Origin of the sequence: Paraburkholderia sp., from assembly GCF_036488795.1 — a bacterium.
Taxonomy (GTDB): Bacteria; Pseudomonadota; Gammaproteobacteria; order Burkholderiales; family Burkholderiaceae; genus Paraburkholderia.
This window is the reverse complement of record NZ_DASXHA010000101.1, coordinates 115,343-171,156: the sequence shown is the minus strand read 5'-3', so window position 1 is coordinate 171,156 and position 55,814 is coordinate 115,343. Positions and strand designations below refer to the sequence as shown.

Sequence of the window (55,814 nt, the reverse complement as noted above, 5' to 3'; positions counted from 1 at the left end):
CAGGCGGCGCGCCGCATTCGCGCAACAGCGCACGCAGCTCGTTGATGACCGGAAATACTTCGTGGTTCCAGTCCGCTCCTTGCCGGTCATGTGCTTCCTGTTCGCGTTCGACGATCCAGCGGTCTTCCTTGAAAATGCGATCGGTAAACCACACCAGCAGCGGCCATGCGATATCCAGCGCGAACGGAATGCCGGGCCTGCGGATGGACAGCAAGCCGAACGTGCGATTGGTACGCTGCTCGCGATCGAGCGGCACATAGATGATCCACAGATTCATCACCAGCGTCGAATCAGACGTGCGAATCTGCAGCGTCTGATACGGGTAGTGGGTGCGGATCGTCATGACGTCCTTGTCATTGCCTTCGCCTTTTTTACGGCTCTTACCGAACACCAGCGCTTCGCCGACAGGCTGCTCGCCCGCCATGCGCGCGAACGTGTAGTCCACTTCGACCCAGCCTTCGCCGCGGCGCCGCCCGAGTGAACGCGCGCGCATCTGACCCATCTGCTTGCGGTGCAGGAACTGATGGTTCATGTCCATCAGATTCTCGTGCATGAACGAGTAATGGCACTTCACTTCGCGGCCGAAGCGGCGTGTCTTGTACGCCTTGTCCGCTACCGATGCGAGCTGGGGCAAGGCCTCGTCCGTCGCCAGCGCGGGGTTGCCGGGAAACACGAAGATCAGTCCTTCGACCTCGCGGCACGGGTAGGAACGCACGCCGTTGGGCAAACGCTCGCGGCCAAGGTAAGGAATGTCGATGCAGCTACCTGTGCAATCGTAGGTCCAGCCGTGGTAACAGCAGCGGATGGTTTCGCCGTCCACTACGCCCCCGTGCAGCGGCACCTGGCGATGCGCGCAGCGGTCTTCGAGGGCAAACACGTTGCCCGACTCGGTACGCACGAGCACGATGGGTTCACCCGCGAACTGCACGCCATGTGCCTTGCCGCGCTTGACTTCGTGCGACCACGCAAGCGGATACCAATGGTCGGGATGAATCGGAACACGGCGCAAATCCCGCACGGGCGCGCCCGAAGGTGCTGTGACGGGTGCCTCGAGAGACGTATCGGTACTGCGATCCAGCGGAGGAACTACATGCATGGGCGACGCCTCCCTGCGCTTCGAAACCTGGATGGGCCAACTCGACTAGAAGATGGGTGGGAAACCAACAACCGAACCCAGTCTACTAGAAGGTGGCAAAGGTATGTAATTGCTGACATCCCGATTACGAATTAGATCCCGCAACAGGCCTGGTCGCGTTATTTGAAGGCTGCGGGCGTGCCGGGACCGGCGCGCCAAACTTCGGCGCACCGGAATTTCTAACCCGCTGGCAAAGGAGGAGGGAAGGAATTGCCGTTCAGGCAAGGGCCCTGATGACCGGCCTGGTGTGCGGTCACTTCGGCGGAAAGCCGCGCTGCTTAGACACCGCTTTCGTCGTGCGAGACCAGGCCCGAGCGACGCTGCACGCCCCAGGAGCGGCCGCCGCGCAAATAATGCAGCCAGCCCATCAGCGCGCCGGTATGGCGGATGAGCTGGAACGTGAACGGCTCGGCAATCGCCGCCGCCACGCCCATCCACAGGCTGGAGCCGGAACGCTGGCCGGTCCAGCGCCGGTACAGATGAATACACCAGATGTAATAGGCCAGGTCGACGGCCGTCTTCAGGCCGATCACACCCAGCACGGCCAGCGCGATCCCACCGTGTCCGCCAAACGCGAAGGCGAGCAGCAACCCGAATGCCGTCAAGCCGTAGATGGGCTGCATGGTGTCGATCGCCTTGACCGGCAGCATCACCATGCCGAGCGTGCCGTAGCGCGGATTGCCGGTCATGTCGCGATTCCAGTATTGCGTCTGCAGGAAGCCCGCGAACCAGCGGCGCCGCTGCCGCAGGAAGGTTCCGAGCGTGGCGGGCGCGTCGGTGCGGCCCTGGGCATCGCCCACCACGCGCACATCCCAGCCCAGGCCGTGATCCACCGAATAGCGCCGCAGCCGATGAATCAGCTCATAGTCCTCCACCAGACACTGCGGATCGAAGCCGCCCACGTCCAGCAGCGCATCGCGCCTGAACGACGCAAAGGCGCCGGAGATCAGTAGCAGGCTGTCGGCACGCATCCACGCAAAGCGCGCAATGAAGTTGCGCATGTACTCGTAGGTCTGGAACCACTGGAATACACGGCCCGACACGCTTTTGCCGCACACCGGCGTCAGGATGCCTGCCGCCGCGACCAGCTTCGGCTCGTTCGCGAATGCGGCGCGCATCGCGTAGGTGGCGTTGTCGTCGAGGAGCGTGTCGGCATCGACGGTCATCACGGTGTCGGTCGTCATCTCCACGATGGCCGCGTTCAGCGCGCGCGACTTGCCGCCGTGCGGCACGCGCAGCCAGTACAGATTCGCGTATAGCGAACTCGGCGCGCTCAGTTTGCCGTCCGGCGCGGGCGTGAGGCCGAAACGTTCGGTGAGGAGCGCGGCGGTTTGATCGGTAGAGCCGTCGTCGGCGATCACGATCTGCGCGGGGCCATGCTTCTGCCGCAACAGCGCGGCGAGCGTCACCGGCAACACCGACGCCTCGTTATGCGACGCGACGATCACCCCCATGCTGGGCAACCTGGTTTCATCCGGCGCCGGATCGAGCGGCGGCTGCGCCCGCACGAGCGGCAGCGTCTTCCATGTCACGAACGCGAGCAGCAACGTGTCGTAGAGCACGTATGCAATGCCGGTGGACCATGCCACCACGCCTTGCAGAAAGAACGCACGTGCAAACAGCAGCAGCCACAGCACGACGACGCTCAGATGAATCAGCGTGCTCAACAGTGTGGTCGGCCGCGGCACGATACGGGGTGAGGCGAGCGCTAAGGCCTGTTCCAGAGTTCTCTTCAAAATAGCTACTAAGTCCGTCGAAACTGCGTTAACAAATAAATGTGAAAGGTGAGGCGCCTGAAATGCGCCAGACGCGAGGCCACTCGACTTACGGAATCATCCGCTTCAGCACCGACTTGCGATCGATCCATTGATGTTTCAGCGCACCGCCCACGTGCATCGCGAGCAGTGCATAGAGCGCGTAACCGAGCCACGTATGCAGCGCGCCGAAGCCGTTATGCAGGCTCTCCTTGAGCGTCGGCTCCAGGCTCATCACGTAACCGATACGCGGCCACGGCATCAGGTTGAACAGACGCATCGGATGAGTGGCGGCATCCTTCCATGCCGAATCATGCAGCCAGCCGGACAGCGGCAAACCGATCATCAACAGATAGAGCAGAAAGTGAGCGATGTGCGCCGCCACGCGTTCCCACGATGGAAACTCCGCCGGCAACGGCGGCGGCCGATGCGAGAAGCGCCACAAGATGCGCAGCAGCGCCAGACCGAGCACGGTAATGCCGATCGACTTGTGGGTGTCGATCACGAGGCGCACCCAGTCGTCCGGGATAGAATCGGCGCTCAACCCGAGCGCGACGTTGCAGATGATCAGAACCGCGATGATCCAGTGCAACGCCATCGCCGTGCGCGTGTAGCGCGACGGCGCCGGCGTGCCGGTCGCGTCGGAAAGCTGGGAGTTGGCCTGAGTGCTCATCGGTAATTCCGTCTAGATCTAGAAATAGGTCGTGCTTCAACGAGCCACTGCGAAAGCTGATTGAAACCAGTCTGGAGCCGCCATGCACGCACCAACATTGATATGGCAAACGCTTCGAAGCGCGCTTTTATTCCGCCAGAGCACGATCTTCCTATAAAACGCCCCCGTGCGTTGAACGGCACCTGCGGCCTTGTGTCACGCGGCGTGGACCGCCGGTAAAAATTCCGTATGCCGGAGATGCGCGGTCGGCCGTTATTATTTCGGCATGCGTGGCATAATCTGCGCCAATCATTGCTTCTTTCCGTGCTCAACGGGCAGCATGCTTCGTCTCCGTCTACAGAAAATCGGCAGCTGGTTGGGATTGCTTGCAATCCTGATGAGTACACTTGCGCCGACGGTTTCGCAGGCGCTGGCAGCACATGACCGGCTGGGCAACGCCCTCGCGACGTACTGTTCCGCTGACCCTGACAGCAGTCCGGTCGCGCATGACGGCAAGCCGTCTCAACCCCATGCATTCCACTGGCAAGCATGCGCCTATTGCGGCATGTTCGCCCACGCACCAGTGCTGCCGGGCACGGCTACGGTGTTTGCTGCCGCGCTCTCCATCGCGCGCGCACCGGTCGTCGAATCGCATGACGCGGTCTACGTCCCGCACTTCTACACAGCCGCGCAGCCACGCGCGCCTCCCGCTTTCTCCTGAGTCGACCGGTATCTGATCTTTACCTGAACAGAGCCCGCGCTGTGCAAGCAGCCGCGGGGTTTCGCCGCACGTCGTCACGCGTGCGGCGACGCATCTCGACAACTGGAAGAAGGACACAACCATGCGTACGCTTTTCAAGCGACACACGGCGCCTGCACGCGCCGCCCTGATGGCGGCGGCGGGCGCTGCCTGCCTTGCCGGAGTACCTGCCGCCGAGGCTCACTCGGTGGTCGGCGACCGCGTCTTTCCCGCCACGCTGACGGTCGATGACCCAGGCGTGAACGACGAATTCGACAGCCAGTTCGGCCACATCAAGACGCCGAACGACGACGGCGACAACATGAACGTCAACAGTGTCTCCTATGAATGGGACAAGCTGATTACGAAGAATCTCGCCTTCAGCATTGCCAGCGACTACGTCAGCCAGAACGCGCCGAACGGCGGCTCTGCCAAGGGCTGGGATAACGTCACGGTGGGCGCCAAGTACCTGATCTACGCCAACGCGCGGCACGAGTTCATGGCGTCGATCGGTCTCGAGGCTGAGATCGGCGGCACGGGCGCCAAGTCGATCGCGAACCCGTTTTCCACATTCACGCCGGAAGTCTTTTTCGGCAAGGGCTTTGGCGACCTGCCGGCTTCGCTTGGCTACCTGCGGCCCTTCGCGATTACCGGCGAAGTGGGCCCGAATCTGACGACGGCATCGTCGGATAACGGGCCCAATTCATTCGGCTGGGGCCTCACCTTGCAGTACAGCATCCCGTACCTGCAATCGCAGGTGAAGGATCTCGGTATCCCGCAGCCGTTCAAAAACATGGTTCTGGTGGTGGAAGCCCCCATGAGCACCTGCACGGAAGGCGCGTGCGCCGGTCAGACGACCGGAACCCTCAACCCGGGTTTCCTCTGGCTTAACCGCTATGGCCAGTTCGGCATCGAAGCACAGATTCCGGTCAATCATCTGAGCGGCAATCACGTGGGCGTGGTGTTCGACGCTCACCTGTTCTTCGACGACCTGTTCCCTAACTCTATTGGCAAGCCGCTCTTCAACTAAATGAAAACCTCCTTCCTGAACTCTTGCATGGCGCGCGGCCTCGTGGCCGCGCTGACGCTGACCGTCGCCCAGCTGGCACACGCGCATGCGTATCCCACCCACCAGGCGCCGTCCGCCGGCTCGACCGTCGGCACTTCACAGAAGGACGTCGCAATCGATTTCGATGACGGCCTCGAACCCGCCTTCAGCTCGATCACCGTCACCGACGCGCAGGGCAAATCCGTCACGAGCGACAAGTCCACCGTCGACGCATCCAACAAGAAACATATGTCCGTGGCGCTGAACCCGCTGACGCCGGGCGTGTACTCCGTAGCGTGGGTAGCGGTCGCGGAAGACGGCCATCGCACCCAGGGACACTACACCTTCACGGTGAAGTAGCGGTGGACCCGCTGGTTGTCGTGCAGATCGCGGTCCAGGGCGCCCAGGATGTACTGCTGGCGCTCGCGGCGGGCGCGCTCGCTTGCCATCTGTTGCTTGAGCGTTCGCTGCCGTTCGACTCCGCGGTCAAGGGGCGCGCGTTGGCGCGCGGGCGCCTCGCTGCGCTCTGCGCGCTGGTCCTCGCATGCGGCCTTTACCTGTGGCTCGAAGCTGCCGTGATGAGCGGATCATCGTTTGGCGCGGCAGGCGCAGCGCTCGGCGCCGTGCTGACGCAATCGCACTTTGGCATGGCGTGGGCGGTCGGCTGCGTCGGCGCCGTGTTTGCGTGCCTTGCAGGCGGCGCGCGTAACAGCCGCACGGCCTGGTGGCTCGCCGCGGCAGGCATGATCGTGTATGCCGCGGGTAAGGCCGCCGCCAGTCACGCCGCTGATGCAGGGGATTTCACGCTGCGTGAAACTGTACACGTCGTGCATCTGCTTGCAACGGCCTTTTGGGCAGGTAGCGTGATGGTTGCGGCTGCGCTGTTATGGCGTTCGCGCTTGACGACGGCTGCCACGCCCGCGCAACGCGTGGCGTTCTGCACGCAACTCTCGCATCTGGCGACGATTGCGCTTGGCGTGGTGATCGTCAGCGGCATCTATAACGCCACGCAGGACACGGCGCATCTCAGCGCGCCATTGCTAAGCGTGCTGTATGGACGCGTCCTGACGGTAAAGCTCGTGTTCGTCACGCTTGCCGTGCTGCTGGGCGGCTACAACCGGATGATCCATCTGCCGCATCTTCAGGCCGCGGCGCAGGATGACGATGCTTATCGCGATGCGCAGCATGGCTTCGACCGGCTGTTAGCGGTAGAAGCGATTGCCATGCTTGCAGTGCTGATTGCTGCCGGCGTCCTGGGGCATACGTCGCCTTCGGGCGGCCAGACGTAGGGATGCGCCGGACCGAGTGCCGGCGCGATCTTGCGGCCTGCCTGGCGCAAGCCTTGCGCAGGTTCTTCTTCAGCGGCGCGCAATCAGTGCCACTGATTCCACCTGCTCATCGAGCCACCCGTCCGATGCATGCGATTCGAGCAAGGTTCTCGCGCGTGCCAGCAATTCGTCGAGCCGCGTGCCCAGCCGTTCACGCGACAGGCTCGACATGGACAGCGCCCGCATAATCAGCGACTCGACCGCCACACGCCGTATTTCGATGATCGACACGCGTTCCAATGACCTGAACGCCGACTGCAACAAGATATGTTCGTGAGGCTCCCAGCTATCGGACTTGCGTTGCTCGCGCGCCGGATCGGTTTGCGCGTATTCGTCGAGCAGCGCTCGATACTCCGTGAGCCATGGCGTAATCGGATCGTCGAGCTGCGAGGTCGCGAACAGCACTACCGCGCCTTGCGGATCGATCAGTGTGTTCAGGCGCGCGAGCGTGTCGTGCCGGTCCATCCAGTGAAACGCACGGCCGATGACCGCGATCTGAAACCGGCCCATTTCAGGCGACAAATCGTAGGAACTGCCCCGCCGGTATTCGATGTTCGGCGCAATGCCCGCGCCAAGTTCACTGGCGATGCGCAACATCTCCGGCTCCGGATCGATTGCAACGCCTGTGCCGATCCACGTCGAAAACGCCAGCGACAGTGGCCCCGGCCCGCAACCAAGGTCCAGCAGACGCTGGGTGCCGTCGAGTCTGCATATTTCCGCCACACGGCGGATCAGGCGCGGCGCGTATGCAGCGCGTCCGGCCAGATAATGCGCAGCGTTGCTCTTGAAGCGGTCGGGAATGAAGGGAATGGGCGTCGTCATGTGCGGTTCCATTGAAGCCGCGCGACAGAAGCGTAGACGCGAGAAAGAACGCGGCGCACGGCTTACAAAGTATGCCGCGCTGTCGCGCCTCGTGTCGAGGAAGAACAGTATTTCATTCTACGGAGCTCACGCCTCGCCGTAGCGCTGCATCATGTTCGACGCTTTGCGAAACGGTAATGCGCAACGCCCCATTCATTGCCGTTCGCGTAGCCGAACAGCTCAGCCACCGCCATATAGAACATCCGCCAGCGCTGAAACCAGATCGCCGCATCACGCGTGCCGTAGGTGTGAACGAGCATCGGCATCACACGCTCGTGCGCTGCGTCGAGTGCTGCAAGCCATTGATTGGCGGTGCGCTCGTAATGCGTGCCGTTCACGCGCCATTGCCGCTCCACGCGCAGATCGTCCTGGAAATTCAGCAGCAGATTTTGCGACGGCATCGTGCCGCCGGTGAAGAAGTATTTCGACATCCAGTCGCTGCCGTCCCGCACCTGAAAGTGATACGCGAGCGTGCGATGGGCGAACATATGCACGAACAGCTTGGCGTCAGCGCGCATCCAGCGTGAAAGTTTGGCGAGCAACAGTTGGTAGTTTTTCATGTGCTCGAACATCTCGATGGACAGCACGCGATCGAAGCCGCCGGCAAGTTCCGCTGCGGCGAATTCGAAATCGACGATGTTGCCCGTCATCACCGTCAGGTTGCTCAAGCCACGTTGCCTCGCGCAGGCTTCGATGAACGCATGCTGTCCATGCGAGTTCGATAGCGCGACGATCTGTGAACGCGGATAGCGCGCCGCGAGCCACAACGACAACGAACCCCACCCGCAACCGAGATCGAGAATGCGTTGACCGTCCGCGAGTTCGGCGCGCTGTTCGTACACGTCTAACATGGCCGTTTCAGCCTGCGCGAGCGTCTCGTTGCCTTGCGGATACAGGCAGCACGAATACTTCAGATGCGATCCCAGATGCGCATGAAAAAACGACGCGGGCACTTCGTAATGCTGCGTGTTGGCCGCTTGCGTTTCGATGGCGATGGGACTCGCACGCAATTCATCGAGCAAGCGGTTCAGTCGTTGCGCGCGCAACTTACCATCGTGGATACCTTCGATGCGCAGACGTTGCGCCATCAACCGGCGCATGCCGAGACGGACCAGCACATCGGGCAGCCAGCCGCGCTCGCAGCAGCGGATCAGCCAGTTGTCGCCGCTACGGGCGGGCGTGGTTGGCGGCAGCGCGCGCTCAAGGGTCGAGAGGCTCATCCGGCAGGCTCCTTGTCTGGTCTGAATGCGTGTTGCGTGCTGTGGCCGGCATGCTTATTCGCCTCTCGGGCGACGCGGCGGCCACGGAATCAGCGGGCTCGTCGTGCGCATGTAGTCGGCATAGCCGGGCCGGCGCCTCGCGAGGCTCGCTTCGAGCAGCGGAATGCCCGAAAGCTTGAGCAGCAACCACGCCATCAATACCGGCGGCAAGAGCGTGAGCCAGACCCACGGCGAGCCGATCGACAGAATCAGGTACGCCACCCAGTGCACGCACTCGAAGAAATAGTTTGGATGCCGCGAGTAATGCCACAAACCCACGCGGCAAACTTTGCCCTGACTGGACGGATCGTTCTTGAAGTGCCGCAATTGCCGATCCGAAATGGCTTCGCCCGCCACGGAGACGATCCAGACCAGCACCGCCAGCACGATCCATCCCGTGGCCGGCGCGCTGCTGCGATAGGCGGGCACCAGAAAGGCCACCGACAGCAGCATCGAAACAGCGACTTGTAGCTGGAAAAACCAGAACATCTTGCGCGGCGCGTCAGCGCCCCATGATTCGCGAAAGCGGTGATACCGCTCGTCTTCGGGCTGCCCAAAATTGCGGCGCCACAAATGCGTGCCTAACCGTGCGCCCCACACGAGCCCCCCGAGCGCCGCGAGCGCGCGGCCCGGCGTATTGCCTGTGCCAACCACGCCGTACCAGAGCGCAACGGCGCCGAGCGAATAAGCCCAGACCGGATCGACCATGCCGGCATTGTCGGATTTCAGTTGCCAGGCCCACACCGCGGCGAAGACGAGCACGAGCGCGACCAGAGCAAGCACGGCGGCGAGGACAGACGGCATGGCATGCTCATTCAATGACGATGCAGGTTATACGCAGGAGCCGCGGCAATGGATGCGCTCCCCAAGGTTGGGCTGCCGGCACGGCAAAACGGCGCGTGGTAACCTCGAACGGGGTTGCCGATACCAGCCTTACGTTCGGCACAGCCCCGTGGCCGCGGGACATCTGCTTCTCCACACCCGCTGTAATCAAACATCAAACCATTTGAAAGTCGCAACAACCGTACGGTGGGATGACCCTCCGCTAGCCGGTGCTCGCGACGCGTAGCAACAGGCTTCTGCTCATGTCCGCACCTTCGCAACCGCGCTTTGGCGCACCTTTCACCGCCCTGCTTGCCGCCGCCTTGTTCGGTGCGACCACGCCGCTTGCCAAAGCGTTGCTCGGCACGTTGTCGCCGTTCATGGTGGCGGGGCTGTTCTACCTCGGCAGCGGAGTCGGCCTTGCATTGGCGATGCTCGTGCGCCGAATCACGCAAAGCCAGCGCGAGCGCGCCAACGAAAGCCGCCTTCATCTGCGCGAGGTCCCGTGGCTGCTCGGCGCGATCGCCACAGGTGGCGTCGCGGGCCCCGCGTTGCTGATGCTCGGGCTGAACGCGACGCCTGCCGCCACCAGTTCGCTGTTGCTGAACCTCGAAGGCGTGTTTACCGCGTTGATTGCGTGGATCGTGTTTCGCGAGAACGTCGACGTGCAAGTGTTTCTCGGCATGGTCGCGATCGTTGCGGGTGGCGTGGCGTTGTCCTGGCATCCCGGCGCGGCAGGCTTGCCGCTCGGCGCCGTGCTGGTGGCTGCCGCGTGCGCGTGCTGGGCAATCGACAACAACCTGACGCGCAAGGTCTCGACCAACGACGCGATGGTGATTGCCTGTCTGAAGGGACTCGTGGCGGGTTCGGTGAATTTCGTCATCGCGCTGCTGCTGGGCGCGCACGTGCCGCATGTCGGCACCCTCGCCGCAGCCATGTTGACCGGCTTCGCAGGATATGGAATCAGCCTCGTGCTGTTCGTCGTAGCGCTGCGCAATCTCGGCACCGCGCGCACGGGCGCGTATTTTTCCGTGGCGCCCCTCTTCGGCGTGACGCTGTCACTGATACTGTGGCCCGAAATTCCGCCGCTGCTATTCTGGGTCGCGGCCGCGCTGATGGCGTTCGGCGTGTGGCTGCATATCCGCGAACGCCACGAACATCCGCACACGCACGATGCGCTGGATCACAACCACCGGCATCGTCACGATGAACATCACCAGCACGTGCATGATTTCGCGTGGGACGGCGAAGAGCCGCATGCCCATCCACACCGCCACTCGCCCATTACGCATACTCACGCGCATTTCCCGGATATTCATCACCGGCATTCTCATCGGGCATGAACCTGACGGACGGTGATCCGTACCTTTCAGAGTCCTTTGGAAGAATATTTTTGACGCGGAAGCACGATAGTCCGATTCAATTGGCATCTGAGCTTTTCACATCCTGTAATGAAACTCCTCACCGTTGCAGTTTCCTCCTGCCAAACCCGGAGAATTTCATGGCTCAGCCCCAGACCAATGTCGACGAAGTAGTACAGGCCATCGCCGCGGAAACCAACACACCCTCGGAAACGGTCTCGAAGCTCTACACCGACACTGTGGCCCACTACCAGACTGATGCCCGTGTGTTCGACTACGTGCCCTTGCTGGCCGCCAAGAAAGTTCGCGATACGCTGCGGCATACGGGGAATCGACGCAATTAGCGCGCCGCCGCGGCCGCTCGTTGGCCGCGCAATCTGCGGAGGCCCGCCGCCAACGCATCCGCCGGCTCGGGCGCAATCCCGGGTCGGCGCGCATCGAATCGCTGCGCTGCGGGCTCTCCCTTATGGGATGACGAGACGTGCTGAGCCCTGTCATGGCGCCATCCCGATGCGTGCGCGAATGACCTCATGCACATCGCGGTGGCGTAGCGACGTATGCGGACGCATCGTCAATCGTCAGATGCATGCTGCCACCGGACGGTGAAAGGGTGAGCGGATTGCGCGTATGCGGCTCGATCGCGGTCATTTGCGCAGCGAGCATTTAGATCCACCGGCCGCTTGCGCCGTCAATGTCGCGCATATTTCCCTCTTCAATGCAATCGGCCAGCGCGGCCTGCGGGGCAACGCGTCCTTGCCGGGCGGTCTTGCTTTGCAGGGCGTTGACCTGCGCGTCATATCCGCCAGCACCACCGCAAAACCCATTCTGACCGCCCGAACCATCGCGTTGCTGAAGGTGCCGAGATAGCCATCTGGCGTCCCTGCACAGCCCGCATCGATCGCAACCCTTTTCGGATTTATCTCACAGACGCGCACCCAGCCTTCCACTGATGATTTTGAGCTTGTAGTGACTAAAGCCACTGCCGCAACGCCGGTTGCTTTACTGGCCGGTCGTTTTCGTCTACTTCGAGGAGGTATGGAAATGTCGGATCAGCAACACCTTAAGGGCACGATGTACGCGTTTGCGACGCTCGGCGCGCGCACCGAGCGCGGCGGATACGTGACGAGCGCGACCACGGGACTTTCGATCTGCAACCTTGAAGTCGCGGGCGTGGGTGATGTCGTCACCTACCGGGACGGCAGTGAAGCCATCATTATCGACGGCTCCGGGTGCCTGTTCTCGTCGGGCGGAAAATGCGCCGCCCTGGTGGGGAGCAGTCTGAGCAATGGCGACAGGATTGCATTTACACCGTGGGACGATAGGGAAAGTGGCGTGGTCGTTGCTTACAGAGATCAGCCGGAGGGGCTGTTCGATCCTCACTACGTGCCGCCACCCTGCGAGCCGGGATACCGCTTCGCGTTGCGCGGCGCGACGACGGCGCGTGGAGGTGTCTTGCTCGAAGCTGGCGGTAATTGGAATGTCAATGGACGGCTCGCGCAGATCGGCATTCTTGGCGATTTCGTGAAGTATGCAGATGGCACGACCGCGAGTATCGTTAGCGGACTTTCGCTAGTCCACAGCGGCGATTTCGTGCCGTTTGCTTTCGTCGGCAGCGAGCTGGATAACGGCGACACGATAACGGATAGCCCTGAAAGAAATGGCGTAGCCCGGCGCGACATGTTCGAAGTTGTGAAGCGCCCGACGCTCGCGCGTGAAGGCGAAACGGCATGATTCGCTATTTTCTCGCTCGAGGTGACCGGGGCGGCAGCGCCATGATTACGGAAGGACTCGAGGACGTTACCTGCTCGGATCCACCGCCCCGCGTACAGATCGCTACGCTATACATGAAAACGTATTGCACCGCGTGTAAGCGCGAAGGCTTTATTTCACCAAGAGGGCCGCGCCGTGCCGGCACAGGTCCGAATGGGAAACAGTGGGCGCTCAGCGGCGATATCAACATCTGCGGCTGCAACCCAGCACCGATCTTCTATGCCGAGCGCGGCATGACGATGACCTTCACGGCGTGGGAAGCGGCAGCCCTGATGGGGAAAGACGGTGCCACTTCTCCAGAGGAAACGGGCGCTGAACGATATGACGAGCAATTCACGTTGACCGATTCCACAGGTCGCCCCCTTGAAGGCATCCGTTACCGCGTGCGCATTAATTCTGCAATCGTCCTAAGCGGTATCACAGACGCGAACGGTAAGACGCAGCGCATCTCTACAGGTGCAATAAAACGGCTTCGCCTCGAAGTTGCTGCGTTATAAGCAAGCTGAAGTATGCCTGGCACTTGCTATGCACCGGTCGACGACGCGCCACTAAGCGGCGCAAATAATCGAGCTTGTGCAAGCAGTTCATGGTGCTACGTTGAAGACGACAAGGACCAAACACAATGAGTGATTCTGACGGTAGCAATCATTACAGTTTTCACGAAGCCGAAAATGAAGAGTGGATCGAGGTCCACTCGGCCGCCGTAACAAATACAAATCCAGGATCGACGGTTCATGTGACTATCAACACGACGCCGATCTGCCCGAATATGAGTAATGGGGATTTCCGGAAACTAATAATTCGGTTGCGAGATACTGCACTGGTACTAATAAGGGAAAGAATCGCCGACGTAACGCGATGGGATCAAACGGCGCAAGACAGAGCAAAAATCTGGTTTGGGCGCGCAGATGAAGCGCTAAGAGCCAGGTTGCACGCTGGCCTGCCAAAGCTGGCAGCAGCAATGCAGGAATTGAAACCGGAAAACATAGTTAGATGGGATAAGCAAGCAAACCAAAACCTCACTTGTAGCATCGTCCCTGACTCGGGTCATAACGACGCAGCGGTGTGCAAACCAGATTCAGCGCGTCGGATGATCGCAATCTACTCTCATTTTTGCACGTTACCCGACGTTTATGTTTCTGGTAATTGCAAATTAAATACGATAATTCACGAATGTTCACATTATATTGATACATTCAACTCGCAGGACATCAGTTATGGGTTTGGTCGCGCACTTTCCCGGTGGGGTCAAAATGCGTCAGAAGAGGCGTGGTGCAACGCTGATAGCATCGCGTGTTACGTGGCACATTTCGATGACGTGCAAGACTTCCTGAAAAAGAAAATATGGTAATTAAATCGAAGAAAAATCCACGTTGGTTCGCTGCAATCTTATTCGCGTTCGCTGTCGGCGATGCTAACGCTTGCACTATGTCTGAAGACATGCAGGATAGCGTCCCATTAAATTCGACACAGATACCCAACGCCGATCTCCTGAAGATCGCCGATATGGTTCATAACGCAAGGCAATGGCCCGATGTAGAGATACGAGGAATTGTCAACGCCGGCGGCTATGTGAAGGAAAAGAATCCAGAGCGTCTTGCTCAAGTTCGTGGCGCGAATTTGCGTGACTACTTGGTGCAGCTTGGCCTAAAGCCCGAAAACATAGCCGTTGAAACGCACAAGGTCACTGCGCCTTACCCGGTGGACAGTGCAGGCTACGGAGGTTTGTTACAGATCGGGGTTACGCTCGTTCCGTTATGCGAGGGTGATTGCACGAAGGTGTGCGACGATCCGCGCGTGAAGCGTACCACTCGGGCAGTCAAATAGGTTCACTGTGCTCGGTGATGTGTGGACGATCAGAAAAGGAAGGTGTTTGATTTTGTTGCGCGCCTGGCCATCACCAGCCCCACCCCACTTTCCTGGCCCCACACAATTGCCGCCTCGTGGAGCTACCCATGGAGCCACAAGTTTTCTAATCTGATGGGCCGTCGGGATGTGAGCCTCGCCTCACACCCTGAACAACGACACGCCTACCAGGAGCTTCGCTCGTGACTGACCTCATCCGGATTCGCCCCGTAGCCGCCGCCGACTTCACCGCCTGGCTGCCGCTCTGGGATGCCTACAACGCCTTCTACGGCCGATCCGGCGAAACCGCGTTGCCTCGCGACATCACATTGCTGACCTGGGCACGTTTCTTCGACGGCTACGAGCCCATGTACGCCATGGTCGCAGAACGCGACGACCAGTTGCTCGGCATCGTGCATTACCTGTTTCATCGGCACACCACCATGGCCGGTCCCATCTGCTATCTGCAGGACCTCTATACGCTGGAGAGCGAGCGTGGCAAAGGCGTCGGCCGCGCGCTGATCGAAGCCGTCTACGAGCGCGCGAAGGAAGCAGGATCAAGCCGCGTGTATTGGCAGACCCACGAGACCAATCAGACGGCCATGCGGCTCTATGACAGCGTCGCGGAGAAATCGGGCTTCGTGGTTTATCGCAAAGCCTTGTAAAGCAACGCGCCCCGGAAACAGTGAAGGGTCCACTCGCCGCTGCAGCAGGACGCCGGACCGGCGGCGCCCCGCTGCTCCATCGCCAGATCGGGTTCCACGCGCTCAGAAAAGCCCTCTGAATAGGCTAAGATTGGTTCGCTTTTCTAACGCGGCGAGGTCTTGACCCTGCTCGAACACCCTATTCTCGAAACGAAGCGCGAAGTGCTGGCCGCGACACGCCGGGAATGATCGGCGCGCCTGGCCGGCCAAGCCCCAAGGAGCGTTGCCGATGAACCAGAACGACGATTTGCCCTTGCCGCCCTCGAACCCCGAACCCGAGAGCCACGACAGTCCCGACAACCCCGAGCGACGCCGCGTTCTGACCGGCATCGCCGCGATGGGGTTCGGATTCGCGCTGGCCGGCTGCCACACCGAGCAACAGGCCGCCGCCGCGCCCCGCAGCGCTGCGGATCTGCGTATGGACGCCGCCTTGCGCGAGCAGGTCCGCCAGATCGTGGTCATCTACGCGGAGAACCGCAGCTTCGCCAATCTGTACGGCAACTTCCCCGGCGTGCAGCATCCTCTCGATGCAGTGCCCGCGGAACGTTACGTTCAGCTCGATCGCGACGGCAAAACGCCGCTGCCGCAACTGCCGAAAATCTGGGGCGGCCTCGTGCCGCAAGCGCAGGAGGTGAACGGCAAACGCTACATGATCGGCGAGCAAGACGTCGCCGGTCTGCGTAACCGGCCGTTCCGGATTCCCGACGCGCACGGCGCGCCGCTGCCGAACGGCGTCATCACGCGTGATCTGTGGCATCGCTTCTATCAGAACCAGATGCAGATCAACGCCGGGCGCAACGACCAGTTCGCCGCGTGGGCCGACTCCGGTGGTCTGGTGATGGGGCACTATCGCAATTCCGCTGAGACGCTGCGCATCTGGAATCTCGCGCAGCAATACACGCTGTGCGACAACTTCTTTATGGCAGCCTTCGGCGGCTCGTGGCTGAACCACATCTTCCTGATCTCCGCGCAGGCACCGCTCGTCCCGGACGTCCATAGCGGCGCGACGAAGAAGTTTGTGTCGGTGGTCGCGGGCGACGATCCCACGGGTGCCTCGCTCAAGGTGGCCGCGGATTCGCCGGCCTCCGCACTCGATGGGCCGCCGAAATTCGTCAGCGACGGCCTGTTTACCCCGGATGGCTATGCCGTCAACACAATGGCGCCGCCGTATCAGCCCAGTTTCGTGAAGCCCGCGGTGGGCGGCAATGCGGCGTTGGCCGATCCGTCGAATCCGCGCGTGCTGCCGCCGCAAAACTACGCGACCATCGGCGATCGTCTGTCGGACAAAGGGGTCGACTGGGCGTGGTACGCCGGCGCGTGGCAATACGCGCAGGATCATCAGGACACGGGCGACGTGCCCGATTTCCAGTATCACCACCAGCCGTTCAACTACTTCGTCAGTTTCGCGCCGGGCACCGACGCGCGCCGCCAGCATCTGCGCGACGCCGGCGTGGGCGACGACGCATCGACCAACCGCCTGATCGCCGATATCGACGCCGGCCGTCTGCCCGCCGTCACGTTCTACAAGCCGCAGGGCAATCTGAACATGCACGCGGGATACGCGGATGTCGAATCGGGCGACCAGCACATCGCCAGGGTGATCGAGCATCTGCAGCGCGGTCCGCAATGGGCCAACACCGTGGTGATCGTCACCGTGGATGAAAACGGCGGCTGGTGGGATCCGGTATCGCCACCCAGGGGCGACCGTTGGGGACCGGGTTCGCGGATTCCGGCATTCGTCGTGTCACCGCTTGCGAAGAAGGGCTACGTGGATCACACGGTCTACGACACCAACTCGATCCTGCGCTTTATCAGCCGGGTGCACGGCCTGGCGCCGCTGGACGGGGTGGCCGCGCGGGATCGTGCGTTCGCGCAGAACGGCCTGGCGCCGCTCGGCGATATGACCGGGACGCTCGATCTGGCTTGAGCGGCTTTTGCACAAGTGTCGATCCCACCAGGTTGCTCAACCTAAGCGGGATCGCGTTTGTGGCGAAAGTAGGCACTCACGTCATTGCTGCAGCCTGGCCTTCAGCTTCTCGGCCACAGCGTCCGAAATCTGCTTCGCGGTGCTCTTGATGGTGGACTTCTCGTCGTGACCGGCCATCACGAACTTCGCCGCGATCACGTACGGATTCAGCTTGATGAACGCGCCGGGCTTGTCCTTGCTGGTGCCTTCTTCGGTCTGTTGATAGAGCGGCGGCAGATCGGGCGTGGAGAGGTCGTCGAGCGACACCGCAACCTGGAAATCATTCTGCCCCGCGCCGAGACCGACCATGGCGCGCTGCAAACGGTTGCCTTCGTCGACGCTCAGAAACACGCCACGCACTTGCCAGCCGGTCGCGGGCAACGGTTGACCCGGTGTGACGCGGCGCGCATCGACGCCGGCTTGCTTCAGATCCGCGGTCAGGTCGTCGGCCATCTCGCCGACGATCTCTTCGGCATGTTCTTGCGGATCCTTCGATGGGCGCAGCGGTCCGCCCGGCAACACGCCGAAGCGCCGCAAGCGGCTGCCGGGGCCGCTGTCCGGCTTGACATTGGCGACGTCCAGATCGAAGTTCGCCACGTAGACAACCGGCGGCGGGTTGGGAAACGGTGCGTTCCCGGCTGCGGCGAGGCTCGCGGTCGTCATCGCACTCAGGCACACCGCCGCCAGGACGGGCTGCAACCATTGACGTACCATGACGCACCTCCCCGACGCTACTTCGACAAGTCCTTCAGCAAGGCGGCTCGCACGCGCGGCTCGATGGCCTCGGTGGGCACTGGATAGTTCGGATGATCGCAACCGACCAGCAACGCCGCGCCGTCACGCAAACGCGTTTTCATCGACGGCGTCAGCTCGAAGCGGACAAAGTGCACCGCGGACGTCTTCTGCTCGTTTTCGCGCTCCAGATCTTCGTCGGCGATCGCGTACACAGGCGCCTCGCCCTCCACCTGGATAAACACACTGTCTTCGATGCCGATCAGCCGCGCCAGCGCCGCTTGCCGCTCGATTTCGTTCTCGTATTCGATCTGCATGGTCGCTTTCAGGTTGCTGCCGTCGGGCACGAGCGGCAAGTAGGCGTTCAGTTCACCCTGAATGCCTTCCTCGTCGAAGATCTTTTCGATGTGAAGCATCTCCTGGATCTGATAGCGGATCGTCAATTCGTCTTCGAACAGAAATGTGACGTGGTTGCCGAGCGGCACAGTGCGCTCTTTTTTGTGCTCGATCACCTGGCTGCGCATCGCGATGCGCGACTTCGAATAGTTCTCGAGCGACAACAGCGAGTTGCGGGCAATGCTCATCGGGTGTCCTTGCAGTCAGTAAGAGAGGTTAGAGGCCGTAGGCTTTGCGCAGCAGCGTCAACGGATGCGCAAGCTGCCCTTTCGACAAACCGTTCTCGTCGAGCCCCTGTTCAATATGATGGCCGGCCAGCTGGCAATCCGACGATATGTAGTCGGGTTGCGGCTGCGCCATCGCCTTGAAAACCGGCGTGCCGATCTGCATCGCCGTGCGGTGAAACTCCTTTTTGACGCCAAACGTGCCCGCATGCCCGGAACAGCGTTCGACCACCGTCACCTGCGTATCCGGCACCAGCGCGAGCGTCTCCGAAGTCTTGCGGCCGATGTTCTGCACCCGTGCATGACAGGGTACGTGATACGACACTTTGCCCAGCCCACTCTTGAAGTCGGTTTTCAGCAGTCCGTCGCGGTGCCGCGACACGAAGTACTCAAAAGGATCCCAAAAGGCTTCGCTAACCGCCTGCACGTCCGCGTCGCCGGGGAACATGAGCGGCAGTTCGTGCTTGTACATGAGCACACAGCTGGGAATGGCGCCGATGATCGCGTAGCCCTCGCGCGCATACTTCGCCAGCACCGGCATGTTCTGTTCCTTCTTCCCGGCGACGCCTTGCAGGTTGCCCTGTTCGAGTAGCGGCATGCCGCAGCAGGCTTCGCTCTTCACCAGTTCGTAGGGAATTTCATTGTGCGCGAGCACGGCGAGCAGATCGTGGCCAATGCCCGGCTCGTTGAAATTCACATAGCAGGTGCCGTAAATCGCCACCTTGCCGGGCGTGCGCTCGCCGTCGCGCACAACCGTGGCCGGCGATTTCTTCGCCGCACTGCGGAATTTGCGCGCCGCGAAGTCCGGCAACCACGCGTTTTTGTCGACACCCAACGCGTTTTCCATGATGCCGCGCGCGGCTTTCGTGTGATTGACGGCGTTCACCGTCTGCGTGACGACCGGAATGCCCGCGAAGTGGCCCAGTGCGTCGGTGTTCGACAGAAACTTGTCACGCAGCTTCACGTCGCCGCGCTTGTAGTCAATCGCCTTGGCGCGCAGCATCAGGTGCGGAAAATCCACGTTCCACGGATGCGGCGGCACATAAGGACATTTCGTCATATAGCAGAGGTCGCACAGATAGCATTGATCGACCACCTTGCCGAAATTCGCCTTGTCGACGTCGTGCGCTTCGCCCGTGTCCGTTTCGTCGACCAGATCGAACAGCGCGGGAAACGCGCCGCAGAGCGACACGCAGCGGCGGCAACCCGCGCAGATATCGAACACGCGTGCAAGCTCCTGATCGAGTGCCTCCTGATCGTAGAACGCGTCTGAAAGCCAATCGAGCGGGTGCCGGGTCGGCGCCTCGAGACTGCCTTCTTTGTGGGGCATGGCGTCAGGCTCCTTTTATGTTTTTAATCGCGTTTGCTCTTCAGATTGCAAACCACTACGGATGCTGCCGGCTCTGCGGGGCCACAACCTATGCGGTGTGCGCAAACCACGCACGGCACGACGCACCGCACCATGCGCTGCGCATACACGAACGGGAGCCTGCGGACCTTGCCGCAAGCTCCCAGAAGGTATTGGTTATGCCGGCGTCGCCGTCGACGCCCCTCGTGTCAGTCGACCAGCGCTTCCAGCGCCTTCGAATAGCGGTTGGCGTGGCTGCGTTCGGCCTTCGCCAGCGTTTCGAACCAGTTGGCGATTTCGTCGAAGCCTTCTTCGCGCGCCGCCTTGGCCATGCCCGGATACATATCCGTGTATTCGTGCGTTTCGCCGGCAATGGCTGCCTGCAGATTCAGACGCGACGAGCCAAACGGCAATCCTGTAGCCGGATCTCCCACTGTTTCCAGGTATTCCAGATGGCCGTGTGCGTGGCCGGTTTCACCTTCCGCCGTGGAGCGGAACAGCGCCGCCACGTCGTTTTGACCCTCCACATCTGCCTTGGCCGCGAAATACAGATAACGCCGGTTCGCCTGCGATTCGCCGGCGAATGCTGCTTTTAGATTCTCCTCCGTTTTCGAACCCTTGAGTTGCGACATCTGAGCCTCCATGCAAGCCTGTATTGTGGACGCGCGATATTGAGCGAACGATCGCCTGTCGTACTCACGGGCAGACGCGCAGAACTGCACCGTTGCCTTAAATCTAGAAGGTGTGCAAGGCGTTCCCCAATTGTGTTTTTCAATGCAGGCGATAGTCGTTTGCCTTGCATAACGCCAAGCGCGGCATAGACTGATAGTGCGAAAGTTCGCGCCATGTGAACGGAACTGATATGCGGCTCACGATCCTTATCAACGGTTCCGATCCCACCGTCAATCACGATTACGCTGTGCTGTGGCTCGACACCGAAGAACGTCGGTGGTCGAGAGAGGCGCATCAAGGGATCGATCTGCCCCCGTGGGGCGAAATGCACGACGCCGATGGCGTCACGACGTTATGCGCACCCAGCACCGACGCCCCGCTGTGTACGCTGCGCGGCCTGCACGTGGATCGCAAACAGCGCGTCAGCTCGGCGCAGGGCACCGCGGCATGGACCTGTGTGCCGGCGCGTGCGCCCGCAACGGGATACTGGCGTTTGCAAGCGGTCGACCGCCAGCCGGTTCGCGCGGAACATCGCGTATTCGACAGTTAGCGGCGGCTGGTCTTCCCCGTTTTCCTCGAACGCATGTTTGATGCGAGGGATGTCTATGTCCGTTGCATAGCGATCCATGCGGTGTCGTGAGCATGCTCACCGCTTAAGCAAAAATTAAGCGCGCATCCGTAGAGTGAGAAGTCCATGCATCTTCGGCCGCTGCAAAGCGGCCATTTTTTTGCGCTGCTTTTTTGCCCATCGTTTTCCGCTGCATTTTCGCTGCCTTTTCCACTGTGCTTTTTCGCGCCGCCACGCGTAGCGCTCGCTCGAACGCGACTCGCGACGCTATACTTTTGGCCCCGTTTCCCTGAATGCGTGCCTCATGAAGAAGTGGTTTGCGTCTTTGTTCCTCGTGGTCGCCGCTCACGCGATCGCTGCTCCCTCCTGCACCGAGTTCACGCCTAACGCCCAGTGGCCGTCGCTCATCAATCAGAAGATGGCGCCAAAAACGCGCCTTCTCTGCTATTCGGACTTCGCCGTGCTGCACTCGGGTATCACGCACGGCCCGCTGTGGTCAGCGGAACATCTGACGCGCGATCACATTGAAGCCGCCGCGGACATGGTGCGGACCAACAAGTTTTTCGAAGACGCGCGACTGCCCGAAGGCGAAGGCGCCACGCTGGCCGATTACAAACGCAGTGGCTACGACCGCGGGCACATGAGTCCCGCCGGCAACCGCTGGAATCAGCAGGCGATGGCACAATCGTTCTCGCTGGCCAACGTCGTGCCGCAGAATCGCGAAAACAATCAACGGTTGTGGGCACGTATCGAAACCTCGGTGCGCAGGATCGCCACCCGCTATGACGATACCTACGTCGTCACCGGACCCATGTTCAGCGGCCAGCAGTTGCAGACCATCGGACCCACACACGTGTTCGTGCCCACGCAGTTATTCAAGGTCGTCTACGTACCGTCGAAACAAATGGCGTTTGCCATCGTCGTAGACAATGTCTCGACGAACCGCTACGACATCAAAACGGTTCACGAACTCGAAACGATCAGCGGCATTCGTTTTCCGGGGATTCCGGAAAATCTGAAGGATCAACGCCCAGGAGGACTCAAAGGTGTTTAACGCTTTCTCGAACGACGACGAAGTGCTCAATATTCAGGGCGACGCGCTGAGCGTCAGCAACGGTACGAGCCGTGTGGTGCTGAGCGGCACGCTTAACATCACCAAAGACAAACGCGGGCTGAAGGCCGCGCTCGCATTGAAACAGGCGCTCGACAGCGTCGTGGCTGCGCTGCAGGCACACGCCGATCTGCCCGATCACATCGAGGACGAGCCGGATGCGAAACCGGGCGTCGTGGACAATCCGTTCAAGTAAGACCAAGCCGCCCACGCGCGGCTCATCGACATTCGCGACCTTCGCGACATGTCATTTCGATCAGTCATCCCAACTTTTCTTAAGGCAGACTTAAGGGATCGCCGCTGCGATCCCTTAAGCCGCTTTCGCGCAGATACGTTTGTTTCCGCGCTTACGTTTAGTCACAAGAGCAGCGTCAACTCCCGTCATCCGGCCAGCGTTAAACCGGCAGCGCTGAACCTTTTCAGCCGCGACATAAGGAGCCACACCATGAAAAAGATTTTCGCTGCTCTCGCTTCCGTCCTGCTGGTTTCAACGGCCTTCGCGCAAACCGCCGCACCGGCGTCTTCGAGCGGTCAACCCACCCAGCCCGCCGGCCAGGCAAACCTGAAGGCCGACGCCGCTGTGCATGCGGATGCGGGCAAAGCCGACACCTCGGTCAAGCAAGCCAGCACCGCAACCGACAAGACCGACGCGAAGGCCAGCAGCAAGAAAACCGTGGCAACCCATACGGCAAAGACCAAGGCTCACAAGGTCAGCAAGACGAAGCGCGCAAACGTGGCGGGTGTCGACAAGACCAAGACCCAATCCGATACCAGCAAGGAAGCGAGCATCGCGCCGGTCAAGACCGGTGGCACCAAGGCCGACACCACCCAATCCAACTAAGGTGCTCGGTGTTCGACATCAGGCTCACGCGTTGTCATAACCAAAGCTGACGATGTCGTTTGGGGGAGGCGGGTCTACGGACTCGCCTTTTTTTCGCCCCTGGTCGGGACTTATTTAGGTTGACGAATTTTTTTTCGTCGTGGAATCAGCAAGCAAGGCGAGCTTAACCGCGTCGACGATTTCGATTTCGGCGTAACGCAGTTGCAACGCGCCTTGCGCTTCGAACTGCTTGAGCGTTTGATTGATGGTTTGCCGCGACAAGGCGAGCATCATCGCGAGATCCTCTTGCGGTACCTTAAGGACCCGTCGCAACGCGCCCGGCTCGCCATAGCCGCCCGCCATCAGCAGCAGACGGCGTGCAATCCGCTGCGCCGCCGGCAACAGCGCCGCTTCCTCGATTGCGTCGAATGCGAGGCGCAGCTTTTGCGTCAACAGCAAGCCGAATAAATGCCAGTACTCAGGCGTACGTTCGAGCAACGCCACCAGCTCGGTACGCGGGATATGAAACAGTACGGAATCGCGCTCGGCATACGCGTCATGGGTTCGTGCGCGGCCGTCAAACAATGCGATCTCGCCGAACCAGTTGACCGGTTCGATCACCGCCAGCAAAGCCTCCTTGCCGGCAAAACTGGCCGCGCCGATGCGGATCAGGCCCTCCAGCACGCAATAGAGTCCGTCGTCAGGGTCGCCGCGCATGAACAGCCGTTGACCGGCCTGCAGACGCTGCGCACGGCCCCGCTCGAGCAGTTGCATCCGCAACGCCTCGGGCGCGCTCCGAAACCACGCGCTGCGCTCGAGCGCGGCAAGCGGCTCCCTCGACGAGGAAAGCGAGTTCATAACCTGACACCGTGCTGTATGGCAAACATTGTCGGCTACCCGAAGGTTTCAAATCCCAATGCCCGCGATTATGATGACTTTGACGGAGGAGCGGCACCCATGAGAACGCTGACCCAGCAACTGACGCAGTACGCGGCTTACCATCGTGACCGGCGCAATATCGCCACGCACTTTTTTGGCATCCCGATGATCGTGTTCGCGCTTGCCGTACTGCTGAGCCGTCCCGCGTGGGCGCCGGCCGCATGGCCGTTCGCGTTGTCGCCGGCCTGGGTGCTGTTCGTTGCATCCACACTCTATTACCTCGTGCTCGACGTGCCGCTTGGCGTGATGATGGCGGCGTTCGCCGCGCTATGTCTCGCCCTCGGTCAGTGGCTTGCCGCTCAGACGACGCTCACGTGGCTCGCTGCCGGCATCGGGCTGTTCGTGGTTGGCTGGGTGTTGCAGTTCATCGGACACGTGGCATATGAGCATCGCAAACCCGCGTTCGTCGACGATGTGACCGGCCTGCTGATCGGCCCATTATTCGTGCTGGCCGAGGCGTTGTTCGCGGTAGGCTGGCGCCCGGCGCTGCGCGAAGCGATTGAAGCACAGGTTGGCCCGACACGCATCAACGCCGATCGCGCCACCGCGCGTCACGGGCATTGAACCTTCGTCGCCGTCAACGCGCCGGAAAGCGCACGAGCCGCACGCCATGCAGTGCGGTGAGCGCGACCGCCAGCCAGATCGGCACATACGTGGCAAGTTGCTGGGCCGTCAAGGCCTCACCCAGCAACGTGATCGATACGAGCACCAGCAGTACCGGTTCGACATAACCGAGAATGCCGAACAGCGCCATCGGCAATAACCGGCTCGCCTTCAGATACGAGGCCAACGCTATCGTGCTGAGCGCGCCGAGTCCCGGCAACAGCAAAAACCACATATCGAGGCGGCCGGACAGCAAGGTCAGCGAGCCGCCCCATATCACCTGCAGAATGGCAAATGGCAACAGCAAGGTCATTTCAACGCCGAACGCCGTCAGCGAATCCGCATTGATCCTGCGGCGCAACACGAAGTACGGCGGATAGCCGAGCGCCACCAGCAGCGTCGGCCACGAGAACGCGCCCACCACCCAAAACTCATGCGCGACGCCCACGGCCGCGCACGCCACGGCGAGCCATTGCAGAGGTTCGATCCGTTCGTGATAGTAGAAACGCCCGACCAGCACCATGACGAGCGGCAACAGGAAATATCCGAGCGAGACATCCAGCAGGCGACCATGCAACGGCGCCCATAGAAACACCCACAGTTGCACGCCAAGCATCGCCGCACTGGCCAGCAACGCCAACACGAGGCGCGGCTCGCGCAACGCCCGTGCGATCAGTTGCATCAGCAACGGCCAGCGTTGCCGCACGGCAATCAGAAGCAGCGCGCCAGGCACGGTCCACACCACGCGCCACGCGAAAATATCCAGTCCGCTCAATGGCGCAAGCAGCTTCACGTAAGCCGACAACAGCGCGAACAGCGTGGTCGCGCACATCGAGAGCGCAATGCCCCGTCCTGGTTCATATGCCTGATTCATTGAACGGCTGGCCCCGAAATGCCGTTCGCGACACGCTCGCCCATCCCCGCAAGCCGCGTGGCGCGACGCAACGCGGCGTGATTCGTTCTCATTCGAAGGTCTATCTCTGAGGCGCGTAGCCCATCATATGGGACAGTGCAAGGCGCGGTTGGTGATGGTTCTTCATGCAAGCCGGCATTCTAGACGCGTTGAAGCGCACAGGTTCACGAACCCGCAATTAGTCCGTGCGAGGATGCCTGCAATGAACTAGAACATAACTTCACGATCATCAATCACTACGCATAGGCGCTGCCTGTACTGGCGGCGCTCCGTGATTGCGCTCAAGCGCAGTTCTTGCTTGAACACCCCGGCTCGTCCGGCTAACACGCCGTCCATGCGGACTCCGGTCCGCTCCTTCATGACGAGTGCGACGTACGGTTCACGTCGCGCACGTAACGACCTGCTTCCCGACAGAAAACCGTCAACGGAAAGTAATAAATGGAGCAAGCATGACTCAGCCAGCCCTATTGCAAGACGTCTCTCCCGACTTCGTCGCCGAGGTTCGCGCCGGTCTCACACACGCGCCACAGAAGGAGTTGCCGTCCAAGTACCTCTACGATGAGGTCGGCTCCGCCCTTTTTGAAGTAATCACCGTACTGCCCGAATACGGCGTGACGCGCGCCGAAGAAAGGCTGCTTGCGAAACACGCCGCGGACATCGTCGCGCAATTGCCTCATGACGTCACGGTCGCCGAACTCGGCAGCGGCAGCGGTCGCAAGACACGGCGAATTCTGGAAGCCCTGTGTAAAAAGCGCCCCACTTCTTACTTCCCGATTGAAATTTCGCGCGCTGCGTTGCAATTGTGCCGGCGTGAACTGGGCGACATCGAACGCATTTCGATTGTCGGTTATGAGCGCGATTATCTTGCCGGACTGGCCGAGGTCAGCAAGAAGCGTGCTGATGGCGAACGCCTGCTCGTGCTGTTTCTGGGCAGCACGATCGGCAATTTCGGACGGCTCGCCGCGACGCGCTTCCTGCGCTCGATCCGCAGCATGCTCGCCCCGGGCGACGCGTTATTGCTCGGCACCGACCTCGAAAAACCGGTGCCCATGCTGGTCGCCGCCTACGATGACGCGGTCGGCGTCACCGCGGCGTTCAATCTGAACCTGCTCGCGCGCATCAATCGTGAACTGGGCGCAGATTTTCCGCTCGATGCATTCGAGCACCTCGCACGCTTCAATCCCGACGCGCGCAGCATCGAAATGCATCTGCGCGCGAAGCGCCCCGTGACCGCGCATGTGCATGCGGCGCAATTAACCGTGACGCTCGAAGAAGGCGAAACCATCTGGACCGAGAGCAGCCACAAATATCGCGCGCAAGAAGTCCACGCCATCGCTGACGATGCGGGCTTCGTCTGCAGTCATCAGTGGGTCGAGCAGGAGTGGGGCTTCGCGGAGAGTTTGCTGGTAGCCAGGTAACGTGCGTCGCCGCCCTGGGTGGGTTGCGCCCACCCAGGGCGTGCACTTCGCGGCGTGCCGGCGCGCCGCGTGAGTGCCTTAATGCTGCTCGAAACGTTCGTAGCGTTTTTCGGTGTAGCGCTCTTCACCGGCCACTTCGCTCACGCGGGCAGCGGGCGGCCCGTGGCGCAGCCACGAAAGCATCCGGTCGACCTGGTTGGCCGGTCCCTGCAGGACGGCTTCCACCGAACCGTCCTCAAGATTGGCCACCCATCCTTTGATACCGAGCGCGTGCGCCTGGCGCACCGTCGCGTGACGAAATCCCACGCCTTGCACGACGCCGCGCACCCGCACGTAATAGGTTTCGATCCGCGCATCCAGATCCGGGCCTGTCATGCCGTCCTCTCCTGACTGTCTTTTCAAGCCGGCATTCTAGTCGCGTCGCGACGAGATTGCTTGGTGCACACGGGGCGGGCGCAACACGACACGGCCGCCGCGCCCCACGTACAATCCGACGACCGCCATGCAGGGAACTGGAAAAGAATGACTGAACAGAATCGCGACCTCGTGCTCGTCACCGGCGCTTCGGGCTTTGTCGGCTCGGCGGTGGCGCGTATCGCGCAACAAAAAGGTTTCAATGTGCGCGTGCTGGTGCGCGCCACCAGTCCGCGCGCGAACGTCGAGGCGCTCGAAGCGGAAATCGTGGTCGGCGACATGCGCGATGAAGCCTCGATGCGAGCCGCGCTGCGCGGCGTGCGCTATCTGCTGCACGTTGCCGCGGACTACCGGCTGTGGGCGCCGGATCCGGGCGAAATCGAACGCTCGAATCTGCAAGGCACCGAGGCGACCATGCGCGCTGCGCTGAAAGAAGGCGTCGAGCGGATTGTCTACACCAGCAGCGTGGCCACACTCAAGGTGACGAGCTCGGGCCAATCCGCAGACGAAACCTCGCCGCTCAAGTCCGATCAGGCGATCGGCGTGTACAAACGCAGCAAGGTGCTGGCCGAGCGCGCGGTCGAACGGATGATCGCCGAGGACGGCTTGCCCGCGGTGATCGTGAATCCTTCCACGCCGATCGGCCCGCGCGACGTCAAGCCGACCCCGACCGGGCGCATCATCGTCGAGGCCGCGCTCGGCAAGATTCCGGCCTTCGTCGATACCGGCCTGAACCTCGTACATGTCGATGACGTCGCAGCCGGGCATTTTCTGGCGCTCGAACGCGGCAAGATCGGCGAGCGTTATATCCTCGGCGGCGAAAATCTGCCGCTGCAGGCGATGCTTGCGGACATCGCCGCCCTCACCGGCCGCAAGGCGCCGACCATCAGCCTGCCGCGCTGGCCGCTCTACCCGCTGGCGATGGGCGCCGAAGCAGTCGCGAAAATCACGAAGCGCGAACCGTTCGTCACCGTCGACGGTCTGAAGATGTCGAAGAACAAGATGTACTTCACGTCCGCGAAGGCGGAACGCGAACTCGGCTACCGTGCCCGGCCGTACCGGGAAGGACTTGCCGACGCGCTCGAGTGGTTCAGGCAGGCGGGTTATCTGAAGGCGTGATGGCCACCCGTACCTGAGGCTCGCCGCGAGCCTCAGGTACGGCCTCAGCATCCGTGCGCACGCACTTTGTTACAAGTCGTCCTGGCCGCGGCAGGTTCAAGGCCGCGCGTAACAGGTAAAATCGCGGCTCTTACCAGAGAATCCTCGCATGAACCTTCACGAACAGCTCGGCGCGCTTGAAATGGGCGTCGATCAGCTCATTCAGGCTGTCGTGGCCCCGCAGGCCCAAAACATCCCCGAGACACCCGCAGACACCGCGACGCCCGAGCTCGCGCAGACGCCGGCTGCAACGGCCGCGACTGAAACCGTTGACGACACCACGGCGCAGGGCGTCGCTGAAGAAATGCCCGAGACCAAGCCTACGCTGTCCATCGGCCGGCCGGCCCAGAACGAAATCACCATGACGATCGGCGGCAAGACCGTCTCGCTGCATCCCGAGCAGGTGGGTCAGTTGATCGAGGAGTTGTCGAACGCGCGTGCGTCGATGACGCCCGAGCCGCCAATGGGCGTGCCGCCCGGCTGGCGTTTCGTGTCGACCAAAAATCCGGCAATGGCGGTGCAGAAGCAGTCGAACGGCGACCGCCTGATGATCATGCGTCACACCGGCCACGGCTGGGTGCCGTTCACGTTCTCACCGGACATCGTGATTCAGATGTACGCGTTGCTCACGCAGCGCTAGGCAAGCTTCACGCAACTGCGAAGCGGCATTGATGGACAAAGGGCGTCGCCTCGTGCGCCGCCCTTTTTGTTCTGCAGGTATGGCCGGATCCGGCCGCTTACCGGTCCGGTTGCACCGGCGCCTGCACGCGCGCCTTCCACTGACCGCCCTTCCCGCGCCAATACCGCACCGCCGACGCAAACGTCGCGCCGACATAGAACAGCGCCACCAGCGGCAGGAACGGCGCCCACAGCGGCGAACGGCCGTAATAGCGCAGCATGGGCGCATACGCGAGGCACATCGCGCCCCACGCGAGCCAGGCCGGCCACGCTTGCGGCCCGAGTGCGAGCGCCGCAAGCGGCGGAATCAGATAGATGATCGTCATGCCCGCCAGCGTGCCGGCAAGCAGCCACGCCGAGTAGTGCAACTGGGTGAAAGCCGTGCGCGCGATCATGTTCCAGATCTCGCGCCAGTTGTCGTACGGACGCAACGACACGCTTTGCGCGGCCACGTCGAGCCGGATCGGATGACGCCCCTCACCGCGATGCTTGATGCGCGCGGCAAGGCTGCAATCGTCGATCAGCTCGGCGCGGATCGACTCGATACCGCCCGCTTCTTCGAGCGCCGTGCGGCGTACCAGCATGCAGCCGCCGGCCGCCGCGGCCGTCTTGTTGCGCGGGTTGTTGACCCACGAGAACGGATACAGCTTCGCGAAGAAGAACACGAAGGCGGGAATCAGCGCCTTTTCCCAGAACGAGTCGCAGCGCAGCCGGACCATCAGCGAGACCAGATCGCGCTGTTCCGCGTCGGCGCGTGCTACGAGTTGCGTGACTGCATCGGCGGGATGGCCGATGTCCGCGTCGGTCAGCAGCAGGAAGTCGGCCGGCAGGCCGAGCGTGCGCACCGCCTCGATGCCTTGCGACTGCGCCCATACCTTGCCGGACCAGCCCGTGGGCAGCGGCTTGGCCGTCAAGACCGTGAGGCGGTCGGGGCACTGACGCTGCAACGCGGCCGCGCGGGCGGCGTCGGCGGTGCCGTCGGTGCTGTGATCGTCGACGACGACCACGTGGAACGGACCCGGATACGCCTGATCGAGCAGCGTACCCACTGACTGAGCGATCACATCCGCTTCATTGCGTGCCGGCACGACAGCGACGACGGCCGGCCACACATCGCGTGAAGCACTGGCAAGCGGTTGAGCGGGACACGCCCGCCAGAATCCGCCGCGAAAAAACAACAATACACACCAGATCAACAGGGAGAGAGACGACAGAACAAACAGAACGACCTCCATTACACATTGCCCTCAATCGACGTTGCGCGCACGCCGACGCGCCGCGATAACCACATCGTCACGCTGCGCGCCGCGACGACGCACCAGTCGAACGCACCGAGCGCCGGACGATGGCGGAACACGTCGTAGCCCGCTGTTTCGATGCGCTCAAGAATCCGCAAGCCGCCATGAACGATGCCGCACAGCACGAGTCCGGCGCGCCCCGGCAGGCGCAGCGCGAGCGGCGCGCCGCGGACCAGCATGGCGCGTGCATAGGCCACTTCGTAGGCCATCAGCGCGCGCCATGCGTCGTCGACGACGCCCTTGGCCAGTTGCGCTTCCGTCACGCCGAAGCGCTGGAGATCGGCAAGCGGCAGATAGACGCGGCCATTTTTCCAGTTGGGCGCGACGTCCTGCCAGAAATTGGTCAGATGAAGCGCCGTGCAGATTGCATCCGAGTCCGCCAGATTCTCCGCACTCGCGGCCTGGAACAGATGCAGCATCAGATGTCCGACCGGATGCGCCGCGCGGCGGCAGTAGTCGAGCAGGGCCGGGCGGTCGGCATAGCGGGTTGTGTCGATCTCCTGATCGAGCGCTGAGACGAGGTCGTAAAACGGCGCGAGCGGCAGCTTATACTGTGCGGCCACGCCCGCCAGCTTGCCGAACAGCAGCGGATGCACGGGCGCCATGTGGCCGCTGGCCACGGCGTCCAGACCCGCACGGAAATCGGCGAGCCGCGCATGGCGTTCGGCGGGGCGCCAGTTGCCTTCTTCGGCAATCTCGGCGGCGGTGCGCGAAACCTGATAAATCACGCCGATCGGCCCACGCAGCGCCTTTGGCAACCACACGCGGGCGATCGGAAAGTTTTCGTAGTGATCGGCTTCCATGCAGCGAGCCTCATGCATTTTGGTAATGCGGCTGTAAGCATAAACCGCAGGGCCATACAGTTTAAGGGTTCCGCCGCTGCCCTGCAGCGCGCAATAATTGCCGGATGGGCTTCCCAAGCCGCATAGGCAGGGCTCTGCCGAAGCAAAGCGCGCCCGATAGCGTTAGAATGCGCGTTTGGTTTTCGTCTACCGGATTTACGTCCACCCGTAGACATCAATTAATATCATGGTCGCGGCGATAAAGTCGTTTTTACCGACTTCCTCGAAACCTGCGTCAGTCGGAGTTCGGCAACCTATGCGAGTCATTCTTGCTCAACCCCGTGGCTTCTGCGCGGGGGTGGTCCGGGCGATCGAAATCGTCGATCGCGCGTTGCAGCAGCACGGCGCACCGGTGTATGTGCGTCACGAAATCGTCCACAATCGGCATGTGGTCGACAATTTGCGCCAGAAGGGCGCCCGCTTTGTCGAAGAGCTCGATGAGGTGCCCGAGGGCGCCGTGGCGATTTTCAGCGCGCACGGGGTTGCCCAGACCGTCGAACGTGCAGCGGAACAGCGCGGCCTCGACGTGCTCGACGCCACCTGCCCGCTCGTCACCAAAGTGCATGTGCAGGGCCGTCAGTATGTCGGCGCCGGGCGTACGCTGATCCTGATCGGTCACGCCGGGCATCCGGAAGTGGAAGGCACGATCGGCCAGATTCCCGGCAAGGTGTTGCTGGTGCAAAGCGAGGCGGAAGTGGCTCACCTCGACTTGCCGGTCGACGCGCCGCTCGCGTATGTGACGCAGACCACGCTGTCGGTCGACGACACGCGCGGCATCATCGACGCATTGCTGCGCCGGTTTACGAATATCGTCGGTCCGGACACGCGCGACATCTGCTATGCCACGCAAAACCGTCAGGCAGCGGTGCGCGAACTGAGCACGCAAGTGGATGTGTTGCTCGTTGTAGGCGCAACCAACAGTTCGAACTCGAACCGGCTGCGTGAGATTGGCAGCGAAACAGGTGTGCCGAGCTATCTCGTCGCCGACGGTTCGGAAGTGAAGCCGGAATGGTTTGCGAATGTGCAGACGGTCGGCATCACGGCAGGTGCTTCGGCGCCTGAAGAAATGGTTGAAAACGTAATCGATGCGCTGCGCGCATTAGGGTCCGTCGAGGTCACGACGATGGCGGGCCGGGAAGAGAAAGTCGAATTCAAGTTGCCGTCAAAGCTGACGCAACCTCTCGCCGCACGCGAAGTTTAAGGAGGACACCTTGTCTATTCCGTTGCTCCAGAAAGTCCGGGTTGGCGCATACATCATGCGTCAACACCTTGCGCGCAATAAGCGCTACCCGCTCGCATTGATGCTCGAGCCGCTGTTTCGCTGCAATCTTGCCTGCAATGGCTGCGGGAAAATCGACTATCCGGATCCCATCCTGAACCAGCGCCTGTCGCTCGAGGAGTGCCTTGGCGCCGTCGACGAATGCGGCGCGCCGGTCGTTTCGATTGCAGGCGGCGAGCCGCTTCTGCATAAGGAAATGCCGCAGATCGTCAAGGGCATCATCGCGCGCAAGAAGTTCGTGTATCTGTGCACGAATGCGCTGCTGATGGAAAAGAAGATGGACGACTACGAGCCGAATCCGTACTTCGTCTGGTCGGTGCATCTGGACGGTGACGAGCAGGCGCACGACCACTCGGTGTCGCAAGAGGGTGTGTACGTCAAGGCTGTCGCCGCGATCAAGGAAGCCAAGCGCCGCGGTTTCCGCGTGAACATCAATTGCACGCTGTTCAACGACGCGGTGCCGGAGCGCGTCGCTGCGTTCTTCGATACGGTCAAGGAAATGGGCGTAGACGGCATCACCGTTTCGCCGGGTTACGCCTATGAGCGCGCGCCGGATCAGCAGCACTTCCTGAACCGCGACAAGACCAAGCATCTGTTCCGCGAAATTTTCAAGCGTGGCAACGGCGGCAAGAACTGGTCGTTCAGTCAGTCGGCGATGTTCCTGGACTTCCTCGCCGGCAATCAGACGTACGAATGCACGCCGTGGGGCAATCCGGCACGTACGGTGTTTGGCTGGCAGAAGCCGTGCTATCTGGTCGGCGAAGGTTATGTGAAGACCTTCAAGGAACTGATGGAGACGACCGACTGGGACAAATACGGCACGGGCAACTACGAGAAGTGCGCGGACTGCATGGTGCACTGTGGGTTTGAAGCTACGGCCGTGATGGATACGGTTGCGCATCCTTTGAAGGCTCTCAAGGTCTCGCTGCGCGGGCCCAAGACGGCTGGTGCGTTCGCCAAGGACATTCCGCTTGATAAGCAACGGCCCGCTGAGTATGTTTTCTCGCGGCATGTCGAGATCAAGCTGGAAGAAATTGGGCGGGCCGGGAAGGGGAAGAAGGTGGAGACGGCTACGGCGCATTAAGTTTTTTGCTTCGGGGCCCGATTTGGGTTCTGTTGCATTTGTTCTCTGCGGAAAGCGCATCGGTTTTTTGATCGATGCGCTTTTTCTTTTGTTTTTGCTTTTGGTTTTTTGTCTGGCTGACGGCTGGTTTATTTTGGTTTTTATATGACGTTGGCTTCTTCTTGTTTTGTTCCTGGTCCATTAGCTTCGCCCTGTACCGTTTGCGATACTGGGTTGGCCTTTCCTTGCATTGTTATTGGTCTATTAGCTTTGCCCCTGTGTGGGGCGGCACTCACTTTCCTTGTCGCCGCAAAGAAAGTAAGCAAAGAAAGCGGACTCACACCGCCAGCCAGTAGGTGTCGCCCCCGCCGCTCACACGACATTGGCCCGAGACAAGTTCGACCCTCGCATCACACACACTTTTGACATAGGACTTATCCACCCCACTTCGCACTCCGCGCGTCGCGGATGGGTATGCTAGTGAAAACGGCTTACTGATTGTTTCGGACTACGCAGAAGGAGATATGCCTAGCGGCGGAGCGCGTAGCGCAACGCTGGAGCGGATGAATGCTGTGTCACGAGTGTGGCTGCGCGGGGGCAGGTCTCGTGTTGGGCCGTTACCCGTACATGACAGAGATGGACACTTATGGGCTGGCGGTGTGAGCCCGCTTTCCTTTGCCTACTTTTCTTTGCCTACTTTTCTTTGCGGCGGTAAAGAAAGTGCCGCCCCGCACAGGGGCGAAGCTAATAGACCACCAAGACAACGAGGAAAGGCCAACCCGGTACGACAAACGGCACAGAGGCGAAGCCAATAAACCGCTAAGACAACAAGAAAAGGCCAACGTCACATAAAAACCAAAAAAACCGTCGGCCCCACAACCCAAAACCCTTACCCCGCTCCCCGCGCATTATGCTCAGTCAAAAACTTGATGAGCCCGTCAATCCCGCCTTTGGAGATCTGCTCGGAAAACTGCGTCTGATAAACCTGAATCAACCAGGCCCCCAGCATATCGATGTCATAAATCTTCCAGCCTGAGTCCGTCTTCTCAAGCCGATACCCCACCGCATCATCCCCGCCGTTACTCAGCACGTGCGACTGCACCACCGCATCCTTCGCACCCGCAGGTACATCAGCCGGTAGAAACTTGAACTTCACATCCTGATCGCGCAATTGCGCCAACGACGCCGCATATGTCCTCACGAGCAGAGTCTGAAACTGCTCATACAGCTGGTTCTGCTGTTCCGGCGTCGCCGTGCTCCATGCCTTGCCCACGGCAATTCGCGTGGTTCGCCTGAAGTCGGTGGCGGGCACGAAATGTGTTACCACCACCTGCGTAATTTCGCCCATGTCGCCGCTACGCGCCTTGGGATCAGCCTTCATTGCCGTGACCGTGCCCTCGACAGCACTCTTCACGACAGCATCAGGCGCAGCCTGCGCGAAGGCGGCAGTGGAAACCACCGCTGCTGCCATAAAAGCAAACAGATAACGTTTCATAAGCTCATCAGGACAGGAAAAATGACCACTGGATGACCCGCCGGGCCACGCTCAAAGCCAGTATACCGATTTTGGCCGTTCGTCCGTGCCCCACAAACTGAGCTAATCCGCCCCACGTCGGTATACTTATGCCCTCATGCCAAAAACGCCGTCTGTGACAGGGCCTCAATCGCCTACATGCTGAAGTCATCTATCGTCCGCCTCGTCGCCTGGTCGGTGAGTCGCCCTCTGCGAGTCATCGTCATTTCGCTCCTCCTTGCGGTGCTGAGCGGTCACTACGTTGTCAATCACTTCAAGATCAATACGGACATCAGCCGCCTCGTCGAAAACGATCCAAGCTGGTCCGCACCCGGCGATGCCATCGATGCAGCCTTCCCCCAACGCGGCCAGACCATCCTCGTCGTCGTAGAGGCGCGCGCCCCCGAATACGCCGACGCGGCCGCCAATGAACTCACCGCGGCCCTCAAGAGCCAACCCAAGGAATTCGTCGCCGTCTCGCAACCCGCGGGCGGCAAGTTCTTCGAACGCAATGGTCTGCTGTTTCCATCGCTGGAAGACGTTCAGTCCACCACCGGGCAACTTGTACAATCGCGGCCGCTCGTCAACACGCTCGCAAAAGATCCCAGCCTGACCGGTCTCTCAGGCGTGCTGACGACCAGTCTGCTGCTGCCGCTGCAACTCGGTCAGATCAAGTTGAGCGACATGAGCCATCTGCTGTCGCAAAGCGCCACCGTGCTCGACGGCGTGCTGGCCGGCCAGCAGACCGCGTTCTCGTGGCGTGCCCTGGTCGACAAGAGTGTGGCCACCAATCCGGCCCACGCGTTCATCACCGTGCAGGGCGTGGTCGACTACGGCGCGCTCGAACCCGGTGCCCGCGCCTCCGCGGCGATTCGCGCCACCGCCGCCTCGCTTCATCTCGACCAGCAGTACGGCGCAACCGTGCGCCTCACCGGCGAACAGCCGCTCGCCGACGAAGAATTTGCCTCGGTGCAGGATGGCGCCGCGCTCAACGGCGCATTTACCTTCGTCGTGGTGCTCATCATTCTTTGGCTCGCGCTACGTTCGGGCCGCATGATCCTCGCGGTGTTCATCACGCTATTCGTCGGACTTGCAATCACCGCGGCGCTCGGTCTGATGATGGTCGGCGCGCTGAACATGATCTCGGTCGCGTTCATGGTGCTGTTCGTCGGGCTCGGCATCGACTTCGGCGTGCAGTTCGGCGTCAAGTATCGCGAGGAACGCAATCTCGACGATCGGATCGCCGCTGCTCTCATCAATACGGCACACACCATCGGCGTGCCGCTGACGCTTGCCGCCGTCGCCGTCGCCGAAGCCTTCTTCTCGTTCCTGCCCACCGCGTACCGTGGCGTCGCTGAGCTGGGGCAGATCGCGGGCGTCGGCATGTTCGTCGCCTACGGCACCAACATGACCTTGCTGCCCGCCCTGGTGAAACTCTTCAATCCGCCCGGCGAACCCACCGCGCCGGGTTTCAGGCAGCTCGCCCCCGTGGATGACTTTCTGGACCGCAATCGCAAGCCCGTGCTGATCGGCACGCTGGTGGTGGTGGTCGGCGCGCTGCCGCTGCTCACGCATTTGCGCTTCGACTTCAATCCGTTGCATCTGAAGGATCCGCACACGGAATCGATGGCGACGCTGCTCTCGCTGAAGGACTCGCCCGAAGCCGCGGTCAACAATGTGCAGGTGCTCGGGCCGACGCTCGCGGCTGCGGACCAGATCGCCGCGCATCTGAAGAAGCTGCCCGAAGTGGGCCGCGTCACGACGCTCAGCACCTTCATTCCGACGGATCAGCCGCAGAAGCTTCTTCTGATCAATAGCGCTGCGCAGCAACTGCTGCCCGCCCTCACCCAGCCGCCGGCGCCGCCGTCGAACGACACGCTGCGCGTCGCCGCCTTGAAGCGCGCGGCGAATCAGCTTTCGCTCGCCGCTGAAGATCATCCGGGTCCGGGCGCGGCCGAGGCGCAGCATCTGTCAGCCACGCTGCAAAAGCTGGCCGCCGCCGACCCCGCCACGCGCGACCGCGGCGAAGTCGCCATGGCCGGCACGCTGAAGATCGCGCTGAAACAACTGGCCGACTTGCTGCAGCCGAGCGAAATCACTCGCGCCACCGTGCCGCCCGATATCGCACGCGATTGGGTCGCGCCAGGCGGCCAGGCACTCGTCGACATAGGGCCGAAGGTCGCAGACGGCGCAGATCCCGGTGACGACGTCATGCTGAGCCGTTTCGCGCATGCCGTGAAAAAAGCCGAGCCGGGTGCCACCGGCGGCACGATCTCGATCCTGCATTCCGCGGATGTCATCATCAAGGCTTTCCTGCAGGCTGCCTGCTGGGCCCTGCTGACCATCACCATCCTGTTGTGGCTCGCGCTGCGGCGTATTAGTGACGTGCTGCGGACATTGATCCCGCTGCTGGTATCGGCCCTGGTGACGCTTGAGCTATGTGTTGTCTTCGGCATGCCGCTGAATTTTGCCAATATCATTGCATTGCCGCTTATGCTGGGTGTAGGCGTCGCGTTCAAGATCTACTTTGTGATGGCATGGCGCAACGGGCAAACCGGCCTGTTGCAGTCGAGCCTCACGCACGCCGTGATGTTCAGTGCGGCTACTACTGCGACCGCGTTCGGCAGCCTCTGGCTGTCGCATCACCCAGGGACGTCGAGCATGGGGCGGTTGCTGGCGCTATCGCTGTTTTGCACGCTGGTCGGTGCCGTGGTGTTTCAGCCCGTTCTGATGGGTAAGCCGCGCGCGCGTCGCGCATCGAAAGAAAAGCAAGGAATCAAGAAATGAAGATGCGAACCGCCGCGTTGGCACTGGTCGTGACAAGCCTCGCCACAGGCTGTGCCACGGGTCCCGACCGCAAGCCGGGCGACCCGCTCGAGCCCATGAACCGGGAGATTTTCAAGTTCAACGACGTGCTCGACCGCACGATCGCGCAGCCGGTCGCGAAGGGTTATCAGAAGGTCACGCCGCAGCCGCTGCGCACGGCCATCAGCAACTTCTTCTCGAACCTCGGCGATCTGGGCAATGCCGCCAACAATCTGCTGCAGCTGAAGTTCACGGATGCGACCGAAGACATCATGCGCTTCGCGTTCAATTCCACCTTCGGGCTGGGCGGTTTGCTCGACTGGGCGACGCCCGCAGGGCTGCCGAAGCACCATCAGGATTTCGGACTGACGCTCGGCCATTGGGGCGTCCCGTCTGGGCCCTATCTGGTGCTGCCGCTGTTCGGGCCGAGTTCGTTCCGCGACAGTCTCGGTTTCGCGGTGGACTTCCGCTTCAATCCGATGACCTACTTCGAACCCGCCGTGCGTAATCCGATGTGGATCGCGCAGTTCATCAGCGCCCGTTCCGACCTGCTGGGCGCTTCCGATCTGCTCCAGGCCGCCGCCCTCGACAAATACTCGTTCGTGCGCGATGCCTTTACGCAGCAGCGGCAGTCGCTGCTGCGAAGCGGCAATAAGTCCGCGCCGCCTGCGCCGTTGCCGGACTATGGCGATCCGGAAGCGCCGGGCGCCGGCGTGGCGCCGCCTGCGGCACCCGGGGACGGCGCCAACAAGGCTACGCCTGGCTTGCCCGACTATAGCGATCCAGGCGACACGTCGGCTCCCGCGGCGCCCGCTAATGGCGCGTCAGGCGCAGCGCCGGCCGGCGTGCCTGACTACACCGACCCGGGCGATGCGTCGGCACCGGCCGCACCTGCGACTGGCGCATCGGGCGCGAATCCGGCTGCCGTCCCTGCGGCGGCGCCGGATGCCGCGCCGGCCGGCAAGACGCCTGCCGCGCAATAAGTCTGCAGAACACGCTCGCGCGTCGCGCACAATGCAAACAGCCCGGCGGGTGCAAACCCGCCGGGCTGTTTGTCTTGAGGCCTCAATGCCTCAATGCATCGTATCGGCTTCCACACGTCCCGCTGAAGCGTCTTCGGCCGTCGTACCGGGCTGCGCCACCGCCGAAAGTGCGTTCGCGCGATAACGCTCGAACGCCTCGTCCGCGTATCGAATCTGCGTACGACCGTGCGGGGCCGGCTCGCCGTTCGCGCCGAGATTGACGAACACCATCTTCTCGACCGTCAAGATGCTCTTACGCGTGATCTTGTTGCGCACTTCACAGCGCAGCGTGAGCGACGTGCGGCCAAAGTGCGTCGCGGTCATGCCGAGTTCGATGATGTCGCCCTGGCGCGCCGAGCTGACAAAGTTGATCTCCGACATGAACTTGGTCACCACGCGCTGGTTGTCCAGCTGGCAAATCGCATAAATAGCGGCTTCTTCGTCGATCCAGCGCAGCAGACTGCCGCCAAACAGCGTGCCGTTCGGGTTCAGATCTTCCGGCTTGACCCATTTTCTGGTGTGAAAATTCATTTTGATATCCCGTGCTCAGGTGATCCCGAATTAGCCATGAGGCCAAAACCTAGGGTTAATACCTAGATTATACCAAATATAAGGGTTTTCCCTAGTCATCCAAAAAAGCACGGCCGCTGGGCTAAAAGCCGCTGCGGCCGTGCTTCGCAATGAGGTTCGGGATTCAGGACGCCTGTTGCAGCGCTCCCGCGGCCCCTAGCGCGTGGCGCGCCTGCACAAGCGAAGTGCGAGCGGCGCGGGCGTCGCCGGCCAGCCGGATCAATGGGCCGAGCTGCGACGGCTGCTTCAGGAGCTCACGCAGAATCGGCGCGATCGCGGTGCTGCCGTCGTCGCGCAGGCCGGCGGTGGCGGCCGACGGCAGCGAGCGCCACGCCGGATCGACGATCGCGCGGCACACCGCGAACGGCACGCCCTGCGCGGCGGCGAGCGCGCCGGCAATATGCGATTCCATATCCACAGCCAAGGCGCCAGTGGATCGGTGCAGCACCTGTTTGTCGTGGGCGCTCGTGAGCGGCGCCGTGACGGCCGCCTGCAAGCCACGGCGCAGCTGCGCGCCGAGCGGCGTGGCGGCCAGCGCGGCGCCGAGCCGCCCGGACCAGCGTGGATCAGTGGCAATGCGGCCGAACGGACCTTCGACGGCGTCCGCGACGATCATCGCGCCAGGCTGCAGATCCGGTGCGAGGCCACCGGCCGTGCCGAAGCTGACAATGCCCGAGCAACCGCGCGCGATCGCCGCGCTCAGTGCGCGCTCGAGCAGGTCCGAGCGCGCCGCGTACACCACTTCGACGCCCTCGCCTTGCGCAATGCGGGCCTCGAACGCCATCCCGGTGACTACGATCACCGGCAACCGGCCAGCACTGGATCGGGCGGACGAAAACGACTGCGTGGACTGTGTGGAATGGCTCACCGTTACATCCCGACTGCGACGCGGGTCTGCTTGTCGCGCTTCAATTGGCGGTAACGCGCCAGCGCCCACAGCGGGAAGAACTTGCGATAGCCGTGATAACGCAGATAGAACACGCGCGGGAAACCGGTCGCGCTAAAGCGCGTTTCGTCCCACAGGCCGTGCTCGCGCTGCTCGCGCAACAGATAGGCAATGCCGCGCTCGACCGCCGGATGCTCGACGCAGCCCGCCGCCATCAGCCCGAGCAAACCCCAGGCCGTCTGCGAAGCAATGCTCGGCGCCTTTTCATAGCCGCGATAGTTGAGCTTGTAGCTGGTGCCGTCTTCGCCCCAGCCGCCGTCCTCGTTCTGCACGGAAATCAGCCACTGCGCCGCGCGTTTCATGCGCGGATCGTCGGACGTCATGCCCGCGGCGTTCAGCGAGCAAAGCGCCGTCCACGTGCCGTAGATGTAGTTCATGCCCCAGCGGCCGTACCAGCTGCCGTCCGGCTCCTGCTCCTTGAGCATGTAGTCGTACGCGCGCCGCGCCGGCTCGCTGTTGGCCGGCATTTCGCCGAGTTGCGCGAGCATCGAAAGACAGCGGCCCGAGACGTCCGCAGTCGGCGGATCGAGCAACGCGCCGTGATCGGAGAACGGAATGTTGTTCAGGTAGTACTGGGTGTTTTCCGGTTCGAAAGCACCCCAGCCGCCGTCGCTGCTCTGCATGCCGACCACCCATTCGCGCGCGCGCGAAATCGCTTCGCGGTCCACATTCGATTGCGTCAGCGCCGCCGAGCGGTGCATCGCCATCACGACCACGGCGGTATCGTCGACGTCGGGATAGTGCGGGTTCGCGTACTGGAACGCCCAACCGCCGGGCCGCACATCCGGGCGGCGCGAAATCCAGTCGCCGCGCGTGTCCAGAATCTGCAGCGGACGCAACCATTGCAGGCCACGTTCGGCGGCCTGTTCGGCGCGCGGATCGCCGGTTTCGAGCAGCGCGTGCGCCACCAGCGAGGTATCCCATACCGGCGACAGACACGGCTGACAATATGCTTCGTCGTCGCGGATCACGAGCAGCTTGTCGAGCGACTTGCGTGCAATGGCGCGGTGTGGATGATCGGCCGGATAGCCCAGCACGTCGTACATCATCACGGAGTTGGCCATGGCCGGAAAGATCGCGCCCAAGCCGTCTTCGCCGTTCAGCCGCTCGTCGACGAAGGCGCGCGCCGCCTGCACGGCGCGCTCGCGCGTGTACTTCGGAAACAGCCCGTCGACCAGCCGCAACACGTTATCCACGCCGCGAAAGAAGTTGAACCAGCCCTTGCTCTGATGCGCCGCTCGCGGCAGCAACCCGGTCGTCACGGGCGCGCCGTGAAACAGTTCGTCGATCCGCACGCCGCGCGGATTGCGCGCCACCGGCCGCTTCGCGTTGAGCACCAGCAGCGGCACGATCACGGTGCGGGCCCAGTACGAAACCTTCGACAGATGGAACGGGAACCACTGCGGCAGCAGCATGATTTCGACCGGCATCATCGGCACGGCGTACCACGACACCACGCCGAACAGCGCCAGCAAAACGCGCGTAAACACATTCGACGCTTCCGCGCCGCCATGCGCGAGAATCGCCTCGCGGGCGCGGCGCATGTGTTCGGCATCCTCAGGATCGCCGATCATCTTCAGCGCGAAGTACGCCTTCACGCTGGCACTGACATCCAGCGCGCCGTCGGTGAAAAGCGGCCAGCCGCCGTTTTGCAACTGGATGCGGCGCAGATAACGCGCAATCTTCTGTTCCAGTTCCAGGTTCGGCTCTTCGCCGAGGTAGTGAACCAGCAGCACGTATTCGGCAGGGATGGTCGCGTCGGCTTCGAGTTCATAGACCCAGTGGCCGTCCGGACGCTGCGCGGCGAGGATCGCGTCGGTGGCGCGCGTCACGGCGTCGTCCAGCGTGACGGTCGGCGTGACGTTAGGCGTGGCGCTGGCCGACGCGGCGGCTGCGGCGCCGCTGGCCTCGGACGTTGCTTCGGTCGGGTCGTTGCCCATCTGCTGGGCAAGGGATAAATCGTTCATCTGCGTTCCATCGGTTCGTTCAGCAGCGTATCCGCGGCCTTCTGGCCTGAGCGGATCGCCCCTTCAATCGTTGCGGGCAGGCCAGTGGCCGTCCAGTCGCCCGCGAGCATCAGGTTGTTCCAGCGAGTGCGCATGGCCGGCCGGAGCATCTCCTGATCGGGCCGCGCCGCGAAAGTCGCCTGCTGGTCCGTCACGATTTCCCAGGCCGGCATGGGTTCGAGCGGCAGGCTTGCGGCCTGGGCCACTTCGGCCCAAACCTGTTTCGCAAGTTCTTCGCGAGCGGTGTCGAGCAGGCCCTCGGCACCGTTGATCGTCACGGATAAACGGCCCTCGTGCGCAAACAGCCACTGCGACGTCCCGTTGAGCAGCCCCGTCAGCGGCGGCACGCCGAACGGCGGTTCGACCGCGAAGTGGACGTTGAGCGTCGCACTGAAGCGGTTCGGCGCCTGCAGACCAGGCACGAGCGTCTGCGCGACCTGCGGAGGCACCGTGAGGATCACCGCGTGTCCGGCCTCGAGCGTGACGGTTTCGTCGGCAAAATTCAGCGCGGCGACACGGCGCGTGCCTTCATTTGCAAACTCGATGCCGTTGAGCGGCGAGCCGAGCCGGATGGCCGCGCCGCCGTGCTGCAACAGGCGCAGCGCGGGATCGACGAAGGCGCTGCTCAGGCCATTGCGGGCGATCAGCGGACGGCACGCCGGGCCGCCCGCAGCCAGCGTCTCGCGCGCCAGCGCGGCGGCCAGTTCCGCCGTGGCCTCGCGCGGCTCGAGGTTCAAAAACACCCTGAACAGGGGTCGCAGCAGCCGGTCCCACAGCACGCCGTCGCAGCGCATGGTCTGCGCCAGGGTCCGGCCGGGTTTTGCGAGCAGTAACGGCATGAGCGACAGGTAGTCGCCCGGATTCGTATTCGGCACGCGGGCCGCCTGATCGAAAATCCACCACGGCAAGCGGCCTGGCGACAGCCGCACCGTCCAGCGCGCCCGGGTGGCGAGATCCATGAATGGATATTCCGGCTGATCCGGGCCGACCAGTTCATCGGCAGCACCGATTGCGCGCAGGTAATTCAGCGTCGCGGTGTAACCGGACAGCACCAGGTGATTGCCGCTGTCGATTGTGGTCCCAGGCGTGCGGTCGTAATAAGACCGGCAACGTCCACCTGCTTGCAGCGCCGCCTCGTGCAGCACGACCTGCGCGCCGCGCCGCTGCAATTGCACCGCAGCGGCCAGACCGGCGAGGCCTGCGCCGATCACGTGGACGAGCTTCAACATCAGAAAAATGCGTACCGGGCGACGATCCACAAGAGCCGCGCACGCGGCTTGCGGACTTTCGTGCGCGGCATGTCGAAGCCGCGTTCGACGGTGCGCTCCAGAAGAACGCGATAGACGCCGGACATGATGCGCGGCGCACGGACCTGGCCGCGCGGCACGGTATCCATGATCGCGTCGGCTTTGGCAAAGTGGTCGCGGGCACGTGCCACGAGCGGCGCGCAGACGCGCGGCAGCGACGGATCGTCCGCGATCGCCGTGGGCGTCGCCGTGGCGATGCCTTCGAGCGCCAGCAACTCGCGCGGCAGATAGCAGCGGTTCATCTCGGCGTCTTCGTCGATATCGCGCAGGATGTTGGTCAATTGCAGCGCGCGGCCGAGGTGATGCGCCAGCTCGCGGCCGGGCGCTTCCTGCATCCCGAATATCCTCACCGATAGACGCCCCGCCGCACTCGCGACGCGGTCGCAATACAGGTCGAGCGTGTCTTCGTCCGGTGCGCAGATGTCGGCAGCGGCGTCCATGGCCATGCCGTCGATCATGGCGTGGAAATCTTCGCGCTGCAGATGAAACGTATGAATGTGCCGCGTCAGCGCGCGCAGCGACGCGCGCGGCGCACCGGCGTAGCAGGCGTCGATGTCGGCGCGCCAGCGTTCGAGCCCCGCGGCGCGCTCCGCGCGCGGCAGATCGCTGTCGGCGATATCGTCGACAGCGCGGCAAAAAGCGTAGATCTGATACATTGCATCGCGCTGCGCGGCCGGCAGGATGCGCATCGCAAGATAGAACGAGCTGCCCGATGAGGCGGCAGCGGCGTCAGTCTCTGTATCGTCCACGACAAGATTGGAAACAGCCAAGACGATCTCCGCTGAGGGGCCCTCTGGAGGCGGTCATGAAATCATGCCTGCCCGCAGGGCAAGCCGCGCGCGCGGACACGCGCGTGTACGCCGGCAGGGATGCCGGAAACGGCGAAAAGTATAACAACCTTTGCGGGATAACGCAGTTTAGGGGAACAATCCGCGGCTAACGGTGCATTACCGATGGCGTTGGCCGGCCGGATCGCCCGCCCTGTCTCAGATGAACGCGACCGACCGGTTGCGTCCCTGACGCTTTGCGCTGTAGAGCGCGGCGTCGGCTTCGTTGATCAACACGTCGTAATTGGGGACACCGACGCGCGCCGCCGCCCCGCCCACACTGGCCGTCACCGGCACGCTGACGCCTTGCACGTCAACCGGCGTGTCGCCGATCGTATGACGGATCTTTTCAGCCACCAGCATGGCGTCGTCGAGCGGCGTGCACGGCAGCAGCAGCGCGAATTCCTCGCCGCCGAAGCGGCCAAAAGTATCCTGCAACCGCACCACCTGCGCGACCCGCTGTGCCATCTCGCGCAGCACGCTGTCGCCGACCACGTGGCCGAACTGGTCGTTGATCTTCTTGAAGTGGTCCAGATCGAACAGCAGCACCGACATGTCGCCGCCGTAACGCTGCCAGCGCGTGTATTCGTCGCGCAAGCGCACTTCGAAATAGCGGCGGTTGGCGATACCGGTCAGGCCGTCGCGGTCGGCGTATTCCTGCAGCTTCGCGACCGCTTCCTCACGCTCGCGTTGCACGATGCTCACGTGGGTCACGTCGGAGACGGTCACGCACACGGCCACCACTTCGCGATCCCGCGTCAGCGGCATGAACGTGCAGTCCTGCTGCATGAAATCGACGCCACCGGTAATCGGCCGGTCGTGGTCGAACTTGAACAGATACGGGCGCTGCTCCCACGAGCTGAATGCAAAACTGCCCAGCTGGAACACGCTTTCCAGCTTGCGGGTCAGCCAGACGCGCGGCAATTCGGGGAAATTGGCGAAAATCGATTTGCCGACCACCTGCTCGGCCGGCAAACCGCTGTGATCCTGCATGAAGCGATTCCACATCAGCACCTTCATCTCGCGATCGAGAACGAAAATACCAAAGCCGACGCGTTCGACGACCAGATCGCTCAACGAGGCAGGAGAAACGTTCATAGGCTGGACAACAGCGCGTCGAGCGCGTGATTCATATGGCGGATCGATTCTTCCGCCATGAGCATGACGAGATGGGCGCGGAAACTCTGATCTTCCAGCGTGAAGTTGACTTCGACGAGCAATGCCACTTCCCAGGCGAGCACGCCGGGCTGGAACACGTCGTCAAGCGACATCGACTCGCCGAGCAGCCCCGGCGGCGAAAACACCGGCGTGCGGCCCAGCTGGTCGAGAATGCAGGACACGCAAGCGCCCGTCAGCACATTGGCGACGTCGAACACCAGTTCCTGCTGGCTGATCTTTTCGTAGGCGGAGCGCGCGTACGGGTCGTTGACGAGCGCGCACAACTGCTCGATGCTGCCGCTGCGGCAGATCACCAGCGCCTCACCCTTGATGTCCGAGCGGAAACCCTGGCGCACCGCGCTCACGGTTTCCTGAATGCCGGTCATGTCACGCAGCGCCTGGGCAGCGTCGGCAATGGCGACCATCTGCACGCGCGGTACGGACAGTTCGATGAAGGCATCCAGCAGGCTCGCGAGACGCTTCGCGGCCTGACCCATCGCGAGGTTCGCGACCTCCTGCAGCGCGTCGCGCTGATCTTCGTTGAGGACTGGCTCAGACATACAACCCGTACTCCTTGAGGATGGGTAGTACCGCCTCGGGGGTGACGGGCTTGGCGATAAAGGCAATGGCCCCTAGCGTGCGCACGCGCTCCTGCGCCATGGGCTGCACGTCGGCGGACACGACAATCACGAACGTGTTCAGATCTTCGTGCTGCAAGGCCTCCAGCACCTGGTAGCCGGTCATATCCGGCATCGTCAGGTCGAGGAACATCACCGACGCCTTGCCTTCGCGGTACAGCTCGAGCGCTTCGCGCCCGTTCGATGCGTAGGTAACGTCGACATCCCAATCCGTCGGCAGCGCCTTTGTGAGCACCTTACGGGCAAGCAGCGAATCGTCGGCGATCACAATGGGCAATGACATGGCGGAGGGTCGTAAAACGGGATGGGCTCGTTCGTTGTTAACGGCAACTATCAGGAGTTCTTTAGCGGCTCAAGGACTGACTGCCGCAAAAAGCTGATGACGAGCCCGGCGCAACTGCAGCTTGCGAGAGGGCGAAATGGGCGCACGTTCGCGCGCGTGCGGCGGGCACGATGAGATGCGCATGAGCGCATGCTGGACAACGACGATGACCGGCATGTTCGAGCCCCCGTAGATGATCAGCGCAGCCGGTGGCTCCCATGGAGTCCAGCCTGCGGCGCGGGTTTCCGCGACCCCTTCCGTCACGCGTGAACGCGTTGTCTGGCTGGCCCTCGCGGCAAATGCGTCCGAACATGGCAGACGCGATTCTTATCATGGACGGGATTTTCGATTTAAACCGGCGAAAAGGCAACCCGCCAAATTGGATTTGACGGACAAAATCCGCTCATTCAATCTCTTTTACAAGAACAATTTAACCGGCATGGTCGGCAAAACCCGCTGCCTTTACTTTTGTGTACGTTTGCGCTTCCAGATTCGTCACTGTTTTGCAAAAAACTTCGACATTCCTTTGGCGGTCTATTGTTACCGATCCGATAGGCGCGTACGGCATTCCCTACTTCTCGTATCATGATGATCGTAAGTTCTTTCGTCCCAGCCGATCGAAACGGTATTAAAGATGACAACTGACCGGACCGACTCGCGCGAAGCCAACCGCTCCTCCGCTAACCGGCAGGACGGAGCGCTGTTCCCGGTGGTACCGGAGCAGAATTTCCAGGTCCGGCGCATCACGCTGATTGCCCTGCTGATTGCGGCGATCGTGCTGCCGTGCGTCTACGTCGCCGCCATGGCGTTCAGCGACTTCCGGGCGCGCGAAGCCGACGCCACCGATCTGACGCTGCGTACCGTACGCGTTGCCGAAGAACATGCGCTGAAGGTGTTCGACATGAATGAAGCGCTCGATGCGCGCGTTGTCGACCTGGTGCAAGGACTTGACGACGACGGCATCCGGGCCCGCCAGGATGAGATTCACGCCAAACTGAGCACGATGGGCGGCGGCTATCCGCAGGTCGCGGCGGTCTCCATTTTCGGCCGGGACGGCACCCTGCTTGCCAGCAGCCGCTTTTACCCGGCACCGCCCATCTCGATTGTCGAGCGCGACGATTTCAGCGGCATCCGCGACGGCAAAGTGCTCGAACACGTCTCGAAGGTCATGGAAGGCCGGGTTGCCGATGAACGGGTGTTCAATACGGGCGTGCCGCGCCGCGCGGCCGACAGTTCATTCGCGGGGGTGGTGTCGGTGGCGCTGCGACCCGGTTATTTCGACGCGTTCTACCGCGAGTTGCTCGGCGGCAAAGACACGCCGATGACCATGAGCCTGACGCGCGCCGACGGCGCCGTGCTCGCCCAATACCCCGCCGAGCCGAACCAGCCCGCAGCGATCGCGGCGCATACGCCGCTTGGCAACGCCCTCGCCCAGGGGCAGCGTTTCGGTGTCGTCACGATGCACTCGGCGCTCGGCCACGACACCATGATCGTCGCGTACCGCCGGGTTGGCGCGTATCCGGTCTACGTGTCGTGCGGCTATCGGACGTCCGCGATCTGGGCGGCCTGGTATCGCCACCTGAGCGTGTTGATCCTCTCGCTGTTCACGCCGTCCATCGTGCTGTGGTGCGTGATCTGGCTGTCGCTGCGGCGGCTGGGCGCGGAAGAGGAAGCGTGGGAGCGCTGGCAGGCCGAGGCGTCGATGCGCCGTTCAATTGAATCCGCCTACCGCCAGTCGCGCAAGATGGAAGCCCTCGGCAACCTGGTGGGCAGCGTCGCGCACGACTTCAACAATCTGTTGATGATCATCTCGGCGAACGTGCAGATCGCCCGGCGACGCGGTGCGCCGGGGCTCGACCGCGAGTTGTCCGCAGTCGAACGGGCTCTCAAGAGCGGTCAGTCGTTGACCCGGCAGTTGCTCGGCGTGGCCCGCAAGCAGCCGTTGCGCAACGAAACACTCGTCGTCGAGCGCTGGCTGCCGGCCTGCCGCGAACTGCTGCGAGCGTCGCTGGGCGCGAAAATCTCGCTCGTGATGGACCTGGGCGTCAACGTCTGGCCGATGCGGGTCGACGTCGCCGAACTCGAACTTGCACTGATCAATCTCGCCGTCAACGCGCGCGACGCCATGCCCAATGGCGGCCGCTTCACGGTGCGGGCGGGCAACATCACGTTCCGTCACGAGGACGGTTTTCCGCTGACGGGCGATTTTGTACAGCTATCGCTTGAAGACACGGGCGTGGGCATGCCGCCGGACGTGCTCGCCCGGGCCTTCGAGCCGCTCTTCACGACCAAGCCGAAGGGCATGGGCACCGGCCTCGGTTTGCCGCAGGTGTTCGCCTTTTGCGAGCGCTCCGGCGGCCTCGCAGCGATCGACAGCGCGATTGGCGCCGGCACTTCAGTGCGGCTTTACCTGCCGCGGGCCGCCGCCGCACCGGAGCTCGAGCATCCCGACGAGCCGAAGAGCGCCGAGGAGGCTGCTCCGCTGCAAGGCCTGCGCATCCTGCTGGTCGAGGATAACGACGAAGTCGCGGCGGGCACCGAGGCTCTGCTGCAAATGATGGGCCACCAGGTCACCTGCGTCTTCAACGCCGACACTGCCCTGCGGCTCTTCGACGACGCCCACGCCAGGCAGGCCCGCACGGGCGAGCCTCTGCCGTTCGATCTGGTGCTGTCCGACATCCACATGCCAGGCACGGCGAACGGCATCGATCTGGCCGAAGCCGTCCAGGCCTTCGAAACCCGTCTTCCGGTGATTCTGGTCACGGGTTACGCCGAGGAGCTTGACCGTGCCCGTCACGTGGATGTGCGGGTGTTGTCGAAGCCCTTCGATATCGCGCTGCTCGACAAACTCCTGCAGGGGATCCAGCGCGATTTGAGCCAGGCGAGCGCGCATCCGGCGGAGTAACGGCGCGGGGGCTTCGGGCTTCGGGCTTCGGGCTTCGGGGTCCAGCGCGTTCAGCTTCTGATCCACGCCCCGACCGCCTTCCGCGAATTACCTGCCTTTGTAAAAAGCGCGCCGGGCGGCGGTCTTGGCGCGAACGCCCGCCCCCGCGCCATACGCTCTCGGCCCTTGCTGGCAGACGTTCGCCCCGGGCGCAAGCCGCGGCCAGTCCCGGCACGATCGTTGCGGCTTTCACGGGAAGGACGGCTCGCGCGCGTGCGCTGGGCCGCCCAGTCCAACGTCGGGAGACAGCCATGCGACATACCGTGATCGGTTTATTCGACACCTATACCCAGGCGGAAAGCGCGCGCGATACGCTCGTGCAAACCGGTTTCGCCTACGACACGATCGAGCTTCAAGCCAATCCCGAGCCGTCGGCCGCGGGCGCAGCGGACGCGGTGGAGCATGCCAGCGTGCTGGCGAATATCGAACGGTTCATTTCCAGTCTGTTTGCGAAGGAGCCTCGTGCGCCCGAGGCCCAGCGCTACGCGGATGCCGTGCGGCGCGGCGCCGTGCTGGTTTGCGTGAACGCGGCCAGCGAGTCGCACGCGGAGCTTGCAAGCAGCACGCTGTCGCGGCTCGGCGCAACGGATATCGGCGAGCGCCTGCCCGGCTGGCAAGCCGAGTTGGCCGACGCGGATACGCGTCGCGATCATTCAGTGCTCGACGAGCTTGGGATGAGTACGACCCCTTCTACGCCTGCCGCGCGCCGTGCCGCGGATGAGCCCATGCGGACCACGCCGACGCCACCTGCCGAGCCGCATCTCGAAGATCCACTGACGGCGCGGCCGCTGGGCGAAGCCGCCACCCTGAACACGATCGCGGCCGGGAGTGCGCCGGGGTTCGGCGCCGTGTTCACGCCCGTCGACGTCGCGCCGGCGGCAAGGCGGCCGGAACCGGTAGGCGAGACCATTCCGGACGAATTTCTCGAATACGAAGAGGATTTCCGCGGTCACTACGACGAACAGTACGCCAGCGAAAGCTCGCGTTATGAGGATTATGTGCCGGCCTACCGCTACGGCGCGTCGATTGCGCGCGACGTGCAGTATCGCGACCGCCCCTGGGACGACGTCGAGCCTGAAGCACGGCGTCATTGGGAAACCACCTCGCCGGACAAGGCCGATACCTGGGAACGCTTCAAGGTCGCAGTGCGGCACGGCTGGGAACGCGTGACGGGACATCATCACGTGTAATTCACGGTGCGGCGTCGATACGCAGGGCGCGGCTGCTTATTGGACGCCGCCGGTCGTGGTGCAATCTGGGTCGTTCCGTTCGTGGGCCGCTTTACTCAGGTCCCGTCACGATCGAAGGCAACCGCCGGAAATCCCGGCGGTATGCGGCAAAGGTTGCACAACGTTGGCGCCTGGAAATTAAGGGCATTACCGATCCGCGAAGCGTGTCCGGTGGATAACCGAACGCGCAACAGAGTTATCCACAATTTCACTGAATAACCTTGTGGATAACTGGGGGTTTTGCCTTTCCAGTCAAGCACGCCTCCGCTTTGAGACGAATTGAGGCAAACAGGCGTTCTCTTCAGAATTTCGGTGACCCGTTGAGCATAGCGCGTCCGGCGGTGCTGATGTGCAATGCGCCCCGTCCGGCACAACCGTGCAGGGCGTGGGCCGCGGCCTATGTTCATTTCATGGAGGATCCAGTAATGGCTCACATCCCTACACCCCCCGTCACGCCCGACTACGCAGGAAAATCGCATGATGAAGCGTTCGCCGCGCGCAAAAAGCAAAAACAGAGGTCCCAGGAGTCGCCCGGCGGCGAAATGGCAGTGGACGGAACGCAAGCGGACGCGCAGCATAGCTGCGGCGAACTGTCGGAGCACGGCAAGGACGTATGGCGCCGAGGAAGCGGAATGGATGGCGGCGGCATGGACGGCGGCGGCAAGCCGTAGAACAGCCCACTCAAATGCACTATAACAACGGAGGCTTTATGTCATACCGCCCAGATGCAGCGCGTCCCCTGCGGGACAGGCGCACGGAATTCGATCTCGCAGAACAGGCACGTGCGGAAAAACGCAAGCAGGACGACGCGCAGATCAATTCCAGCGCGGAAAAATGGCGCTATCGACCAGTGACGCCGACGGAAAAGGCGCCAGAATAGGCACTGATGAAGAGCAGTTAAGCGAAAAAGCCGCACAAACGTGCGGCTTTCTGTTGTCTTGGGCGATCCATGAATGGTCCCTCAGGGATATTCGCGCCAGAGGTCATTCCGGGACGGCGATGTCCCCGTCTACCAGTTGCAGTCCGTAGGTCAACGCGTAGTGCTCGGCGGCTTCGGCATTTTCAAAGAATGGCATGCCGGCGTGCCCCTGAAACGGGTAGATCACGCGGTTGTCGCTCAAGCGGATCACCTTGAGCGTCGGCACGCTGCCGCTCGAGGTCCGGCGCGACGACGCCACGACGCTATAGTTCGCCCGGCCCGTACGGTCCGAGCCGTCGTGTGACGCCTGGCGCCGGGTGGCGGTGGAGTTGGCCATCAGTGCGCGACTCACAGGCCTACAATCGATTGACCCGCGATCATGCCGTCGATGACGAGTTCGGCGTGGCTCGCCGAGGCCATCCGCGCGTCGCCTGTCGTGCCAAATGGTGCGCGGCTCGGCACGCGAAACACCCGGCTGGTCGTCACCGAGTCGTCAGTACCGCGCCGGCATATTTTCACGGCGGCGTCGAAGCCCGCATCGTAATGACGCGTACCGTTTGCGCCGCGGGGCTGATGCGGATAGACCAGGGGATAAATCTCAAGTCCGCGATAGCTTCTAATGATGTTGTTCATGGTGATCGTCTCCGGTAGGTGGCGTGTCGATGCGCGCAAAGACGGTCGCCATCCGTCAGGCAGGATGCGCGGCTACGCGAACTGACATGGAAGAAAGGATCCTGTTCGATCCGGGGAGCGCAGTGAGATGAAAATTTCGACTGGTCGGAGCAGATGCGCGAGAGATGCTCAGGTAGCTCTCAGGTGGCTTTCAGGCAGTTGACCCACTGTAGCACGTATGCCTGCCGGTCATGAGGTTCATTTCGGGATAGCGTTGAACCGGATCCGGGGTCGTTTGGCAGCGGAAAAAATGGACGCGGTCACGGCCGCCCATTTTCCAGGCGGCGTGCGCCACACTCGAAACGATGCCGAACACAATCAATCTTTAAACTTGTTGTCATAAAAGCGTCTGCCGGACGACTCAGTCCAATAAAGTCATCGTGTTCCGGCGGATCTATGCTGAATACCCGTTCTTGTCAGCAGGAACCTGCGAGAAAATGGGCGCCGCGCCATCCTTGGGCGTTAGAAAAACCATCCACTCATGAAGACGATCGATCTTGCAGAACACGCGCACGTGCGCGTCCATCCGGTGATGACATCGTTCGACGGCGCGGGCCGGAGGCCCACATGACTCAGTCCGCCAGAGCCTCGTCCGATGACCCGGTCTACCTGACGCAGCTGCGGCGCGACCTGCTACGCTTTGCGCGGTTGCAATTACGCGATGCCGCCGCAGCCGAGGATGCCGTCCAGGAAGCGCTCGCGGCGGCGTGGACACAGGCTGACCGGTTCGGCGGCCAATCGGAGCACAAAACCTGGGTGTTCGGCATCCTTCGTCACAAGCTGGTTGACACACTACGCGCCCGCAAACGCACCGTGAATCTGTCCGAGCTCGAATCCGAACTGGACGACGAGGCGCTGCTCGATCGCGAGCTGTTCAAGGACAACGGCCACTGGTCCAGCGAGTCCAAACCGCGTCCGTGGCCGACGCCGGAAACCGCGTTGCGCCAGCAGCAGTTCTGGCAACTGTTCGAAATGTGTCTGGATCATCTGCCGGAGCACATTGGACGGGTGTTCATGATGCGCGAGTTTCTCGATCTCGAGACCGAGGAGATCTGCAGCGAATTGCAAATGACCGCGAATCACTGCAGCGTCCTGATCTATCGTGCACGCCTGCGTCTGCGCACGTGCCTTACCGAGAAGGGCCTTTCCAGAGAGGATGCGAATGGGGAAATGTAAAAACATTACGCGTCTGCTGTCGGATGCGCTGGACCGTCCATTGAGCGCGGGCGAATGGATCGCAGTGGGTCTGCATCTGCCCACCTGCAGCGGTTGCCGCAACTATCGCAAGCACATCAGCCTTTTGCGTGCGGCGTCGCGTGAAGTCAGCGGTCTCGACAGGACACCGGAAACACCTTCGGACGATTGATTGCGCGTCGGCGTGGCTGGATTTACAGCTAGCGCTCGCGGGGCAGCGTCGCGCCGTATCGTTCGAGAAACGCCGCGTGCGCGGCTTCGTCGATCTGCACGGCATGTCGCGCCTCATTGGCCGGATGTTTCGCGAGCATGGCTTGCGGCCGGATAGGCCGATGTTCGAAGTTGCCGCCGCAATTCGGACACACATTCTGTAGGCGACTCAACGCGCAGGCCTCGCAAAAGGTGCATTCATAGCTGCAAATCATCGCCTCCGTGGCATCGGGCGGCAACAGCTTGCCGCATCCTTCGCAGGACGGTCTCAGTTCAAGCATCACGTGCTCCGTATCGGCTCGGGTTGAAGCAAGGCACACGCAACGGCGTGCCCTTGCAGATGGCCCAGTGTAAGAGACCACGGATGGCGGGCGCTGCCATTCAGGTATCAATCGCTGCCGCCCGCGAAGCTCCACGACATCAGGTCAGCACGCCCCATAACACGAGCGTGAGCGCGAGACCGACCACCGAGACGATAGTCTGCAAAATCGACCACACAAACACCGTCTGTTTGAGTTGCAGTCCGAAATATTCGCGCACCATCCAGAAACCTGCGTCGTTGACGTGGCAGAAGAACACGGAGCCGGCGCCGATCGCCAGCGCCATCAACGAATTGTGCGTCGGGCTCAGGCCCATGACGACCGGAGCGACGATCCCGGCCGTCGTCGTGGTGGCGACAGTGGCAGAACCTGTGGCCTGACGTAGTGCGACGGCGATCAGCCACGCCAGCAGAATCAGCGGCAGATGCGCGCCGACCGCGATCTTGCCGATGGTCGTGCTGATGCCGGCGATGACCAGTGTCTGCTTGAGTCCGCCGCCCGCACCAATGGTCAGCAGCAGCGCCGCGATGGGCGGCAGGCTCTTGCGCAGGATGGCGCCGACGCGATCGCGCGGCATTCCCCGCGACCAGCCCAACACAACGATCGCGAACAGCACCGTGAGGCCGAGGGCGATCAGCGGTTCACCGAGGAAGTTCAGCGCGTCGAACAGGAACGTTTCCGGCTTGAGCAGCAGCCTGGCGACCGTGCGGCCCAGCATCAGAATCACCGGCAGCAGGATCGTGATGAGCGAGATGGCGAACCCGGGCGGCTCACCTGTGTCGGCCTGCGCGGAAAACAGCTTGCCCATCTCTTCGGGTTCGACGACGTGCATCCGTTTGGACAACCAGATCCCGTAGAGCGGGCCGGCAAGAATCACAGCCGGAATCGCGACAATCAAACCCAGCCCGAGCGTCAGACCGAGATCGGCGTGCAATGCGCTGACGGCGATCAGCGGGCCCGGATGCGGCGGCAACAGCGCGTGCAGCGTGGTCATGCCGGCGAGCGCGGGAATCGCGATGCGCAGAATCGGTTGCTGCGAGCGGCGCGCCATCACGAAGATGATCGGCACCATCATCACGAGGCCGACTTCGAAGAAGAGCGGCAGACCGACGACGATCGCCACCAGCGCCATCATCCAGGGCAGCAAACGCGGCGTGGAATGATCGAGGATGGTCGACACGAGCCGATCCGCCGCGCCGGACTCGGCCATCAGCGCGCCAAGCATCGCGCCTAACGCGATGATGATGCCCACGTCGCCGAGCAGCGCGCCGGCCCCTTTGCTGAACGCCCCGGCCACCGCTTCGAGCGGCAGACCGGCTGCAAATCCCGCCGCGAACGTGCCGACCAGAATCGACAGGAACGGGGCGAGCTTCAGGGCGCTAATGAAAACGATGATCAGCGCGAGACCGAGCAGGCAGGAAAGGATGAGCTGGGTGTCGTGGGCCGACCACGGCGCGAGTGTTGACGTCAAATGCACGGTGTCCCTTGTTTG

Annotated in this window: 59 protein-coding genes (1 of these 59 cut by a window edge); 30 read left to right on the top strand and 29 right to left on the bottom strand. The window is 62.3% G+C overall.

The genetic code is table 11. The features are described from left to right. The 3 genes from VGH41_RS14270 to VGH41_RS14260 form a co-directional block, all read right to left on the bottom strand. Positions 1-1,096, bottom strand: the 5' portion of a protein-coding gene (locus VGH41_RS14270) for an aromatic ring-hydroxylating dioxygenase subunit alpha (protein ID WP_331598094.1). The gene continues 53 nt to the left of window position 1, outside the view; the window shows 1,096 of its 1,149 coding nt (coding positions 1-1,096); its start codon is at positions 1,094-1,096; its stop codon lies beyond the left edge, outside the window. 317 nt (positions 1,097-1,413) lie between these two features. After that, complete coding sequence (locus VGH41_RS14265; protein ID WP_331598093.1) at positions 1,414-2,871, bottom strand: glycosyltransferase family 2 protein; 1,458 nt, start codon at positions 2,869-2,871, stop codon at positions 1,414-1,416. A gap of 88 nt (positions 2,872-2,959) precedes the next feature. Beyond that, positions 2,960-3,562, bottom strand: coding sequence for a cytochrome b (locus VGH41_RS14260; RefSeq protein ID WP_331598092.1), 603 nt, complete (start codon positions 3,560-3,562; stop codon positions 2,960-2,962). A 376-nt stretch (positions 3,563-3,938) separates the two neighbouring features. Here VGH41_RS14260 and VGH41_RS14255 point away from each other — a divergent pair, with 376 nt between their 5' ends. The 4 genes from VGH41_RS14255 (at position 3,939) to VGH41_RS14240 (ending at position 6,617) form a co-directional block, all read left to right on the top strand. Further along, positions 3,939-4,262: a DUF2946 domain-containing protein gene (locus tag VGH41_RS14255; protein ID WP_414696654.1), complete on the top strand. Its 324-nt coding sequence runs from the start codon at positions 3,939-3,941 to the stop codon at positions 4,260-4,262. Between the two features lie 121 nt (positions 4,263-4,383). After that, the gene (locus VGH41_RS14250) at positions 4,384-5,310 is read left to right on the top strand and encodes a hypothetical protein (RefSeq protein ID WP_414696653.1); all 927 of its coding nucleotides are present in this window, start codon (positions 4,384-4,386) and stop codon (positions 5,308-5,310) included. Further along, on the top strand, positions 5,311-5,688 hold the full coding sequence (locus tag VGH41_RS14245; RefSeq protein WP_414696652.1) for a copper resistance CopC family protein: 378 nt from the start codon (positions 5,311-5,313) through the stop codon (positions 5,686-5,688). A 2-nt stretch (positions 5,689-5,690) separates the two neighbouring features. Then, positions 5,691-6,617: a copper resistance D family protein gene (locus tag VGH41_RS14240; RefSeq protein WP_331598090.1), complete on the top strand. Its 927-nt coding sequence runs from the start codon at positions 5,691-5,693 to the stop codon at positions 6,615-6,617. Between the two features lie 69 nt (positions 6,618-6,686). Here VGH41_RS14240 and VGH41_RS14235 read toward each other — a convergent pair whose 3' ends face one another. The 3 genes from VGH41_RS14235 to VGH41_RS14225 all read right to left on the bottom strand — a co-directional run bounded on the left by VGH41_RS14235 (position 6,687) and on the right by VGH41_RS14225 (position 9,580). Further along, positions 6,687-7,478 (bottom strand): class I SAM-dependent methyltransferase, encoded by a 792-nt coding sequence (locus tag VGH41_RS14235; RefSeq protein ID WP_331598089.1) that lies wholly within the window; start codon positions 7,476-7,478, stop codon positions 6,687-6,689. A gap of 149 nt (positions 7,479-7,627) precedes the next feature. Further along, complete coding sequence (locus tag VGH41_RS14230) at positions 7,628-8,737, bottom strand: SAM-dependent methyltransferase (RefSeq protein WP_331598088.1); 1,110 nt, start codon at positions 8,735-8,737, stop codon at positions 7,628-7,630. A gap of 54 nt (positions 8,738-8,791) precedes the next feature. Next, complete coding sequence (locus VGH41_RS14225) at positions 8,792-9,580, bottom strand: DUF1295 domain-containing protein (RefSeq protein ID WP_331598087.1); 789 nt, start codon at positions 9,578-9,580, stop codon at positions 8,792-8,794. Between the two features lie 281 nt (positions 9,581-9,861). Here VGH41_RS14225 and VGH41_RS14220 point away from each other — a divergent pair, with 281 nt between their 5' ends. The 9 genes from VGH41_RS14220 (at position 9,862) to VGH41_RS14180 (ending at position 17,205) form a co-directional block, all read left to right on the top strand. After that, the gene (locus VGH41_RS14220; RefSeq protein WP_331598086.1) at positions 9,862-10,941 is read left to right on the top strand and encodes a DMT family transporter; all 1,080 of its coding nucleotides are present in this window, start codon (positions 9,862-9,864) and stop codon (positions 10,939-10,941) included. 158 nt (positions 10,942-11,099) lie between these two features. Next, entirely contained in the window at positions 11,100-11,303 is a 204-nt protein-coding gene (locus VGH41_RS14215; protein ID WP_331598085.1) for a DUF3562 domain-containing protein, read from the top strand. Between the two features lie 283 nt (positions 11,304-11,586). Beyond that, positions 11,587-11,826, top strand: coding sequence for a hypothetical protein (locus VGH41_RS14210; protein WP_331598084.1), 240 nt, complete (start codon positions 11,587-11,589; stop codon positions 11,824-11,826). Between the two features lie 99 nt (positions 11,827-11,925). Continuing rightward, entirely contained in the window at positions 11,926-12,690 is a 765-nt protein-coding gene (locus tag VGH41_RS14205) for a PAAR domain-containing protein (protein WP_331598083.1), read from the top strand. Then, the gene (locus tag VGH41_RS14200) at positions 12,687-13,226 is read left to right on the top strand and encodes a hypothetical protein (RefSeq protein ID WP_331598082.1); all 540 of its coding nucleotides are present in this window, start codon (positions 12,687-12,689) and stop codon (positions 13,224-13,226) included. Before VGH41_RS14205 ends, VGH41_RS14200 begins: the two co-directional genes overlap by 4 nt. Before the next feature lie 125 nt (positions 13,227-13,351). Beyond that, a complete protein-coding gene (locus VGH41_RS14195) occupies positions 13,352-14,080 on the top strand; it encodes a M35 family metallo-endopeptidase (protein ID WP_331598081.1) in 729 nt (242 codons plus the stop codon). Positions 14,081-14,157: 77 nt separating this feature from the next. Beyond that, positions 14,158-14,556 carry a hypothetical protein gene (locus VGH41_RS14190; protein ID WP_331598080.1) on the top strand — a complete coding sequence of 133 codons (399 nt, stop codon included), beginning with the start codon at positions 14,158-14,160 and terminating at the stop codon, positions 14,554-14,556. 221 nt (positions 14,557-14,777) lie between these two features. Next, on the top strand, positions 14,778-15,239 hold the full coding sequence (locus VGH41_RS14185; protein WP_331598079.1) for a GNAT family N-acetyltransferase: 462 nt from the start codon (positions 14,778-14,780) through the stop codon (positions 15,237-15,239). Between the two features lie 268 nt (positions 15,240-15,507). Continuing rightward, complete coding sequence (locus VGH41_RS14180) at positions 15,508-17,205, top strand: acid phosphatase (protein ID WP_331598078.1); 1,698 nt, start codon at positions 15,508-15,510, stop codon at positions 17,203-17,205. An 81-nt stretch (positions 17,206-17,286) separates the two neighbouring features. Here the strand turns inward: VGH41_RS14180 and VGH41_RS14175 are convergent, their stop codons facing one another. The 4 genes from VGH41_RS14175 to VGH41_RS14160 all read right to left on the bottom strand — a co-directional run bounded on the left by VGH41_RS14175 (position 17,287) and on the right by VGH41_RS14160 (position 20,576). Further along, positions 17,287-17,958 carry a DUF4410 domain-containing protein gene (locus tag VGH41_RS14175; RefSeq protein WP_331598077.1) on the bottom strand — a complete coding sequence of 224 codons (672 nt, stop codon included), beginning with the start codon at positions 17,956-17,958 and terminating at the stop codon, positions 17,287-17,289. A gap of 17 nt (positions 17,959-17,975) precedes the next feature. Continuing rightward, on the bottom strand, positions 17,976-18,560 hold the full coding sequence (locus VGH41_RS14170) for a DUF3501 family protein (RefSeq protein ID WP_331598076.1): 585 nt from the start codon (positions 18,558-18,560) through the stop codon (positions 17,976-17,978). Positions 18,561-18,588: 28 nt separating this feature from the next. Beyond that, positions 18,589-19,926, bottom strand: coding sequence for a heterodisulfide reductase-related iron-sulfur binding cluster (locus VGH41_RS14165; protein WP_331598075.1), 1,338 nt, complete (start codon positions 19,924-19,926; stop codon positions 18,589-18,591). 227 nt (positions 19,927-20,153) lie between these two features. Then, complete coding sequence (locus VGH41_RS14160; RefSeq protein ID WP_331598074.1) at positions 20,154-20,576, bottom strand: rubrerythrin family protein; 423 nt, start codon at positions 20,574-20,576, stop codon at positions 20,154-20,156. Between the two features lie 230 nt (positions 20,577-20,806). On the opposite strand from VGH41_RS14160, the gene VGH41_RS14155 reads away from it, so the two are divergent. The 4 genes from VGH41_RS14155 to VGH41_RS14140 all read left to right on the top strand — a co-directional run bounded on the left by VGH41_RS14155 (position 20,807) and on the right by VGH41_RS14140 (position 23,136). Continuing rightward, a complete protein-coding gene (locus tag VGH41_RS14155; RefSeq protein WP_331598073.1) occupies positions 20,807-21,166 on the top strand; it encodes a DUF3564 domain-containing protein in 360 nt (119 codons plus the stop codon). Between the two features lie 322 nt (positions 21,167-21,488). Then, the gene (locus VGH41_RS14150; protein ID WP_331598072.1) at positions 21,489-22,238 is read left to right on the top strand and encodes a DNA/RNA non-specific endonuclease; all 750 of its coding nucleotides are present in this window, start codon (positions 21,489-21,491) and stop codon (positions 22,236-22,238) included. Next, a complete protein-coding gene (locus VGH41_RS14145) occupies positions 22,231-22,491 on the top strand; it encodes a hypothetical protein (protein WP_331598071.1) in 261 nt (86 codons plus the stop codon). The genes VGH41_RS14150 and VGH41_RS14145 overlap by 8 nt, the downstream gene beginning before the upstream one ends. Positions 22,492-22,740: 249 nt before the next feature. After that, the gene (locus tag VGH41_RS14140) at positions 22,741-23,136 is read left to right on the top strand and encodes a hypothetical protein (protein WP_331598070.1); all 396 of its coding nucleotides are present in this window, start codon (positions 22,741-22,743) and stop codon (positions 23,134-23,136) included. A gap of 114 nt (positions 23,137-23,250) precedes the next feature. Here VGH41_RS14140 and VGH41_RS14135 read toward each other — a convergent pair whose 3' ends face one another. Next, the gene (locus VGH41_RS14135) at positions 23,251-23,973 is read right to left on the bottom strand and encodes a Crp/Fnr family transcriptional regulator (RefSeq protein ID WP_331598069.1); all 723 of its coding nucleotides are present in this window, start codon (positions 23,971-23,973) and stop codon (positions 23,251-23,253) included. 99 nt (positions 23,974-24,072) lie between these two features. Between VGH41_RS14135 and VGH41_RS14130 the strand changes: the two genes are divergently transcribed. Then, complete coding sequence (locus VGH41_RS14130; protein WP_331598068.1) at positions 24,073-24,618, top strand: DUF962 domain-containing protein; 546 nt, start codon at positions 24,073-24,075, stop codon at positions 24,616-24,618. 13 nt (positions 24,619-24,631) lie between these two features. Here the strand turns inward: VGH41_RS14130 and rarD are convergent, their stop codons facing one another. Further along, complete coding sequence (gene rarD, locus VGH41_RS14125) at positions 24,632-25,531, bottom strand: EamA family transporter RarD (RefSeq protein ID WP_331598067.1); 900 nt, start codon at positions 25,529-25,531, stop codon at positions 24,632-24,634. Between the two features lie 488 nt (positions 25,532-26,019). Between rarD and egtD the strand changes: the two genes are divergently transcribed. Continuing rightward, positions 26,020-26,988, top strand: a complete 969-nt coding sequence (gene egtD, locus VGH41_RS14120) for an L-histidine N(alpha)-methyltransferase (RefSeq protein WP_331598066.1) — start codon at positions 26,020-26,022, stop codon at positions 26,986-26,988. Positions 26,989-27,066: 78 nt separating this feature from the next. Here the strand turns inward: egtD and VGH41_RS14115 are convergent, their stop codons facing one another. Next, positions 27,067-27,363, bottom strand: coding sequence for an acylphosphatase (locus VGH41_RS14115; protein ID WP_331598065.1), 297 nt, complete (start codon positions 27,361-27,363; stop codon positions 27,067-27,069). A 147-nt stretch (positions 27,364-27,510) separates the two neighbouring features. Here VGH41_RS14115 and hpnA point away from each other — a divergent pair, with 147 nt between their 5' ends. Then, a complete protein-coding gene (hpnA, locus tag VGH41_RS14110; RefSeq protein WP_331598064.1) occupies positions 27,511-28,521 on the top strand; it encodes a hopanoid-associated sugar epimerase in 1,011 nt (336 codons plus the stop codon). A 148-nt stretch (positions 28,522-28,669) separates the two neighbouring features. Further along, positions 28,670-29,200 (top strand): hypothetical protein, encoded by a 531-nt coding sequence (locus VGH41_RS14105; RefSeq protein ID WP_331598063.1) that lies wholly within the window; start codon positions 28,670-28,672, stop codon positions 29,198-29,200. A 97-nt stretch (positions 29,201-29,297) separates the two neighbouring features. On the opposite strand, the gene VGH41_RS14100 is transcribed toward VGH41_RS14105, so the two are convergent. Then, entirely contained in the window at positions 29,298-30,473 is a 1,176-nt protein-coding gene (locus VGH41_RS14100; protein WP_331598062.1) for a glycosyltransferase, read from the bottom strand. After that, complete coding sequence (hpnC, locus tag VGH41_RS14095; RefSeq protein ID WP_331598061.1) at positions 30,473-31,339, bottom strand: squalene synthase HpnC; 867 nt, start codon at positions 31,337-31,339, stop codon at positions 30,473-30,475. Before hpnC ends, VGH41_RS14100 begins: the two co-directional genes overlap by 1 nt. 295 nt (positions 31,340-31,634) lie before the next feature. Here hpnC and ispH point away from each other — a divergent pair, with 295 nt between their 5' ends. Beyond that, complete coding sequence (gene ispH, locus VGH41_RS14090) at positions 31,635-32,579, top strand: 4-hydroxy-3-methylbut-2-enyl diphosphate reductase (protein WP_331598060.1); 945 nt, start codon at positions 31,635-31,637, stop codon at positions 32,577-32,579. A gap of 10 nt (positions 32,580-32,589) precedes the next feature. Next, positions 32,590-33,741, top strand: coding sequence for an adenosyl-hopene transferase HpnH (gene hpnH, locus VGH41_RS14085; protein ID WP_331598059.1), 1,152 nt, complete (start codon positions 32,590-32,592; stop codon positions 33,739-33,741). Here the strand turns inward: hpnH and VGH41_RS14080 are convergent. Together VGH41_RS14080 and VGH41_RS14075 are read right to left on the bottom strand one after the other, a co-directional pair. Continuing rightward, positions 33,728-33,922, bottom strand: coding sequence for a hypothetical protein (locus VGH41_RS14080; RefSeq protein ID WP_331598058.1), 195 nt, complete (start codon positions 33,920-33,922; stop codon positions 33,728-33,730). The two genes, hpnH and VGH41_RS14080, sit on opposite strands and share 14 nt — an antisense overlap. A 687-nt stretch (positions 33,923-34,609) precedes the next feature. Beyond that, positions 34,610-35,215 (bottom strand): ABC transporter substrate-binding protein, encoded by a 606-nt coding sequence (locus VGH41_RS14075; protein WP_331598057.1) that lies wholly within the window; start codon positions 35,213-35,215, stop codon positions 34,610-34,612. A gap of 177 nt (positions 35,216-35,392) precedes the next feature. On the opposite strand from VGH41_RS14075, the gene VGH41_RS14070 reads away from it, so the two are divergent. Both VGH41_RS14070 and VGH41_RS14065 read left to right on the top strand, forming a co-directional pair. Beyond that, a complete protein-coding gene (locus VGH41_RS14070; RefSeq protein WP_331598056.1) occupies positions 35,393-38,020 on the top strand; it encodes an MMPL family transporter in 2,628 nt (875 codons plus the stop codon). Beyond that, positions 38,017-39,021, top strand: coding sequence for an MlaA family lipoprotein (locus VGH41_RS14065; RefSeq protein ID WP_331598055.1), 1,005 nt, complete (start codon positions 38,017-38,019; stop codon positions 39,019-39,021). The genes VGH41_RS14070 and VGH41_RS14065 overlap by 4 nt, the downstream gene beginning before the upstream one ends. 90 nt (positions 39,022-39,111) lie before the next feature. On the opposite strand, the gene VGH41_RS14060 is transcribed toward VGH41_RS14065, so the two are convergent. The 8 genes from VGH41_RS14060 to VGH41_RS14025 form a co-directional block, all read right to left on the bottom strand. Then, positions 39,112-39,591, bottom strand: coding sequence for an acyl-CoA thioesterase (locus VGH41_RS14060; protein ID WP_331598054.1), 480 nt, complete (start codon positions 39,589-39,591; stop codon positions 39,112-39,114). A gap of 163 nt (positions 39,592-39,754) precedes the next feature. Then, a complete protein-coding gene (locus VGH41_RS14055; RefSeq protein WP_331598107.1) occupies positions 39,755-40,414 on the bottom strand; it encodes a phosphorylase in 660 nt (219 codons plus the stop codon). A gap of 86 nt (positions 40,415-40,500) precedes the next feature. Further along, complete coding sequence (gene shc / locus VGH41_RS14050) at positions 40,501-42,543, bottom strand: squalene--hopene cyclase (RefSeq protein ID WP_331598053.1); 2,043 nt, start codon at positions 42,541-42,543, stop codon at positions 40,501-40,503. Next, positions 42,540-43,811 (bottom strand): hydroxysqualene dehydroxylase HpnE, encoded by a 1,272-nt coding sequence (gene hpnE, locus VGH41_RS14045; RefSeq protein ID WP_331598052.1) that lies wholly within the window; start codon positions 43,809-43,811, stop codon positions 42,540-42,542. Before hpnE ends, shc begins: the two co-directional genes overlap by 4 nt. Further along, complete coding sequence (gene hpnD, locus VGH41_RS14040) at positions 43,811-44,659, bottom strand: presqualene diphosphate synthase HpnD (RefSeq protein WP_331598051.1); 849 nt, start codon at positions 44,657-44,659, stop codon at positions 43,811-43,813. The genes hpnE and hpnD overlap by 1 nt, the downstream gene beginning before the upstream one ends. 216 nt (positions 44,660-44,875) lie before the next feature. After that, on the bottom strand, positions 44,876-45,814 hold the full coding sequence (locus VGH41_RS14035; RefSeq protein ID WP_331598050.1) for a diguanylate cyclase: 939 nt from the start codon (positions 45,812-45,814) through the stop codon (positions 44,876-44,878). Next, on the bottom strand, positions 45,811-46,434 hold the full coding sequence (locus VGH41_RS14030) for a chemotaxis protein CheC (RefSeq protein WP_331598049.1): 624 nt from the start codon (positions 46,432-46,434) through the stop codon (positions 45,811-45,813). The genes VGH41_RS14035 and VGH41_RS14030 overlap by 4 nt, the downstream gene beginning before the upstream one ends. Further along, positions 46,427-46,795, bottom strand: coding sequence for a response regulator (locus VGH41_RS14025; RefSeq protein WP_331598048.1), 369 nt, complete (start codon positions 46,793-46,795; stop codon positions 46,427-46,429). The genes VGH41_RS14030 and VGH41_RS14025 overlap by 8 nt, the downstream gene beginning before the upstream one ends. Positions 46,796-47,468: 673 nt before the next feature. On the opposite strand from VGH41_RS14025, the gene VGH41_RS14020 reads away from it, so the two are divergent. The 3 genes from VGH41_RS14020 to VGH41_RS14010 all read left to right on the top strand — a co-directional run bounded on the left by VGH41_RS14020 (position 47,469) and on the right by VGH41_RS14010 (position 51,678). Then, entirely contained in the window at positions 47,469-49,739 is a 2,271-nt protein-coding gene (locus VGH41_RS14020; RefSeq protein ID WP_331598047.1) for a hybrid sensor histidine kinase/response regulator, read from the top strand. A 290-nt stretch (positions 49,740-50,029) separates the two neighbouring features. Further along, positions 50,030-50,968 carry a hypothetical protein gene (locus VGH41_RS14015; protein WP_331598046.1) on the top strand — a complete coding sequence of 313 codons (939 nt, stop codon included), beginning with the start codon at positions 50,030-50,032 and terminating at the stop codon, positions 50,966-50,968. Positions 50,969-51,432: 464 nt separating this feature from the next. Next, the gene (locus VGH41_RS14010; protein ID WP_331598045.1) at positions 51,433-51,678 is read left to right on the top strand and encodes a hypothetical protein; all 246 of its coding nucleotides are present in this window, start codon (positions 51,433-51,435) and stop codon (positions 51,676-51,678) included. A 312-nt stretch (positions 51,679-51,990) separates the two neighbouring features. Here VGH41_RS14010 and VGH41_RS14005 read toward each other — a convergent pair whose 3' ends face one another. Further along, the gene (locus VGH41_RS14005) at positions 51,991-52,263 is read right to left on the bottom strand and encodes a DUF6723 family protein (RefSeq protein WP_331598044.1); all 273 of its coding nucleotides are present in this window, start codon (positions 52,261-52,263) and stop codon (positions 51,991-51,993) included. An 11-nt stretch (positions 52,264-52,274) separates the two neighbouring features. Then, on the bottom strand, positions 52,275-52,559 hold the full coding sequence (locus VGH41_RS14000; protein ID WP_331598043.1) for a hypothetical protein: 285 nt from the start codon (positions 52,557-52,559) through the stop codon (positions 52,275-52,277). Positions 52,560-53,165: 606 nt separating this feature from the next. Between VGH41_RS14000 and VGH41_RS13995 the strand changes: the two genes are divergently transcribed. Together VGH41_RS13995 and VGH41_RS13990 are read left to right on the top strand one after the other, a co-directional pair. Next, a complete protein-coding gene (locus tag VGH41_RS13995) occupies positions 53,166-53,774 on the top strand; it encodes an RNA polymerase factor sigma-70 (protein WP_331598042.1) in 609 nt (202 codons plus the stop codon). Further along, complete coding sequence (locus VGH41_RS13990) at positions 53,761-53,964, top strand: zf-HC2 domain-containing protein (RefSeq protein WP_331598041.1); 204 nt, start codon at positions 53,761-53,763, stop codon at positions 53,962-53,964. Before VGH41_RS13995 ends, VGH41_RS13990 begins: the two co-directional genes overlap by 14 nt. A 28-nt stretch (positions 53,965-53,992) precedes the next feature. On the opposite strand, the gene VGH41_RS13985 is transcribed toward VGH41_RS13990, so the two are convergent. Both VGH41_RS13985 and VGH41_RS13980 read right to left on the bottom strand, forming a co-directional pair. Beyond that, positions 53,993-54,283, bottom strand: a complete 291-nt coding sequence (locus tag VGH41_RS13985; RefSeq protein ID WP_331598040.1) for a DUF1272 domain-containing protein — start codon at positions 54,281-54,283, stop codon at positions 53,993-53,995. A 139-nt stretch (positions 54,284-54,422) separates the two neighbouring features. Beyond that, on the bottom strand, positions 54,423-55,799 hold the full coding sequence (locus VGH41_RS13980; RefSeq protein ID WP_331598039.1) for a gluconate:H+ symporter: 1,377 nt from the start codon (positions 55,797-55,799) through the stop codon (positions 54,423-54,425). Positions 55,800-55,814: the final 15 nt, after the last annotated feature.

Coding starts and splice junctions, on each gene's coding strand:
- rarD (WP_331598067.1), bottom strand. CDS start 25,531: ATGAATCAGGCATATGAACCAGGACGGGGCATTGCGCTCTCGATGTGC.
- VGH41_RS14235 (WP_331598089.1), bottom strand. CDS start 7,478: ATGACGACGCCCATTCCCTTCATTCCCGACCGCTTCAAGAGCAACGCT.
- egtD (WP_331598066.1), top strand. CDS start 26,020: ATGACTCAGCCAGCCCTATTGCAAGACGTCTCTCCCGACTTCGTCGCC.
- VGH41_RS14255 (WP_414696654.1), top strand. CDS start 3,939: ATGAGTACACTTGCGCCGACGGTTTCGCAGGCGCTGGCAGCACATGAC.
- VGH41_RS14135 (WP_331598069.1), bottom strand. CDS start 23,973: ATGAACTCGCTTTCCTCGTCGAGGGAGCCGCTTGCCGCGCTCGAGCGC.
- VGH41_RS14065 (WP_331598055.1), top strand. CDS start 38,017: ATGAAGATGCGAACCGCCGCGTTGGCACTGGTCGTGACAAGCCTCGCC.
- VGH41_RS14165 (WP_331598075.1), bottom strand. CDS start 19,926: ATGCCCCACAAAGAAGGCAGTCTCGAGGCGCCGACCCGGCACCCGCTC.
- VGH41_RS14105 (WP_331598063.1), top strand. CDS start 28,670: ATGAACCTTCACGAACAGCTCGGCGCGCTTGAAATGGGCGTCGATCAG.
- VGH41_RS14195 (WP_331598081.1), top strand. CDS start 13,352: ATGAGTGATTCTGACGGTAGCAATCATTACAGTTTTCACGAAGCCGAA.
- VGH41_RS14025 (WP_331598048.1), bottom strand. CDS start 46,795: ATGTCATTGCCCATTGTGATCGCCGACGATTCGCTGCTTGCCCGTAAG.
- VGH41_RS14215 (WP_331598085.1), top strand. CDS start 11,100: ATGGCTCAGCCCCAGACCAATGTCGACGAAGTAGTACAGGCCATCGCC.
- VGH41_RS14060 (WP_331598054.1), bottom strand. CDS start 39,591: ATGAATTTTCACACCAGAAAATGGGTCAAGCCGGAAGATCTGAACCCG.
- VGH41_RS13995 (WP_331598042.1), top strand. CDS start 53,166: ATGACTCAGTCCGCCAGAGCCTCGTCCGATGACCCGGTCTACCTGACG.
- VGH41_RS14020 (WP_331598047.1), top strand. CDS start 47,469: ATGACAACTGACCGGACCGACTCGCGCGAAGCCAACCGCTCCTCCGCT.
- VGH41_RS14010 (WP_331598045.1), top strand. CDS start 51,433: ATGGCTCACATCCCTACACCCCCCGTCACGCCCGACTACGCAGGAAAA.
- hpnA (WP_331598064.1), top strand. CDS start 27,511: ATGACTGAACAGAATCGCGACCTCGTGCTCGTCACCGGCGCTTCGGGC.
- VGH41_RS14150 (WP_331598072.1), top strand. CDS start 21,489: ATGAAGAAGTGGTTTGCGTCTTTGTTCCTCGTGGTCGCCGCTCACGCG.
- VGH41_RS14015 (WP_331598046.1), top strand. CDS start 50,030: ATGCGACATACCGTGATCGGTTTATTCGACACCTATACCCAGGCGGAA.
- VGH41_RS14225 (WP_331598087.1), bottom strand. CDS start 9,580: ATGCCGTCTGTCCTCGCCGCCGTGCTTGCTCTGGTCGCGCTCGTGCTC.
- VGH41_RS14075 (WP_331598057.1), bottom strand. CDS start 35,215: ATGAAACGTTATCTGTTTGCTTTTATGGCAGCAGCGGTGGTTTCCACT.
- VGH41_RS14175 (WP_331598077.1), bottom strand. CDS start 17,958: ATGGTACGTCAATGGTTGCAGCCCGTCCTGGCGGCGGTGTGCCTGAGT.
- VGH41_RS14180 (WP_331598078.1), top strand. CDS start 15,508: ATGAACCAGAACGACGATTTGCCCTTGCCGCCCTCGAACCCCGAACCC.
- VGH41_RS14260 (WP_331598092.1), bottom strand. CDS start 3,562: ATGAGCACTCAGGCCAACTCCCAGCTTTCCGACGCGACCGGCACGCCG.
- VGH41_RS14210 (WP_331598084.1), top strand. CDS start 11,587: ATGCGGCTCGATCGCGGTCATTTGCGCAGCGAGCATTTAGATCCACCG.
- VGH41_RS14140 (WP_331598070.1), top strand. CDS start 22,741: ATGAAAAAGATTTTCGCTGCTCTCGCTTCCGTCCTGCTGGTTTCAACG.
- shc (WP_331598053.1), bottom strand. CDS start 42,543: ATGAACGATTTATCCCTTGCCCAGCAGATGGGCAACGACCCGACCGAA.
- VGH41_RS14035 (WP_331598050.1), bottom strand. CDS start 45,814: ATGAACGTTTCTCCTGCCTCGTTGAGCGATCTGGTCGTCGAACGCGTC.
- VGH41_RS14230 (WP_331598088.1), bottom strand. CDS start 8,737: ATGAGCCTCTCGACCCTTGAGCGCGCGCTGCCGCCAACCACGCCCGCC.
- ispH (WP_331598060.1), top strand. CDS start 31,635: ATGCGAGTCATTCTTGCTCAACCCCGTGGCTTCTGCGCGGGGGTGGTC.
- VGH41_RS14030 (WP_331598049.1), bottom strand. CDS start 46,434: ATGTCTGAGCCAGTCCTCAACGAAGATCAGCGCGACGCGCTGCAGGAG.
- VGH41_RS14245 (WP_414696652.1), top strand. CDS start 5,311: ATGAAAACCTCCTTCCTGAACTCTTGCATGGCGCGCGGCCTCGTGGCC.
- VGH41_RS14000 (WP_331598043.1), bottom strand. CDS start 52,559: ATGAACAACATCATTAGAAGCTATCGCGGACTTGAGATTTATCCCCTG.
- VGH41_RS14250 (WP_414696653.1), top strand. CDS start 4,384: ATGCGTACGCTTTTCAAGCGACACACGGCGCCTGCACGCGCCGCCCTG.
- VGH41_RS14055 (WP_331598107.1), bottom strand. CDS start 40,414: ATGGCGTTCGAGGCCCGCATTGCGCAAGGCGAGGGCGTCGAAGTGGTG.
- VGH41_RS14200 (WP_331598082.1), top strand. CDS start 12,687: ATGATTCGCTATTTTCTCGCTCGAGGTGACCGGGGCGGCAGCGCCATG.
- VGH41_RS14100 (WP_331598062.1), bottom strand. CDS start 30,473: ATGGAGGTCGTTCTGTTTGTTCTGTCGTCTCTCTCCCTGTTGATCTGG.
- VGH41_RS14190 (WP_331598080.1), top strand. CDS start 14,158: ATGTCTGAAGACATGCAGGATAGCGTCCCATTAAATTCGACACAGATA.
- VGH41_RS13990 (WP_331598041.1), top strand. CDS start 53,761: ATGGGGAAATGTAAAAACATTACGCGTCTGCTGTCGGATGCGCTGGAC.
- VGH41_RS14080 (WP_331598058.1), bottom strand. CDS start 33,922: ATGGACCAGGAACAAAACAAGAAGAAGCCAACGTCATATAAAAACCAA.
- VGH41_RS14170 (WP_331598076.1), bottom strand. CDS start 18,560: ATGAGCATTGCCCGCAACTCGCTGTTGTCGCTCGAGAACTATTCGAAG.
- VGH41_RS13985 (WP_331598040.1), bottom strand. CDS start 54,283: ATGCTTGAACTGAGACCGTCCTGCGAAGGATGCGGCAAGCTGTTGCCG.
- hpnE (WP_331598052.1), bottom strand. CDS start 43,811: ATGTTGAAGCTCGTCCACGTGATCGGCGCAGGCCTCGCCGGTCTGGCC.
- VGH41_RS14115 (WP_331598065.1), bottom strand. CDS start 27,363: ATGACAGGCCCGGATCTGGATGCGCGGATCGAAACCTATTACGTGCGG.
- VGH41_RS14070 (WP_331598056.1), top strand. CDS start 35,393: ATGCTGAAGTCATCTATCGTCCGCCTCGTCGCCTGGTCGGTGAGTCGC.
- VGH41_RS14130 (WP_331598068.1), top strand. CDS start 24,073: ATGAGAACGCTGACCCAGCAACTGACGCAGTACGCGGCTTACCATCGT.
- VGH41_RS14220 (WP_331598086.1), top strand. CDS start 9,862: ATGTCCGCACCTTCGCAACCGCGCTTTGGCGCACCTTTCACCGCCCTG.
- VGH41_RS14160 (WP_331598074.1), bottom strand. CDS start 20,576: ATGTCGCAACTCAAGGGTTCGAAAACGGAGGAGAATCTAAAAGCAGCA.
- VGH41_RS14155 (WP_331598073.1), top strand. CDS start 20,807: ATGCGGCTCACGATCCTTATCAACGGTTCCGATCCCACCGTCAATCAC.
- VGH41_RS14005 (WP_331598044.1), bottom strand. CDS start 52,263: ATGGCCAACTCCACCGCCACCCGGCGCCAGGCGTCACACGACGGCTCG.
- hpnC (WP_331598061.1), bottom strand. CDS start 31,339: ATGGAAGCCGATCACTACGAAAACTTTCCGATCGCCCGCGTGTGGTTG.